Here is a 55,314-nt window from a genome sequence, read left to right on the forward strand (position 1 = left end):
TTCGCGCCCCCGTCTTTCGAGCCTTCGGGACTCCTCAAGCCCGGGGAGATCGAGGCCCGCCGCGACGAGCTCGCGCGCGAGAACCAGGGCTGGGTGCCCTGGACGCCCGGGCGCGACGCCTTCGGCGAGAGCGCGATCGACCTGCGGCACCTCAACGAGCGCTTTGCCGGTGAGAAGGGCGGGATTGGCCGGAAAGGCGCCGATTTCATCCACCGGAAGACCGGCGAGGTCGTGCGCTTTTGGGGTGTCAATGGTCCACCGGCCGAGCTCCACGGCGAGGAACTCGCCCGGTGCGCCCGGATGCTCGCCAAGCGCGGGGTCAACCTGGTGCGCCTCCATGGCGCGGTGTTCGACGGCAAGACGGGCAAACTCGACCCCACGAAGATCGCGCACATCCAGGAGGTGGTCGCCGCGATGAAGAAAGAAGGCATTTACTCGCACCTCTCGGTCTACTTCCCCTTGTGGATGAACCCGGAGGCGGGGCCGGGTTGGCGCGAGGGCTACGACGGCAAAAAGCATCCGTTCGCGCTGCTCTACTTCGAGCCGGAGTTCCAGAAGCTCTACCGCGGGTGGTTGAAGGCGCTGCTGGAGACGCCCGGTGAGAAGGGCGCGACCCTGGCCGGCGAGCCCGCGGTGATGGGGCTGGAGCTGGTCAACGAGGACTCGTTCTTCTTCTGGACCTTCAACGAGGAAAACGTGCCCGCCCCGCAGCTGGCGAAACTCGAGGAAAGGTTCGCGAAGTGGGCGGCGGCACGGCACGGTTCGGTCGAGGGAGCGCTCGCCGCCTGGGGCGGCCTCAAGCATCCCCGCGACGGCCGCGGTCGCCTCGGCTTCCGGCCGCTCTACCAGGTCTTCACCGACAAGACCCCGCGTGACCAGGACACCGCTGCCTTCCTCCTCGAAACCCAGCGCGGATTCTATCATGAGACCACCGGCTGGCTGCGCTCGATCGGCTACCAGGGCCTGGTCACTGCTTCCAACTGGCACACCGCCAGCAGCGAGGTATTCGGACCCTTGGAGAAATACAGCTACACCCCCGGGGACTTCATCGACCGCCACGGCTACTTCGGCTGCCATCACCAGGGCGACAATGCCGCGTGGTCGATCCGAGACGGCCACACCTACGGCGACCGTAGTGCCTTACGCTTTGATCCCGAGAAGCCGGGCGATGCTCCCGATTACTCCCATCCCGCCGCCGACCCTTGCTACAACGGCATGCCGTCGATGATCTCGGAGACGACCTGGAACCGGCCGAACCGCCACCGCGGCGAGGCCCCGCTGTTCTATGCCGCCTACGGTGCCCTGCAAGGCAGCGATGCGATCGTCCACTTCGCCCTCGATTCGGGCGACTGGGCGGTGAAACCCGGCTATTTCATGCAACCGTGGACGCTGATGTCGCCGACGCAGGCCGGGCAGTTCCCGGCGGCCGCCTTGATCTTCCGGCAGGGCCTCGTCCGCGAGGGCGAGGTGCTCGCCGACTTCACCTTGAACCTGGACGACGCCGTCGCCTTGAAGGGCAGCCCGCTGGTCCAGCGGGCGAACCTGGACGAGTTGCGCAAGGCCGATGTCGGGGGTGAGGATCGTCCCCGGTCTATTGCGGGGGGAGTCGATCCGCTGGTGCATTTCGCCGGGCGCAGCTCCCTGACGATCGGTGAATCGGAGAGCGGCGGCAGGACGGGGGACCTTGCCGGTTTGATCGACCGGAAAGGCAGGCAGGTCACCAGCAGCAACGGCGATCTCAAGCTCGACTACGGCAAGGGCTTGCTCCAGCTCCGGGCACCGGCCGCGCAAGGGGCGCTCGGGGATTTGAAATCAGGGGGGACGATCGTCCTGCCAGACCTGGAGATCACTTCGCCGATGGAGATCGGGGAGGTCGTGGTGGTTGCACTCGACGGCAAGCCGATCGCGACCTCGCGGCGGATGTTGCTTCAGGTCATGAGCGAGGAGAAGGCCAGCGGGTTCGAGACGGAGCCAGCGGGGCAGGGGGTGAAGCGGATCACCAGCATTGGCACCGACCCCTGGTTGGTCCGGGAGTTCCGCGGCGAGGTCCGCCTCAAGCGCGCCGACGCCGACCGGCTCAAGGTGACGCCGCTGGATGCCAATGGCATGCCTGCGGAGAAGGCCGGCAGCGCCGGGCGGATCGAGCTCCGCCCGGGTGCGGTCTACTACCTGATCGAAGGTTCATGACGGCTGCGGGGGATCCACCGGCAGGTGCCGCTGGCGGACGGCCGCGACCTGGAAGGAATCCTCGTAGATGATTTCGCCGGGATCCCCGGCGGTCTCGAGATGGATCGGCAGCCCGTGTCTTGACGCGAGGTCCCGGTAGAAGGCGAGTCGCTCCATCAGCGGGTGATTCGCAACGGAGTCCTTGAACCAGGTGATGGCCCGGCGTGGGTTTCCGTCGGCGTAGAACGGCGGAAGCGGGAGATTCTCTTCGTACCAGTTCCGATGGATCCAGTAGTCGGCCTCCTCCTGCGGGCTCACCCGCTTGTCCCGGACCAAATGCCACACCGCGACGAAGATCCCGTAGCGTTCGAGGGTGTAGGGGCTTTTGTCGGGCGATGAATACCGGTGATAAGTCATGCGCTCCGGAACGAAAGTTAGAGGTTGCCGAAGCCTGTCAGCGAGCGGATTCCGTGTCGCCGTCCGCAGGGCTTTTCCGGAGCCGCCTTTCCCCGCACGGGTCGTGGCATGGAACTCACAGGTAGCTGCCGAGGAGCCCCAGAGCGGCGTCGACCGACGCGAGCGAAGCGGTCTCGTTGGCGGTGTGGTAACCGGTGGTGGGAATCTGCAGGGTGGTCCCGCTGATATTGCCGGCGGTGGCTGCGACCAGCCGGCCGAGCTCGGTGCGGCCCAGTGACATCGGCTTGGCACGGGTCTGGTTCTGCGCGTCGATCCAGGCGTCCTTGAAGGTGTGGCGGATGCCGAGGCGCTGGCAGCGCCTTTCGATCTCATCCGTGAAGCCGGGGTCGAAGGCCGCCGTCGCGTCGCGGCGCCTGAGCACCAGATCCTGGGCTGCGGCGGCCTCGGGGCTCGGATAGGGGCTGGTGTCGAGGACCAGCACGCGGCGACTGTTGATCCGCTCGCGCTGGAACCAGGACAATGCGTAGCGCCAGCTGCGTCCGGCCTCTTCCTGGGCGGTGAAAAGGGCCGTGCCCTGGAAGCCGAGCCGGAACAGGTGGACGATGATCGCCGCGGAGAGGACGTTGTCGAGCTGGGCCGAGATGTGGGTCGGGGTCGTGGTGAGCCGGTCGAGGAAAGACACCGGCGTTCCGGGATGCAGGTAGTCGAGCCCGCTGATCTCGAAGATCAGGTTGCGGCGGTTCGGGCAGAGGAAGCCGTTGGAAATCGTGCCCTGTCCCAGGTAAGTGCCGGTGTAGGGAAGATGGGCCTGCACCCTTTGGCCGGCGAAGCGGTCGGCGATGGTCGCCATGGTTTGTTCGGACACCGAGTCGCCGTCGAGCTCGCCGCGGTTGGCGGCGATGAAGGCGGCATACTGGAACTCATTCGGGCCGGTGCAGAGCAGGCCGTGGCGGTCGATGTGCGCCGAGAGCACCAGCTTCTCCGGTTCGCGGCCGCGGGCGACCAGCACCCCGAGGTGGCGTTCGACCCTCAGGTCGAGCTCCTCGAGCTCGCGGCTGAGCACCCGGAAGAACGAGTCCTCGCTGCCGACGACGGACGGCTCCCGGACGAGTTGTTGGAGAAGCTCGAGGAACGACGGCAGCTCGGCATTCATGCGTTTCGGGGGAAATCCCAGCAGGCCGGATGCCGGGTTTCCGCTCCGAGTGAACCTAGTCCCGGGTCGCCGTCATGAAGCCGCGGTGGGCGATCGTGTCGTGGTAGGGCCCGGGCGTGAAGCCGAGTCCGGCCAGCATCGTGCCATATTCCGCGGGCGTGTAGCATTTGCCCTGGGTGATGTTCATCAGCAGCGCCGAGTACTCCGCGACCTCGAGCGGGCCGGTCTTGTCGTCGCGGATGAAGGCGTCGTGGATCACCAGCAGGCCGCCGGCGGGCAGGGCTTGCGCAGCCTTGGCGATCAACGTGCGGGCTTCCGGGAGATCCCAGTCGTGGAGCATGTTTGAAAGCAGCACGATGTCCGCCTGCGGCCACCCGGCTGCGAACATGTCGGCGGTGACCACCTCGACCCGGTCCTCCAGTCCGTGGCGGCGGATCTCCGCGCGGGTGATGTCGTCGACCGGCGGTTGCTCCAGGACCGTGGCACTCAATTGCGGATGGGCGGCCACCAGCGTTGCCGAATAGATGCCCGAACCGCCGGCGACATCGAGCACGCGCCGGCGTTCGCCGAGCAGGGGCGCCAGGCCGGCGGCCAGGGCTTGTCCGAAGGCCATGCCGCGGGAGTTCATCAACTCGGTGAACTCCCGGGCGAACGCGGGATCGAGCATCGACTCGTGCCAGTCCTTGCCGTCCCTCTTCGCCTGCCAGTTCCCGGGCTTGCCGGTGGTCAGCACGCTGAGGAAACCCTGCACGATCGGCGTGTCCCGGATCGGCACGAAGTAGGGGCCGAGAAACCACGGCGAGCCCTTGACCAGGTGCTCGCGGGCCGTGGCCGTCAGATGGATCGACCCGTCCGGCGATGAGGTCAGGTAGCCGTAGGCGCGGCACAGCGTGAGCAGCACGTCGAGCGGGCGGTCGGCGAACCCGAAGTGGGTCGCGACGTCGTCCGGCGTGACGCCTTCATGCTCGCCGAGCCAACTGAAGAGATCGAAGTGGAGCAATGCGGCGGCGATCAACTCGGCGGCGAACTGGCGGTCGCGGAGTTGGATGATCCCGCCGGGATCGGTGGTGGGGAGGCTGGCGAGCGGTGAGGTCATGGCCTAGGAAAGGCGGGCCCGCACCCGGATTGTCAAGGGACCAGGCGCTCAGGAGCCAACTTGGGAGGCGTCTTGCTTTGCCAGGGCTGGCACCCGCGTCCGCCAGGCGGCCACGGCGAGCAGGGCGACCACCCCGGCCATGCCGAAGAACGCCGTCGCGTAGGAGCCGCTGGCTTCGACACACCAGGCGAGCATCAAGGGGCCGGTGGCGGAGGCGAGCACGGTCATCATTTGCGCGGCTCCCTGGATGCGCCCCAGGTGGCGGCGGCCGTAGGTGGAGCTCCAGAAGCTGAAGAAGATCACGATGATGAACCCGCCGACCACACCCATGAAAACCGCCCAGACCATGACCTGCCATTCGGCGGTGAGAAAGGGCAGGGCCAGCAGCGCGGCGACCAGCAAGGCCATCGCCAGCGCCATCACCCGGTTCGGCGCCCAGCGCGCGACCAGCCAGCCGCCGAGGAAGTTGCCTGCCAGCGAGGTGATCGCGGTGACGGCAAGGGCCCGGTGGTAGACCGCCGCCTCGAAGCCCCGCTCGGCGAGGATCGATTCATTGAACAGTCCGATCCCGGAGACGATCAGGTTGTAGGCGGAACTGGCGGCCGCGAAGATCCAGAATGCCGGGGTCGCGAGCGCCTCGCGGAAGGTCGCGCCGGTGCCGGCCGATTCCTCGGCCGGGCGCTCCTCGCCCACGAGGCCGCAGGATTCGGGATCGCGGCGCACCAGCAGCAGGACCGCGGGCAGCAAGGCGAGCAATAGGGAAAGGCCGACCGCGCCCCAGGCGTCGCGCCAGCCGTGCCGGGTGACCAGCCAGCCCACGACCGGGAAGGAAAGCATGAATCCGACGCTGACCAGCACCGAGTAGGCCGCCATCGCCTGGTTCAAGCGGCGTCCGAACCATTGTCCCACCAGGTTCAAGCTGGCGACCGAGAGCGCGCTCTGGCCGAGCCCGCGGGTCAGGGCGACCATCAGCAGGAGGATCCAGAACCCGTTGGCACGGGTCATCGCCAGCACCACCAGGCCGAGCAGCGCGATGATCACCGCCATCACGCTGCGGCTGCCGTGCCGGTCGAGCAACCGGCCGGATCCCAGGCAAAACAGCGAGCCGGCCAGGGTTGCCCAGAGGTTGATTTGCGCGTAGCCCAGCCGGCTGATCTGGAGATCGCGGAGCAGGGGCTCGGTGATCAGCCCGAGTCCCTGGGTCCTGCCGGGCAAGGTCCCGACCATCGCCGCAGCGGCCATCGCCATGTTCACCCATCCATAGTAGAACGACGGGCGGATGAGCGAGCGGGGTGAGCGGGTGATCGGGGTGTCCATTTCCGTGCTTTGCAGGGAGTCCATGACAGGATCCCGCGCTTGTCGATCCCCGGGGGCGCGGCATGGTTCGTAACTCGCATGGGGTAAGGACAGCACAAGGTCGCCGTGCGAGGTTTCCGGTCATGATGAAGTCGCTGCTTCCCGCGCTCGCCGTCGCCTTGTCGACGATGGGCCTCCGGTCGCCGGTGCTCGCCGGTGACGCGTCGCCCGCGCCGGTGCGGCTGGTGGTCATCGGGGACTCCACCGTTTGCAACTATCCGGAGAAACGTCCCGACCGCGGCTGGGGCCAGCTCATCGGAGAGGGTTTCAGGGAAGGTGCCGTCGAGGTCGTCAACCTCGCCGCCGCCGGGCGGAGCTCGAAGACCTTCATCACCGAAGGCCGTTGGAAGAGGGCCCTCGCGGAGCGCCCGGACTATGTGCTGGTCCAGTTCGGCCACAATGACTCGCATGCACCGGACAGACCCGAATCGACGCCGGCCGCCTCGGCCTTCAAGGACTACCTGCGGCAGTACGTCGCCGAGGCCCGGCAGGCGTCCGCCGTGCCCATCCTGGTCACCCCGCCGGTCCGCCGGACCTTCGGTGCGGACGGGAGGATCCTGGAAAGCGATGCGGCCTCCGGCCGCGACCTGCGCGCCTATGCCGACGCCATGCAGGAAGTGGGGCGGGAATTGCAAGTGGCGGTCATCGACCTGCACGCCGCGAGCCGCGAGCTGGCGGAGCGCCTGGGGGCCGATGCCAGCGCGGCGATGGCCTGCAAACGGGGAGATGTCACCCATTTCAACGAGGCCGGCGCACGCGCCATGGCCGGCCTTGTCCTGAAAGCCTTGCCGGAGGCGGACCCGGGCTTCAAGGCGCTCGTCCGCGATCATTGACGCTTGCCTCCGGGGTAAGGAAATCACCGGCAGACCGAAAAAATCCTGCTAACCCTGTCCGGGTTTTCACATCCCGGAGCGGGAGATTTTGGAACAGGAACCCGACAGTGTTTTCGTCAAGCTGCTGACCGACCATCAGTCGATCATCCGCTCGTTCGTGATTTCGTTGCTGCCGGGAGCCCCGGGGGTGGACGACGTGATCCAGGAAACCAACGTGCTGCTGTGGAAACGGCGCGAGACCTTCGAGCCCGGAACCAACTTCAAGGCCTGGGCGCTGACGACCGCCCGCTACCAGGCGATGACCTACTGCTGGATCCTCAAGAAGCGGCGCTGGGTGACCCTCGACGATGACGTGGCCGAGCTGGTGGCTTCCGAGATGGAGGAGAAGCTCGACCGGCTGATGGTTGAGAAGCGGATCGAGGCCCTGCGGAGCTGCATCGAAGAGGTGCGGCCCGACGACCGCGAGCTGCTGATGCAGCGCTACTGGCACAAGACGCGGCTGCAGGACTTCGCGGTGATCCACGGCCGTTCGATGAATGGTTTGAAAGTCCAGCTGTTCCGCCTTCGCTCCGCGCTCAAGCGCTGTATCATCGCGAAAACCGGCAAGCGCTGCCCCTCATGACCCCCCGCAAGCCCAGCCCCCGCCAACTCGAACAGCTCTTCCAGGACCTGGAAGACGGTGCGATCTCGGCGGAGGACCACGCCTGGCTGATGGACTTGCTCCGGCACGATCCCGAGGTCCGCGAGGCCTATTGCCTCGATCACATGGTGCTCGCCCACGGCCTGCACGAACTCGCCGAATTCTGGGGGTCCGAGCGGGAGCAACCCGGCGTGGAGCCGGTTGAGGAACGCAGGCGGCGCAGTTGGCGGACTTCGTTTTTCGCGGCGGCGGCATTGGTCGCCCTGCTCGCCGTCGCAGGCAGTCTCATTACTATCCATTCCCGGCGGCTTCCCCCTTCCACCGTCACTGCCGGAGTCCAATCGGCGTGGCGCTTCGAGTCGGGCGGCCTCGGCGAGGACGGGAGTTTCCTCCCGAGCACGCGGGTGCAGGTCGAGCATGGCACGGTCGAGATCATGACCCGCCACCGCAGCCGGATGGTGGTGGAGGGACCGGCGATCATTGAAATCCACAATCCGGTGCTCGTGTCGCTTCTGCGCGGCAAGGGGTGGTTCGACGTCGCGGAAGACGATATCGGGTTCACGGTCCTCACCGAGCGGGCGAGGGTGGTGGATCTCGGCACCCGCTTCGGGGTGGCGAGCTCACGGGCATCCGACCGGGTGCAGGTCGACTCCGGGAAGGTCCGGGTGGAGTCCCGCTTCCCCGGGGTGCCGTCCCGCGAGCTGGGTGTCGGAGAGGCCGCTGAGACCGATCCGGTCGGCCGAAGCAAGCCGGTGCCTTTTGATGGAGGGGTGTTCCTGCGCGAGCTTCCAAGGAAGCTCGTGGCCATCCATTGGAGCTTCGACGAGACGACCGACGGGGCGTTCCCTTCCAGTGCCGAGGGTTTGGACCCCGAGCCGGTGGAGGTGCTCGGCCTCGATGGGAAGGTGGTCAAGCCGCGCCTGGAAAAGGGCCGCTTCGGTGAAGCCCTCGACCTCACCGAGCCCGGCCGCTACGGCAAGTCTCGGTTCCCGGGGATCTCCGGGTCGGGTGCGCGCACGATCGCCTTCTGGTTCAGGGGCAGTCCGATTGTCCGCCGACAGAACGTGAGGCGGGAGAGCTACACGCCACCGATCGTGTTGTGGGGCGATCCGTCCGTGGAAGGTGGCTACTGGAGCCTGCGGGCCCATTGCGTCGGCGGGATCATTGGCACCCAGTGGGGATGGGACGGATACAAGACCGGGGGGGTGATCGGCTCGCGGGATATTCACGACGGGGGCTGGCATCATCTGGCCAGCGTGTTCACCGGCATGCATGACAAGGACGGCAGCCCGGAAGTCATCCACTACATCGACGGTGAACCGATGAAAACCACCGGGGCGATTCTTGCGACCGGCATCAACACCCTGTCGGGGGACGACGGTGCGGGTGGACTGCGGCTGGCGTTCGATCCCTACCGCAACACGGGTGCCGCGACCGTGCCGGTAAGCCTCGACGAATTGTATGTGGTCCGCGCCGCGCTTGATGCGGAGCAGATCGGGGTGCTGTTCCGCGAGAACAGGCTGGAAACCCGTGACTGAAGGATGCTCCGGAACTTTTCCGGGAAATCCGGCTAACCCTTCGCTTGGGCTCACATAGAGCAGCGGTTGGTCCCTCGACCGCCGGCCACTCGAAAACCCAAGCAACCATGAAGAACATCGTCGCAGGCCTTGCCGGCCTGATCCTCGGCCAGACGGCGCATGCCGCCGTATTCGCCCACTACTCGTTCGATTCCGGCTTCACCGACTCCTCCGGCAACGGCAGGGACGGAACCCTGGTGGATGTCGGGACCACCGGCAACAGTGCCATCACCAGCACCGCGGGCGACTACGCCTTCGGCGGCGGTGCCATGAGCTTCAGCAGCGATCGCGACTACGTGGACATCCCGATGGCCACCTTCTCTTCCGGCACGCCGTACACCATCGCCTTCTGGGCCCGCAAGGCGGCCGGCGATTCGGGGCAGAGCGCCGACTTCGACATGGTGATCGGCGACCGCAGCAACTCGAACTTCTTCATCGCCCTCAACGACGTGACCGGCACCGGCATGCGCTGGCGGAGCTCGTCCAGCGCGGCTGAAAGACAGGCCGACTTCGGGGTCGCGAAGGACTACGAATGGCACCATTACGCGATCGTCGCGTCGGGAACCACGATCTCCCTCTACTACGACGGCGCGTTTTTCGGGTCCGATTCCGGGAACCAGACCGGCTTCCAGTTCAACACCATCGGGGAGGCCTATCTCGGCACGTCCGATTTCGATTTCCACGGCGAGATCGACGAGGTCTGGGTCTTCGACGAGGCGCTGGGTGGAACCGAGTTGTCGAACCTGCGGGACTTCAATTCGACCGTGCCCGAGCCTGCGGCGGCGGTGCTGTCTGCCATCGGTGTGATCTCCCTGCTGCGCCGCCGCCGCGGGTCGAACTGAGGGCAACCCAACCTTGAAACCCATGAAAAACTTCCACTATCCGCTTTGTGCCTGCCTGCTGCTGCCCTTCACCGCCTCGGCAGGGGTCTGGGCCCACTATCCCTTCGACTCGAATTTTTACGACGAGTCTGGTAATTTCCGAGACGGCATCCTGATCGACAACGGGACCACGGAAAACAGCGGCATCATCGGTACTCCGGGCGACTTCAAGTTCGGGACCGGGGCGATGAATTTCAGCGCCGACCGCGACTACCTCGACATCCCGTCGAAGACCTTCGGGTCGGGCGTTCCCTATACGGTCGCGTTCTGGGCCCGCAAGGCCTCGGGCGACGCGGGGCAGGCGGCGGATTGGGACATGGTCATCGGCCAGCGCGACAATTCGAACTTTTTCATCGCGCTGAACGACGTGACCGGCACCGGCATGCGCTGGCGGAGTTCGTCCAACGCCATCGAGCGGCAGGCGGACTTCGGGGTCGCGAAGGACTACGAGTGGCATCACTACGCGATCGTCGCCGCGGGAACGACGGTCACCGTCTATCTCGATGGAGCGTTCCACTCCTCGGCGACGGGGAAGCAGACCGGGATCATCCTCGACACCATCGGCGATGCCTATTCCGCGGGCTCGGACTTCGACTTCCACGGCCAGATCGACGAGATGTGGATCTTCGACGAGGCGCTGGGTGCCGATTCGATCGCCTCGCTCCACGCGACCAACAACGCCTATGCCGCGCCGCCCTTTGCCGGCTTTCACCATCGCTACGACGACGGCTTCACCGATAGCAGTGCCGCCGGCAACGACGGTACCGCGGAAGGGGCGGCGGCCGTCACCACCGACCCGGGCGCTCTGGCCACGGGAGGCGGCGCGCTGGCGCTCGACGGGGCGGACAGCTCCCGCGTGCTGCTTGCCAGCCCGGGTGCCTTCCTGCCCGACCACGCCTGGACGGTCGCCTGGTGGGCGCGGCGCGGGGAAACCGGCGGCAGCCAGGGGATGGTCATGGGCCGGGCCGAAACGACCTCGGACTTCATCTGGCTCAACGACGGCTTCGATGGCTTGCGCTTCCGTTCGTCGAGCGGTGAAACCCACGACCTGGCGGCACCGAAGGACATGGAACTCCATCACTACGCCCTGGTGGCGGACGGTGCCGGTGGGCTTGCTTACTATCTGGACGGCGAGCCGGCGGGCACGAGCAACGGCGACACCTCGTTTTACATCGATTCCGTCGGCAAGGCCTATCCGAACTCAACGTTCCCCTACAACTTCAACGGCTCCCTCGACGAGATCCACGTGATGCCGACCGCGCTGGGCGAGATCCAGGTCGCGCAACTCTACGATGCCGAGAAGCCGGGTGCCGTGGCCCCGACCATCGACCGGGTCCGGGTGGTGCTGCTGGGAGGCCAGTCGAACGCCGACGGGCGGGCCGCGGTCAGCGGCTTGCCGACCTCGCCGGTCAACCTCCAGCTGACCCAGGCGGACGTCGACTTTTTCCACAAGGTGGAGGGCGGGACGGCGACCCTCGGCAGCTTGCAGCCCGGGCTGAGCGAGTCGTCGCAGTTCGGACCGGAAATCACCCTCGGCCGGAAGCTGGCGGATCTCTGGGCCCACGAGAACAACACCCGGATGGCGATCATCAAGTACGCCAACGGCGGGACCAATCTCGCGGTGCAGTGGAAGGGCGGGGGGGATGCCACCACCACCGGCGACGGCGCGGAATACGTCACTTTCCAACAGACGGTCACCGCCGGTCTCGCCGCCTTGGCATCGGCTCATCCCGGGGCCGTGATCGATCTCCAGGGAATGGTCTGGATGCAGGGCGAGTCGGATGCAGTCGCGGCGTATGCCGGATCCTATCAGGCGAACCTCACCACATTCATCGCGGATGTCCGCGCCACCTACGGGTCCGGCCTGCCGTTCGTCATTGCCCGGCTTTCGAGCGGCCAAACCAACCTGAATGCCACCTACCTGGGGCAGGTTCGTGCGGCCCAGGATGCCGTTGCCGCGGCGGACCCGCGGACCTCGATCCTCGACACGGACGGCTTCGGACTCGGCGGGGACAACCTGCACTTCGACGCCAGCGGCCAGCAGTCGATGGGGCTCGGTTTCGCGACGCAAGCCGCCTATCTGGAGTGGGTGATCGACACCTTTCCGCCGGCGGACATCGATGCCGGCCTGGCCGAGCCCGGGGCTGATCGCGATGGCGACGGGGTCTCGAATTGGGACGAGTTCCTCGGCGGGACGGATGCCTTGTCCGCGCTGTCCCGTTTCGATGCCTCGTTCATCATGAGCGGGCCCGACAGCGGGGAGATCTCCTATCCCTCGTCCGGTGGCCGCAGCTATCGTGTCGAGCAGCTGGCGGTTCCGGGGTCGACCTGGAACATGGTCCTGCCGGTTCTCCGCGGCACCGGTTCCACCGTGCACCGGACGATCGATGCCTCGGCCTCCCGCGGTATCTTCCGGGTGCGGGCGGATCTGCCCTGATCCGGCCGGGGGCCCCTTGGGATTGATTTGACCGAACCATGGTTCCGGGCCGAAGCTGCGGCCCGAAATCATGGCATTGCTCATCGTTTATGTGCTCGTCGCACTGGGGTTCTCGTTCCTCTGTTCATTGCTGGAGGCGACCCTCCTGACCATTACCCCGACCGCCGTGCAGGCGGCGAAGCAGCGCGGGACGCGGTGGGCGGAGACGATGGAGAAGCTCAAGGCCGACATCGACAGCCCGCTATCGGCCATCCTGACCCTCAACACCATCGCCCACACCATGGGGGCCGCCGGCGCGGGTGCCCAGTACCAGCGCACCTTCGGCAATGGAACCGAGGCGATCTTCGCGGCCATGCTGACGCTGGCGATCCTGGTTTTCACCGAGATCATCCCGAAGACGCTCGGCGCCCGCTACGCGATGTTCTTCGCGCCCTTCACCGCCTGGTTCCTGCCCAAGCTGCAGTTCATTCTGGCCCCGTTGGTCTGGCTGTGCGGCCAGGTCACCCGGCTGATCACCTTCGGAAAGGCCGATCTCCAGCCGATGCACCGCGAGGAACTGCTCGCGGTGGCCCGGCTCGGCGAGGAAGTCGGCGAGTTGAAGTCCAGCGAGGGCGCCATCGTCCGCAACATCCTCCAGCTCGGTGACATGCGGGTCTCCGATATCATGACCCCGCGGCCGGTGGTGTTCATGCTGCCGATGACCACGACGCTGCGCGAGTTCGCCGCGAACATCGGGGACAAGCCGTTCTCGCGGATCCCGGTGTTCGGCACCAACCGCGACGACGTGCATGGATTCGTGCTGCGCTCCGACGCCTTGCTCGCCTGTCTCAAGAACGACGCCGACACCCTGGAGTCCGTGATGCGTCCGCTGGAAGCAGTGCCGCAACTGGTTGGCGTGGATCATTTGTTCCAGCGCTTTCTCAGTGACGGCCATCAGATCCTCCTGGTGCACGACGAATTCGGCACCTCGGTCGGGTTGGTGACGTTGGAGGATGTGCTGGAAACCATCGTCGGTGTCGAGATCGTCGATGAGAAGGACAATGTCCCCGACCTGCAGGTGCTGGCGCGGAAGCTTTGGTCCGAGCGTGCTGCCAAGATGGGCATCGCCATCCCGGATGACGGTCCGTCGAAGTCCGACGGGTGAGCGCGCGACATTTCACGGGAGGATTCAGGCTGCATTCAGGCTCGCCGCGGTAGGGGTGGGCCATGTCACCTTCCGGCATGCGGCTGCTCGTGATCGAAGACGACGAGGATCTCCACCGATTGCTGGTGGCGATGCTTCGTGGCGAGGGCTATCAGGTGGACGGTTGTCACGATGGCGAGGAAGGGCTCTACCGGGCCCGGAACTGGGACTACGACGCGTTGGTGCTGGATGTGATGCTTCCCAAGGTGGACGGCTTCGAGTTGTTGCGCCGCTTGCGGCAGACCCATCAGACCCCGGTGCTCATGTTGACTGCCCGCGACGAGACGTCTGACCGTGTGAACGGTCTGGACCTGGGCGCGGATGACTATCTGACCAAGCCCTTCGAGAAGGAAGAACTCCTGGCGCGGGTCCGGGCGGTGGTGAGACGCGGCGGGTTGGCGATCGAGCGCGTGCTCGAGTTCGGCGGCGTGCGGCTGGACATCAGTTCGATGACGGTGGAGGTCGAGGGGGATGCGGTCGATTTGACGCCGCGCGAGTTCGCCTTGGCAGAACTCCTGATGCGCCGCCGCGGCGAGGTGATCAGCCGCGATTTTATCTGCGACCACCTCTTCGACGAGGACGTGGACGCGCTTTCGAACATGCTCGACGTCTACATCTACAAGCTGCGCCAGAAGCTCGGGAAGGATTTCATCCGGACCCGCCGCGGCGCGGGCTACTACACCGAATAATACCCTGTCCGACGATGCGACGACGCTTCTGGAAATCGATCACCTGGAGGATCCAGACCTGGTATGCCCTTGCCCTGGCCCTGGCGATCACCGGGATGATGTCCGCCGTCCGGAAATACGAGCGAGCCCATCGCTTGGACGACGTGGACGCGCAGTTGGCAAGGTTGATGCGGCCGCTGATGCCGGCAGTCGACTTCGGGCGGGGACCGCGCGGCGGTGCGGGACCTGGCGGTGCCGGCCGGCCGCCGCGGCGGCGGGATGCCGGTCCCTTTTCCGGCGAAGCGGGACCGCCCGCCCGATCCCCGGATGGGCCGCCCGCCCGGCGGTCGGCGGAAGGTGACCCGATGGTTCGTTCGAAGCCCGTCGTCGAGTCGTGGATCTCGGATGCCTCCTGGGCGGTGGCCTGGGACCGCAATGGCGGGATTATTTTGGAGAAGGGCGGCGGCACGCCCGCGGACCTTGACTTCCGGAGCGGAGCCATCACCCAGGAACTCTTTTCCTCCGGCGGCCACCGGCGGATGCGGGTCCGCGGCCCGGCGGGCAGCACCATTGAGCTCGGCGTGCCGCTGACCGTCTTCGACAAGGAGATGGATCGGCACACCTGGAAGCTTGCGGGCTTCGGGGCATTGCTGTTCGGGATCGGCTTCCTGATCGGCTGGATCATCCTGCGATGGGGGCTGCGGCCGATCCGGGAGATTGGCGCGACCGCGACCGAGATCGCGGAGGGCGACCTGTCCCGGCGGATCAACGTGGACAGTGCGGGCAGCGAGCTGCGCGACCTCGCCGGGGTGCTCAACGACGCCTTCGCCCGCCTGGAGCAGAACATCCAGCAGCGCGAGCGCTTCACCGCGGATGCTTCCCACGAACTGCGCACACCGCTCGCCGTGGTGCTCGGCCAGATCCAGCAGCTCTTGGGCAAGGAGGGCCGGGGCACCGAGGATCGCGAGGGGCTCGCGCATGCTGAACGCGCCGCGCGGCGGATGAAGAAGCTGGTGGATGAATTGATGGTCCTGGCGCGCCTCGACTCCGCGGGCGAACCGCGCCGCGAGCCGCTTGACCTGGCGGATCTGGGCCGCGAGGTCACCTCGGAGATGCGCGGCCTGCTCGCCCGCAGGGATGCCGGCATCAAGCTCGACCTCCAAAAGGCGCCGGTCTCGGGTGACCGCGACGCGCTGGTGAGGGTGGTCACCAACCTCATCGGCAACGCCGCCGAGCACAACCCGATCGGCGTTGCCATCATGGTGCGGACCGGAGCCGACGACCAAGGCGCCTTTCTTGAGGTGGAAGACAACGGGCAGGGGATCGACGCCGGCCATCGCGAGCGCTTGTTCGAACGCTTCTACCGGGTCGATGCCTCGCGCAGCGGCCGCTCCGACGGCGGCAACTCCGGTCTCGGGCTGGCCATCTGCGACGCGATCGTCCGCCAGCATGGGGGCAAGATCCGGGTCGGAAGTGAACCCGGCAAGGGTTCGAGGTTCACCGTGCGTCTGCCCGCCGCGCCCGCGATCGCCGTGAAGGCGTAGGCGGCGGTTCGTGGCGCAAGGAGTTTTCGCGTGCTTCGGCACCGCGATGGCACCAGGCTCGTCCGGCCGGTCCCCTTCAGGACGACGCGTCGTGCGAGAAAGCGACCCGGAAGCCGTCGACCATCGACATCAGCGGGCCGTGAGGGGCGTCCCGGAAATGGGACCGCATGTTGGCGAAGGCCGTCTCTATGTTCTTGGCTGACGCGTAGTCGACGATCAACTGGAACTCGGGAAGGGCGTCGAAACCGGCCTTGTTGTGAATCCTCAGCAGCCGATAGCTCGCGGCGAGATTGCCCGCGAGCTGGCTTGCCATGAAGGCGTGGACCTGTCCGGCCAAGGTTTCCGGGTCAACGCCGGACTTCGGGTTGAAGAAGACGTGATAGGAGTGCATTGGGGGAAGGTCCGGGAGCGGACGATCGCCGGTGGACGGGACGCCACTCCTTGTTCCCGCCCCCGGGCAGCCCCGTCGATTTCCGCGACGACCGGAAGATGGATCAGGCGTAGCTGCGGATCGAGAGGTTCACGGCCTCGAACTCGAGCTTCTCCTTGTGGAGGACCGGCGGGGCGTCGCCCTGGTATTCCCAGGCGGAGACGTGGCAGAACTGGTCGTCGTGGCGCTTGGCCTCGCCGGACTGGGTTTTGCCCGACTGCACCTCGGGGTCGGCCTCGGTGAACTGGTGCTCGACGCGGAAGTGGCCGCCGCAGCTTTCCTCGCGGTCGCGGGCGTCGTAGCACATCATCTCGCCGAACTCGAGGAAGTCGGCGACGCGGCCGGCTTTCTCCAGTTCCATGTTGGCCTGGGCACCGGAGCCGGGGACGCGGACGTTGTTCCAGAACTCCTCGCGCAGGGCGGGGATCTGGGCGATCGCCTCGGTGAGGCCTTCGCGCGAGCGGGCCATGCCGCACTTGTTCCACATGATCTCGCCGAGCTGCTTGTGAAAGCTGTCGACGGTGCGGGTGCCATTGACGGAAAGCAGTCGGCTGGTGCGCTCCTTGACCTCTTCCTCGACCTTCTTGAATTCCGGCTGGTCGGGCTTGACGGTGCCGGGCTTCTGGGTGGCGAGGTAGTTGGCGATGGTGGCCGGGATGACGAAGTAACCGTCGGCCAGGCCCTGCATCAGGGCGGAAGCACCGAGGCGGTTGGCGCCGTGGTCGGAGAAGTTCGCCTCGCCGAGCACGTGCAGGCCGGGGACGTTCGACATCAGGTTGTAGTCCACCCACAGGCCGCCCATGGTGTAGTGCACGGCAGGGTAGATCATCATCGGCTGCTTGTAGGGATTCTCGCCGGCGATCTTGTCGTACATCTGGAACAAGTTGCCGTAGCGGGCGCGGATCGTGTCATCGCCGAGGCGGTCGATGGCGTCGCGGAAATCGAGGTAGACGCCGAGCCCGGTCTTGGCCACGCCGCGGCCGTCGTCACAGGCTTCCTTGGCGGCGCGCGAGGAGATGTCGCGCGGCGCGAGGTTGCCGAAGGAGGGATACTTGCGCTCGAGGTAGTAGTCGCGGGCGTCCTCGGGGACCTCGGACGGCTTGAGCTGGCCCTTGCGGATCTTTTCGGCGATCTCCTGCGTCTTCGGCGCCCAGACGCGGCCGTCGTTGCGCAGCGACTCCGACATCAGGGTGAGCTTCGACTGGTAGTCGCCGCTGACCGGGATGCAGGTCGGGTGGATCTGGGTGTAGCAGGGGTTGGCGAAGTAGGCGCCGCGCTTGGCGGCCCGCCAGGCGGCGGTGACGTTGCAGCCCATCGCATTGGTCGAGAGGAAGAAGACGTTGCCGTAGCCGCCGGTGGCGAGGATCACGGCGTCGGCGGCGTGCGAGCTCACTTCACCGGTGACCATGTCGCGGACGACGATGCCCTTGGCGTGGCCGTCGACGAGGACGACGTCGAGCATCTCGGTGCGCGGGTACATCTTCACGCCGCCCTTGTGGATTTCCTTTTCCAGCGCCTGGTAGCAGCCGATCAGCAACTGCTGGCCGGTCTGGCCGCGGGCGTAGAAAGTGCGCGAGACCTGGGCGCCGCCGAACGAGCGGTTGTCGAGCAGGCCGCCGTATTCGCGGGCGAAGGGCACGCCCTGGGCGACGCACTGGTCGATGATGTTGTTGGAGACCTCGGCGAGGCGGTAAACGTTGGCCTCGCGGGCGCGGAAGTCGCCGCCCTTGATGGTGTCGTAGAACAGGCGGCGGACCGAGTCGCCGTCGTTGCGGTAGTTCTTGGCGGCATTGATCCCGCCCTGGGCGGCGATCGAGTGCGCGCGGCGCGGGCTGTCCTGGTAGCAGAAGCATTTCACCTGGTAGCCGAGCTCGGCCAGGGTCGCGGCCGCGGCACCGCCGGCGAGACCGGAACCGACGACGATGATGCTGAACTTCCGCTTGTTGGCGGGGTTGATCAGCTTCGAGTCCATCTTGTGCTTGGACCACTTCTGCTCGATCGGACCGGACGGGATTTTGCTGTCGAGTGACATGGCGGGAAAGGGAAGGGAATGCGGGGATCAGCGGCCGAACTTGAAGACGAGGATCGCGAGCGGGATGGAGAGGAAGCCGAGCCAGATCAGCAGCGCGTAGCCCTTCGAGATGGCGGTGATCATCGGGGCGGACTTCTTCGAGCGCACGCCGAGGGTCTGGAACATCGCGCCGACGCCGTGGCTGAGGTGCGAGCAGAGCAGGGTCATGGCGATCGCGTAGAAAAGGACGACGAGCGGGTTGGAGAAGCCGTCGATGACCATCTTCCAGGCGTCGAAGCGCTGTTCGCCGAGCTCGTTGAAATCCACGTAGCGCTCGGCGGGGAAGCTGACCCGGACCGTGAAGTGGAGCAGGTGGAAGATCACGAAGGCGAGGATGGTCAGGCCGCTCCAGATCATGATCCTGGAGGACTTGCTGGCCTGGATGGTCGCCTCGTGGGCGTAGGGTTGGCGGGCCGCCTTGTTCTCACGGGTCAGGGAAATGGTGGCGGCGACATGCAGGACCACCGCGACCAGCAGGCCGATCCGGGCAATCCAGACGCCAGCGCCGTGGAGCAGGTGGTGGAGCCACTCGGCGTAGGTGTTGAAGGCATCGCGGCCGACGAACACCAGCAGGTTGCCCGAAAGGTGGCCGGCGAGGAAGAGGACCAGGACGAGGCCGGTCAGGGCGACGATCAGCTTGCGGCCGATGGAGGATTTCCAAACGCGGCAGGCAATGGGAAACGAGCAAGAGGAGGCGTTCATGGACGGCGGCAATGGTCAGCGCGCGGAAGAATTAGGATCCCGCTCCCGGCCATGCAAGGGGAGAGTCCCGGGCTCGCAGGATCAGGAGTGAAAAAAGCACATTCCGCTCATCAAAACGGCTTCGAGAGACCGAGGTAGGCGGCGGCCACGCCGCCGATCAGGCACAGGGCGAGGAGGGCCGAGGAGGGGAGGGCCTTGCGCTTGGCCAGGGCGGGAGCAGCACCGAGGAACAGCCAGATGACGACCTTCACCATCCACCAGTAGTGGTCCATCGGCGGCTTCTTGAGCATCGCGAAGCCCATCAGGAGCAGGAGCAGGAGCGAAACACCGTGGAGGATGGAGTAGCACTTCTTGCCGGTGGCGCCGGAAACCACGGCTCCCATCGCGGTGAAGACGCCGAGGGCTCCCGCGAGGTGGAGCGTTTTCATGAGCAATGGATTCATGCGCGGAGAGTCTGGCAAGGAGCGGTCCGGCGGCAAGGGAAACCGCTGCCGGGAATCAGGCGGTGGCGGCCAGTTTGGGAATCGCGGCCAGCAGCTTCCTGGTGTAGTCGTTCTGCGGGTTGTCGAAGAGCGCTTCGGCTTCGCCTTCCTCGACGATCTTGCCCTTGTACATCACCACGATGCGGTCGGCGAGGTAGCGGACGACGCCGAGGTCGTGGGTGATGAATATCATCGTCAGGCCGAGTTCGGCGCGGAGCTTCTTGAGCAGGTTGAGAATCTGCGACTGGATCGAGACGTCGAGCGCCGACACCGGCTCGTCGGCGATGATCAGCTTGGGCTCGGGTGCAAGGGCCCGGCCGATCGCGATCCGCTGGCGCTGGCCGCCGGAGAATTCGTGGGGATATTTTTTCTGGAACCGCGGGTCGAGGCCGACGGTCTCCATCAGGGTGGTGATGCGCTCGTTGAGCTCCGCGCCCTTGGCATCCGGGTGGCGCTGGCGGATCGCCTCGGCGAGGGTGGCGAAAATCGTCATCCGCGGGTTGAGGGAGGCGTAGGGATCCTGGAAGATCATCTGGAAGTCCAGCCGGCGCTTGCGGACCACCGAGGGCGGTAACTTCGCGAGGTCCTCGCCGTTGAGGACGATCGAGCCGGCGGTCGGCCGGATGAGCTGCATCACGGTGCGCGAGAGGGTTGACTTGCCGCAGCCCGACTCGCCCACCAGACCGAGGATTTCGCCCTTCTCGATCGACAGGTTCACCCCGTCGACTGCGCGGATGGTCTCGGTCACCGGCGCGAGGAAGGTGCCGGCTTTCTTTTTGAAGTGGGTCTGGAGGTCGCGGATTTCGAGGTAGGCCACCCGGCTTTCAAAGCACGCGGCGATCCGGCCGGCACGGAAAAAAGTTCCCGCAGGCGGCAGGGATTCCTGCAAATGGCGACTTTACGCCGCGGGATGGCAGGGGCAGCGTGGCAGTGGCTAGGAAATCGAAGGGACTTGGCCCGCCCCCTGCTCATTGGAGATCCACCCCAAGAATTCACATGTTTGACGCCTACGAGGCAGATGGTTTTTACGACGAGATGTTCGACCGCGACGGCGGTGTGAGACCCCATTACCAGGGCTTGCTCGACCGCTTTTCCGCGTTTCCCACCGACGATTTCGAAGCGCGGCGCGCGTCCTGCGACCAGCATTTCCTGCGGCAGGGGGTCACGTTCAACGTCTATCACGACGAGCGCGGCACCGAGCGGATCTTCCCGTTCGATCCGGTTCCGCGGGTGATCCCGGCCGACGAATGGGAGCACCTGGAAGCCGGACTGACCCAGCGGATCATCGCGCTGAACCTGTTCCTCCACGACATCTATCACGAGCAGCACATCCTCAACGACGGGATCATCCCGCGGCACTACATCGAGAATGCGACCCACTACCGGCCGGAGTTCCGCGGGGTCGACGTGCCGAAGGACATCTATATCCATATTTGCGGCAGCGACCTGATCCGCGGCGCTGACGGGGCCTACTACGTCCTCGAGGACAACGGCCGCTGCCCGTCCGGGGCCTCCTACCTGTTGGAGAACCGCAACGCGTTGAAGCGGGCGTTCCCGAACCTGTTCGAGTCGCTCGGCGTGCGGTCGGTGGACTCCTACCCGCGGGTGCTCCGCGACATGCTCCAGCATGTCTCGCCGCACCGCGAGGGCGAGCCGGTCTGCGTGCTGCTGACGCCGGGTTGCTACAACAGCGCCTATTTCGAACACTGCTTCCTTGCCCGGGAAATGGGCATCGACATCGTGGAAGGCCGCGACCTGGTGGTGATGGACGACTTCGTCTACATGCGCACCACTCACGGGCTGGTCCGGGTCGATGTCATCTACCGCAGGATCGACGACGACTTCCTCGACCCGACCGTCTTCCGGAAGGACTCGGTGCTCGGCGTTCCGGGCATCATGCGCGCCTATCAGGCCGGCAATGTCGCCCTCGCGAATGCCGTCGGCACCGGGGTGGCCGACGACAAGGTGATCTACTACTTCGTGCCGAAGATCATCGAGTACTACCTCGGCCAGGACCCGATCCTGCCGAACGTCCCGACCTTCCTCGCGTCCGAGGACAGCGACCGGAAATACATCCTGGAGCACCTGCCGGAGCTCGTCGTCAAGGCGGCCAACGAGTCGGGTGGCTACGGGATGTTGATGGGGCCGTCGGCGACCCAGGAGGAGATCGGCAAGTTCAAGGAGAAGATCATCGCCGACCCGCGCAACTTCATCGCCCAGCCGGTGATTTCCCTGTCGCGCTCGCCCACCTGGTGCGAAGGCAACATGGAGGGCCGCCACATCGACCTGCGGCCGTATATCGTCTACGGCGAGGACGTGAAGATCGTGCCCGGCGGTCTCACCCGGGTGGCGCTGAGGAAGGGGTCACTGGTCGTCAATTCGTCGCAGGGCGGAGGCAGCAAGGATACCTGGGTCCTGAAATAATTTTCCGTCATGCTATCCCGAGTTGCCAACAGTCTCTACTGGATGGTCCGCCTGATCGAGCGGGCCGACAATCTTTCCCGGATCATTGAAGTCAACGGCCAGCTGCTGCTCGACCACGAGCGCCTCGACAGCGAGCGCCTGCGCGCCTTCTGGAAGCCCATCATCCTCAGCACCGGCGACGAGGCCTTGTTCTCCGAGCAGTACAGCGAGGCGGGCAGCGCCGAGGTGATCCGCTTCCTCACCGAGGACCGGAAGAACCCGAACAGCATCGTCTCCTGCATCGCCCAGGCCCGCGAGAACGCGCGAATGGTGCGCGACCAGCTTTCCGAGGAACTTTGGGAGGAGCTGAACTCGCTCTACCTCTTCATCAATTCGAGCGAGGGTGAGCAGCTGCTGCAGAACGACCCGCCGCGCTATTACGAGACGATCCGCCGCGCCACCTTCACCTTCCACGGCATCGCGGCGGCATCGATTTCCCGCAGCGAGGCTTGGGAATTTATGGATCTGGGCCGTCACCTCGAGCGCGCGGACAAGACGACGCGCTTCCTCGACATCACCAGCTTCCTGCCCGAAACGGAGGAAACGGCCGGCGGGCGAGGCTTCCAGTGGACGGCGATCCTGCGCTCCTGCGGGGCGCTCGGGGCCTTTCGCACGGGGCATCGCGGCGAGCCGTGTGCCAGCAATGTCGTGGACCTGCTGATGTTCTCGCCGGATTTCCCGCGGTCGGTCCGCTATTGCGCGGATCGCATCGACCGGAGCCTCCACCGGATTTCCGGTCACCCGCGGGGGGCCTACTGCAATGACGCCGAACGGGTCTCGGGCCGGCTCTTGTCGGAGCTTTCCTACGGCTCGACCGAGGAAATCCTCGAGGCGGGTCTGCACGCATATCTGGACGGCCTCCAGTCGCGGTTCAACGAGATTGGCGAGGAGGCGTTCCGCGCCTACGTGCTGTTGCCGGACGGGGTGGAGACCCGGCCGCCGATCCCTGCTGCCAGTGTTTCCGCGGTTGTGGCTTGGCAAATGGCCCAGCAGCAGCAGTGATCCGGGCGCGATCATCCTTCACGCCATTGAACCTGCAATCACCCGAAATTGGCGCGAAACCTGCGCCGACGGCCGGACCGTCCATGGCCCCGCCTCCCCAATCCGGCCCTGTTTTCAAGGTCCTCCACCGCACCGTCTTTGAATACGACGCGCCGGTGCGGGACAGCATGAACACGCTCCACCTGGAACCGCGGACCTTCCCGTTCCAACGGACGCTTTCTGCCGTCGTGCGAGTGCTGCCGGCGACCCGGGTGCGACGGTTCAACGATTTGTTCGAGAACGTCACCCATCACTTTGAAATTGCGAGCGAGCACCGGAAGCTGGAAATCGAGAGCCGGATCCGGATCCAGAACCTGCCGCTGGCCGTCCCCGACGCGTCCCGTGCCGCGATGCTCCACGAGTATCGTGGCGGTGACATCCCGGAGCGCACCTGGGCCTACCTCCAGGAAAGCCGCTTCGTCTCCCGCCATCCTCAAATCTGGCGGCAAGCGCTGGATCTCACCAACGGGATCGATCCGGTTTACGAGCAGGCGCTGGCGATCATGCGCTGGGTTCACCGCGAGTTCCGCTACGAGGCCGGCAGCACCTCGGTGAACACTCACCTCGAGGAGGCATTCCGGCTGCGCCGCGGGGTTTGTCAGGATTTCACCCACGTGATGCTCGGGCTGTGCCGGGCGGTGGGCATCCCGGCCCGCTATGCCTCCGGTTACCTTTACAACGGCCCGCGCGACCACCTGGTCGGGGCTCAGGCGTCCCACGCCTGGCCGGAGGTCTTCTTCCCCGGGGTCGGCTGGATCGGTTTCGATCCGACCAACGACACCCTCGCCGACGAGCGCTACATCAAAATCGCCGTTGGCCGTGATTACGACGATGTCGCGCCGGTCCGCGGCACCTACCACGGCCGCGGCCACTGCAAGATGAGCGTGACGGTCGAAGTGGAGAAGATGGAGTGAAGCTCCGGACTCACGGGGCTGCCAGGCAGGCCGCCTTTTTCGCCACCAGCTCCTCGCGGAGGCGTTGGACCCGGGGTTCTTCGCGACGACGGGCGGGCAAGGCGTCGAGCATGGCGACCGCCGCGTCGTAGGCGCCGGCCGCTTCGGTCGGGCGACCGGCGGCCATAAGGATCACCGCCCGTTTTCGGGAAAGCTCGACCGAGGGCCGGAAGCGGGCGGCCAGCGCATCGATCCGACGCAACGATGAGTCGAATCGCCCCAGACCGGTTTCCAGTTCGATGGCCATCTCCTGCAGTCCGGTCAGGCAACCGAGTTTTGCCAAGCCCTGGTCGAGGACATCGATGGCTCCGGCGGCATCCCCGCGATCGCGCAGCCAGGCGGCGAGCGTCATCACGTCGCCGGGAGCTGGACGCTTTGCAAGCCAGAGGAACTGGCGTTTGGCATCGATCGCCTCATCGCGGTGGCCGGCGGCATCCTGCATGCGGGCGAGAAGATCCCACGCGGCTGCATGGCCGGAATTCTCCGAAACCAGTGCGAGCAACTTTGCGACCGCGGCCGCGGGTCCCTCCGTCGCGCCGCTCAAACGGGCGTCGAGGAGACGGTGGTCCGGGTTCGCGGGATCGAGCCGGAGGACCTGTGCCACGACCGGAGCAGCGTCCGCGGGATGGCCGGTCTCCAGCAGGAGATCGGCTTTCTGTCGCAACAGCTCCGGATCGTCGGGCGATTCCGCGAGGTGCTCGTCGAGGTGCTGCAGGGTGTGGCGGGGATCCGGATGGGCCCCGGCCAGACTGCTGAGAATAAGGAAGATCGCGGGTGCTTTCATGGTGCCACGGCGAGTCTCATGAAAACCGGTCCCTCCAGCGTGCGGCCGGTGAGGGTGAGGCGGGCCTCGAGGGTTTCGGGGTCGTCGCCCGCCGGGGAAACCACCGAAAGGGTAATGATTCCGGTGATCTCTCCCTCTTGCTGGCCGCTGCGACGCCAGTGGTTCAGGTCGAGCGACCACTCGATGTCGGCCTGCAAGTCGCCGGCAGCCAGAGCGTGGGGAAAGCGCACCCGGTAGCTGCCATCGGGATGGCGGGCGGCCTGCAGCGGCGGGCGCTGCGCGGCATCCGCGGCGTCGGAACCGAGGTAGTATTCGAGTACATTCGCCAAGCCGTCGCCGTCGTCGTCCGCCTCCGGGGACGTCAGGCCGCCGGCGTGGAGGAATGCTTGCAGGGGCCGGTCGTCGATGGTTGCCACGGCCTCACGGGGAGCGCCGAGGTCGTATAGGTCACCGTCGATCAGTGACAGGGTGATGGATTCGGGTCCTTCCAAGGTTTGATCGGGGAGGATACTCGCCGCAATCCGGGCCGACGATGATCCGGCCGGGATCTCGATGAAACCGGGCAGGGAAACGTAGTCGATCCCCGCGATCGCGGACCCGCCCGTCACGTAGGCGACGTGGAGAGGTGCCGCGAGGCTTCCACCGCGTGAAACGGTGAAGGCAACCTCGAGATCGTCGCCGAACTCACCGCCGGCGGGATCGGAGGCCTCGACCGTGACAAGCGGCGGGCTGGCGTCGGCGAGATCGAAGGGGATGGCCACGAAGCGGAGGTCGATCGCCTGGAAGGTGCCGCTCAGGTTGGGGAGATCCTGGCTGAAGATGCGGAAGGCATTCCCGCTCGACGAGTAGCTGTTGATGTTGTCGGCGGCCGCGAGCGAGCCGGTGGCGTCACCGGTGAGGAACAAGGCGCTGTTGGCGGGATTGATCCGGGTGCCGTCGCCGATGGTCAGTTCGAAATAGCCGTTACTCCGGGTGACCTGGGCGCCGAGGGTGGCGAGCTGTTGATTCAGGGGCTCGACGCTGCCGTCCGCAGCGATCACGCCGCTGGCGACGCCGGGGGTGGCCGCCGGCAGGTAGACGAAGCTGAACGCCCCGTTCTGCGGCTTCGACGAATTGTCCCGGACCTCGACCAGCCAATGACTGGCGGCGCGCCGGACGGAAACAATGTTGTCGCCGTCGGTGCCGGTGTTGCCGTTGGCGAAGGCGAGGAAGTTCCCGGTGAGGGCGAGGCCGGAGATGGCATAATGTCCGTCGCCGGTGCGGCGGACCGTTGCCCCTGCGGGAAGGTTGCCGCTCGTGACCAGTGCTTCCGCCGTCACGCTGGCACCGATCCAGCCGGCCGCGTAGGGGAAGAAGGCCGCGGCCACGCCGGCCGATTCCTCGCTGGTCACCGGATTGGCATCGCTGGCATTCGGAGCGGCGTTGTCGAGGACGTTGAGGTAGGCATTACCGGCCTCGCTCGGGTAGGCGAGGCACAGGTTGTCGACCGAATCGACGCCGCCGTTGCCGGGGTTTTCCCAGTTGGTGACGGCGACGATTCCCTGGTCGAAGCGGACCGCGCTGCCATTGATCTTGAGTGCAACATCGCCGGGATTGCTGCCGGGCGTGTCGAAGCCCAGGGGAGCGGGCGTGGTGGCGGCGACGGCCCAGCCGGGATTGAAGAGGCCGCTGGTGAGCGTCGAGACTTCGGGGGCGGCCGGCTCGGTCACCACCTGGACTGACACCGGCGGTGATGAGGCAACCTGACCGTCGTCGTCGATGGCCTTCGCGATGACCGTGTAGCTGCCGGTCGGCACGTTGTTCCACTTGAACGAGAACGGTGCGGTCGTGTCGGTACCGAGCCATTCCGTTCCCGAGTAAAACTCCACCTTTACCACGAAGCCATCAAGGTCGGCGGCCTCGGCTTTGAGCGTGATCTCGGCGGGTTGCGCATGGATCGCGCCGTTGGCCGGCGCGGTGATTCCGACAGTCGGTTCAAAGAGAACGCCGTCGGTGACGAAACCCTGCAGCGGGGTCGATGTGCTGAGCGAGCCGTTGCGGACCGTGGCATACCACTCGTAGCGGGTGCCTGCCTCAAGTCCGCTCCAAGTGATCGACGAGGCGCCGGATGACGGCCGGGTGCGGCCGATCTCGGTGAAGGGTCCCATTCCGCCGGAGAGATCGACGTCGAGGGAGAAGCGGCTGTCGTCATCGGTTTCGAACTGGTCGAGCACCGGCGAGTAGGACTCGATGTCGATGCGGTCCTGCGACGGATGGAAGGTCATCAACCGCAACCAGCCGTCGCCGCCATTGCTGCGTCCCTGGAAGTCGGCGAGCAGCGAGTGGACGGTGTGGCCGTTGAACGAATCGCTCCGCCGCCCCTCGCCGTGGATGTGGCCGCCGTGCATCAGGATCAGGTTGGGGTTGCCCTTGAGGGCGTCATGGATTGCCTGGCCCTGGGTGCTGAAGGGGGCGGGGAAGCCGTCGCGCACCAGGTAGTGGGTGATCACGATCCCGCGTCGCGCGGGAAACGCCTTCAGCAGGGAGTCGGCCCACGCGAGGTCGGCGGCGTCGGGGCTGGTGTCGTACTCCAGGCTGATGACGATGAAGTCGAGGCCGCCCGCGGTGAAGAGGGTGTAGTGGTTGTCGGCGCTGCCGGGTTCCGAGGTGTCGCCGTAGTAGCTCTTGCCATCAAAATGGTTGAGGCCGGTCTGCGGGTGGACGCCGAAGAAGGTGTTGAAGTAGGTGGTGGTGCCGTCGGCGTCGCCGATCGGGGTCTGGTCGTGGTTCCCGACCGCGACGATGTAGGGGATGCCTTCGGCGGACATCGTGGCCAGCGGGTCCTCCAGGCGATACATCGCGGCGCAGGCGTTGGCCCATTCGTCCGCCGCGGTGTCCGGGTTGTCGCCGTGCTGGGTGATGTCGCCGAGGTGGAGGACGAAGCCGATGTTGCGGGCGTCGCGTTCGGCGACGATCCAGTCGGTCTGGGCGGAGAAGATCGCCGCACGGTCGCCGCCTTTGTTCTCCGAGTAAAATTGCGTGTCCGGGAGGGCGACGACGGTGAAGCGGTCGGCCGGGTCCGCCGCGGCCACCCGGCGTCCGTAGTAGGTTACCTCCAGGTCGTCCCCGGCGCTGCCGGTGACAGCGACCGACAAGGGGGCATCGACCGGGACCCTGATCGCTCCGTCGGCCGGAGCCGTCGCGGAGATTGCGGGTGGCGCGCCGCCCGCCTGGAAGAAAGCGAAGCTGAACGCGTCTTCATCGGGTCGGGCCATGTCTTGCAAGGCCGGGACCTGCGGCGCCACCCCGGTCAGGTCGCGGCTTTCAATGATCCAGTGCCCGGCGATCTCGTCCCAGGCCGCGGACAGGATGTTGTCGACGTTGTTGGTATCGCCGCCTTCGGGGCTGACGATCAGGGTGCCGGTGGCCGCCGACTGGCCGGGGATCGACAGGAACCAACGCCCTTTCGGCCCCTTGGTGACCGAGAAGTCGCCCGCCGCGACGTCGGCCGTGGCGTCGCCGTTGACTCGTCCCAGTGCTGCCAGCCCGTGGGTTCCGACCGAGGAGGTCGCCAGGTAGGAAAAGCCGACGCCGTCGTTTTCGTAGCTGCGGCCGTTGCTGCCGTTGTCGTGGCAAAACAGGGAGAAGGTCCCGTCCGGGTTCGCCCGCGAGAGCGCGAAGTTGTCTTCGTTCTTGCCCCCGGTCACCAGCAGGACGCCCTCTGAGGAGGGGGTTCCGCCGAGTGGCGAAAGGTCCAGCTGGTATTTGCCGGCGGAATCTTCCGGGTCGCTGAAACCGCCTGCCAGAGCGGGGCTTCCGGTGAAAACGGTCAACGCCGCGTTGTTGGCGGTGTTGGTCGCGACTCCGCCGGGAAACTCGTCGTAGGGCAGGTAGGCGTAGGAGACGTCGTAGTTCGCCTCCAGGTTGTCGGCGACCTCGGCCCAGTGGATCGCGATCCAGCAGGACTCGCCGGCAGCATCGATGCCGAGGCTGCTGGTGGCGAAGAATTCGCCCGGAGCGGGTCCGCCCGTCTCGCTGTCGTCGCGGGTGCCTTGGGCGATCGAGCTCAGCAGGACGCCGCTCCCCGCATCATTGGTCCGGCCGAAGCCCAGGTTGTAGTCGCCGCGGTTCGCAGTGTCCTGCACCATGGCCCCCGGGGTTCCGCCGGGACCAGCGACGATCGAAATGCCCGGGGTGGCGGAGGCGAGGTTCTGGTTGTTGTTTGCCAGCTGGTTGACCTTCAGGGTGCCGAACTCGGCGGCGGAGGCGGCGAGGGGAAGCAGTGAAATCAGGGCGCAGCAGCGGGCGGTGCCCGGGGTGGGTTGGCTCATGGTCGGCGGAAGACCGAGGGAATGGGTTCCTCCGGCGCCGCCTGGAACCCCGGGAATGTGATGAAATTGGGACGTGAATCTTTGGTCACCGGCAATCCGCCGTTCCGGGGGCGGGGGTGACGGAAATGCCAGCGATCGGCATAAAATCGCAGCTCAGCGCCGGTGTTGCGGGCGATGGTGACTGGTTGTCAGTGGTTTGTGGCGACGTTTCCTGCGTTGGACGTGCTGCTGACACGCTGGGGAGGATTTTCCAGAGACAAAGTTGCACGGCCGGCGGTTTTACGGGACAAGACCGCCAGCCGCATGACTGATTTGTTGATCGACCCCGCCCGCAGAAGCGGATGCCAGGAACTGGAAAAACTCGGGGAGGTGCTGGAAGGCGCCGCCCAGCGGCAACGTTCGCCGATCGACGATGTGCTGGATGCCGGAATCGTCGACGAGGAGCCCTACATGCGCGAGCTCGCGTCCGAATTGGACATCGAGTGGCTCGACACGATTCCTCCTGCGGAGACCCCGCTGCCGTTGCGCGAGGCCTGCGGACCGCGGGTGGCCCTCCGTCACCGGCTTTTGCCCGTGGAGATCACCGGCGAAGAAGGGGCGGAGCGGCTGAAGCTGGCCACCTTCGATCCCTTCAATCTGGTCGCCCGCCAGGCCGTCGCGCAGGAGATCGACATGCCGGTCGAGTGGGTGATGGCTTCCCGCCGCCGGATCCACGAGTCGCTGCGCCGCCTCTACGGGGTGGGTGCGGACACCTTCGAACAGATTCTCGAAGGCCGTGAACTCGACTACGACAATCTCGAGGACCACGACGAGGCGAACGTCATCGACGCCGACGAGGACGAGGAGGCCAGCGTGGTCAAATTCGTCAACCAGATCATCCGCGAGGCGCTCGAACAGCGCGCGACCGACATTCACGTCGAGCCGCTGTCGACCAACCTGCGCATCCGCTACCGCATCGACGGCCGCCTGCTTGAGGTGACGGTGCCGGAAAACATCAAGGCGCTGCAAAGCTCGGTGATCGCCCGTCTGAAGATCATGTCGCGGCTCGACATCGCCGAGCGCCGCTTGCCGCAGGACGGCCGCATCAACCTCCAGTTCGAGGGCGCGACCGTCGACGTCCGTGTCGCCACCGTGCCGACCGTCGAGGGCGAGAGCGTTTCGCTGCGTCTCCTCAACCAGGAGAAGTTCAACCTCGACCGCCTCGGCATGGAGCACCACGTGCGCTCCAAGATCGAGAGCCTGCTGCATCTCTCCAACGGCATCATCCTGATCACCGGTCCGACCGGTTCCGGTAAGTCGACCAGCCTCTATTCCTTCCTGACCGAGATCAACCACCCCGACCGCCGCATCGTCACCATCGAGGACCCGGTGGAAAACAAGCTGCCCGGGGTGATGCAGATCGCGGTGAAGTCCGACATCGGTCTGACTTTCGCCGCCGGCTTGCGCTCCATCCTGCGTGCCGACCCGAACGTCGTGATGATCGGGGAAATCCGCGACCTTGAGACCGCGGAGATCGCCATCCGCGCCTCGCTCACCGGTCACCTCGTGTTCTCCACCCTCCACACCAACGACGCGCTCGGCGGCATCAGCCGTCTGATCGACATGGGCGTGGAGCCTTTCCTCGTTTCGGCCGCGGTCCGCGCCTTCCTCGCCCAGCGACTGGTCCGGCGGCTCTGCCCGCATTGCAAGCAGCCGCGGGAAGTGACCATGGACGACCGCCGCGAGCTCGGGATCCCGATCAACCTGGAAGGCCAGGCCTACGAGGCGAACGGTTGCGACCGCTGCCGCAACACCGGTTACCAGGGCCGTCTGGCGATTTACGAAGTCGTCGTCCTCAGCCAGGCGATGCAGGACATGGTGGCGCACGGCTCCGCGGCGCAGGAAATCCGCGCGCAGTCGATCAAGGAAGGCTTCGTGCCGATGCGCGGCTACGGCTGGATCAAGGTGATGCAGGGGCTGACCACCATCGAGGAAGTGGTTTCCGTGACCTCCACCGACATCGCCACAGAGTGATCTGAACTCCCAGCTTTTCCCCACGTGCCAGTCTTCGCCTACAAAGCCCTCAGTTCCTCCGGCGCCGTCCAGACCGGTGAAGTCGATGCCACCGACCGGCCGGAAGCCTTGCGGGTGCTCGACCGCCGCGGCCTGCAGCCGGTCAGCCTGAAGGAATCGTCGTCGGCCACCGCGGCGAAGCCCCGGAAAGCGAAGAGCGAGAAGTCGCCGGCTCCGGCGAAGCCCGCCCCCGCGCCGAAGAAGCCGGCCAAGGCCGCCGACCGGGAGGTCGAGGACAAGACGCCGGACGGTCCGCTCAAGCTCAAGCGCCCCGAGGTGATCATGTTCACCGAGGAACTTTCCGACATGCTTGCCGCCGGACTCCAGCTCGAGCCGGCGCTCAAGTCGATGGAAGGCCGCCAGGAGCTCGGCGGCCTCAAGGATGTCGCGGTCCGTATCCGCCAGCTGGTGCGCGACGGGATGAATTTCTCGACCGCCCTCAAGCGGGTCAGCCCCAGCTTCGGCCCGCTCTATTGCTCGCTCGCCGCGGCCGGCGAGGCCTCGGGCGCTCTGGACACCATCCTCAAGCGACAGGCGCATTATCTCAAGACCCTCGCCGACCTGCAGTCGCGCCTGATCCTGGCGATGATCTACCCCGCCTTCCTGGTGGTGGCGGGTCTGGGCGTGTCGATCGTGTTCGTGACCACCCTGATCCCGCAGCTCACCACCCTGATCGAGAGCACTCCCGGTGGCAGCTTGCCGGGCCCGATCAAGTTGATGGTGGCCGCCACCGATTTCATCAAGGCCTACTGGTACGTCATCTTGATCCTCGTCGTGGCCGCGGCCTTGTTCTTCAAGGCCTGGAAGGATAATCCCGAGAACCGTCTCACCTGGGACAAGTTCAAGCTCACCGCGCCGCTGATGGGGCCGGTGGTTTCGAGCCGGTTCTACGTCCAGTTCCTCGAGACGATGGCCAACCTCGCCGGCAACGGCCTGCCCCTGTTGCGGGCCCTCGAGCTGTCTCGCGACGCCACCCAGAACCTGGCCCTGCGCGGCGAGCTGAACACGGTGATCGACCAGGTCGGCGACGGCCGGGCCTTCTCGAAAGCCCTGATCCGTACCGGCGCCTTCCCGGCGCTGCTGATCGACATGGTCTCGGTCGGTGAGCAAACCGGCAAGTTGGACGTCGCGCTCCGTCGCGCCGCCGAGCGCTACGACAAGGAACTCGACAAGAGCCTGTCGCGCATCATGGCGCTGATCATGCCGACGATCCTCATCATCATGGCCAGCCTGATCGGCACCATGGCCTACCTGATGATCACGGCGATCTTCCAGACCATCAAGAATCTCGGCGCCTGAACCGGCGCTGCGGCCGGTGCCCGAATTGTCGAATCGCGCAACTTTCCATCTCGGGAAGCGGTGGTTAGCTTGGCGGCGTGAAGTCTTTCTTCAAGGCACTCCTGTTAGTTTCGGGCTGGCTGGTCGCGGCGGTCTTTCTGCTGGCTCCCGGACTGAAGCCGATCGAATTGGGATCTCGCTCCGGCATGCGCGGGGGCGGGGTGGAGGAGATCGGCGGGATTTTCAATGCGTGGTCCGCCGATCCCGCGCTGGCGGGAGCCCTGATCGGGTTCTGCGTGTTGGATGAAGAGGGCCGGGTTGTCTATGCCTCGCCTCTCGCGGAGAAGGGCTTGTGCCCGGCGTCGGCGCTGAAAACGGTCACCACCGCGGCGGCGCTCGAAGAACTGGGGCCGGACTTCCGCTTCACGACGACCCTGGTTTCGGACCGGACCGCCTTCTCGGAGGGGGTGCTGGACGGCAATCTGGTGCTGGTGGGAAGCGGCGACCCCACGCTGTCGGGCGACGATCTCGAGTTGATGGTCGACCAGTTGATCGCGGCCGGCCTGACGCAGATCAACGGCAAGCTGCGGATCGACACTTCGGCGTTCCAGGAGCCGGCGGTGAGCGACCATTGGAACTGGGGCGACATCGGCAACGGCTACGGTGCCGGCGCCTATGCCATCAACGTCGACCACAACCGCATCGCTATCCGCTTCCAGGCGGGTGCCAAGGAGGGCGATCCCGCGCGTCTGTTGAACCGCGAGGGTTCGGCCGGGGAGGTGCGCTGGACCAACCACGTGACCACCGGGCCGGCGGGCAGCGGTGACCGGGTGATGGTGTATTCCGAGCCGGAGGGACGGACCGTGACCTTGCGGGGTTCGGTGCCGGCCGGGGCCGATGCGTTCACCGTGAGCGGCGCGGTTCCGGATCCGCCGGCGCGTGCCGCGGAGATCCTGCGTGCCGCCTTCGACAAGAAGGGCATCCGGTGTCTCGGTCGCGACATGCCCGAGGGTCCCGGCGGCGTGCCGCTTGCCAGCCATCAATCGGCGCGTCTGGCGGAGATCATCGACCATCTCCACAAGGTCAGCGACAACCTCGAGGCCCAGAGCCTTTTCCTCACCCTCGGAGCCAAGGCCGGCATGGATCCCGCGACGGCCGTCCGGAAGCATTGGGAGGCCCGGGGCCTGCCCTTTTCAGGCCTGCGGCTCATTGACGGCAGCGGCCTCGCCCGGGCCAACATGATCCGCCCGCTCGACCTCGCCCGGGTGAACCATGCCGCCCGCCATGGCAAACATGGCGAGCGATTCCGGGAGAGCCTCAGCCGCTATCTGGACGGGGCGGTCCGCGCCAAGCTCGGTGCCATGTCCGGCGTCAAGACCGAGGTCGGTTTCCTGGAAATGCCGGACGGCCGGGAGCTGACCTTTGCCCTGATGGCGAATGGTCTGGCCCTTGACATCGATTACTGGTCCTTGCGTGACAAGCTGCTCAGCGAGCTTCGGGACGCGGGCTAGCTTCCTCCCGGATTTCGCGCTTCTGCTTGGCTTGCTCCCTGACCTTGCGCTTCTGCCGGGGATTTTGCTGCGCCCGCAGTTCCTGGACCTGTCGGCGGAGTTCCTCGATCTGATGCTGCTGCTGTTCCAGCCGCTTCTGGAGTCCCGCCAGCCTTCGCTCGACCGGATTCGGCTCGCGGGCGGCCGGCGGAGCATCGACCAGTGGCGGCGACTCCGGGTCACGGGGTTGGATGACCAGCGTGTCGCGCTTGCCCTTGCGGATGAATTCGAGCTTCAGCGGCCGTCCCTCCTTCCCTGCCTTCTCCACCTGCTCCTTGAGCCCGTTCATCGAGGACAGCCCGACCTCATTGGCCGAGAGGAGGATGTCGTCTTCCTGAACTCCGGCCGCCGCCGCCGGGGCACCCGGCATCACGCGGATGACGCGGACCCCGATGTGCTCGGGGAGCGAGAGATGGCTCCGCATGAACGGGTCGAGCCCCTGCACCGCGAGTCCGATGACCCACGGCGGGGTTCCAGGATGGAACTTGAAGGCGGGTGGCTCCGGAAGTTCCATCTCAGCGGTGGACTCCTGGATCAATCGTTCGATCAAGGCCTTGTCGGAGCGGTCCTTGAGCATCTTGTCGAAGCGGTCGGAGAGGTTCCAGTGCTGTTCCATCTGGAGGTCCTCCGGGCTGATGTCACGGGGCCGGTCCTGGGAAAACAGCGGGCTGAGCAGGGTCAGCGAGGCGGCAAGGGTTGAGAGGGTCGTTTTCATGGTTCCGCTTTCCAAAGCGAGGCTGACCGCGGGTTCTTGTCTTTTGATTCGTCGTCGCTCTTCTGCCATAGCTCGCGCATGAAACATGCAGTGGCCCTGATATGCCTCGCCGCGCCGCTGGCCGCGGCCCCGACGGATGTGGAGTTGCTCGCTTTCGTGAAGGAGCGGGGACGGCAGGAGCGGGTGACCCCCGCGCCGGTCAAAATGGCCAAGGCGGTCGCCGAGCGCTGCAGCATCGACGCGGTGCTGGGGAAGCGGACCCATGGCGCGGCGGCCTTCCACGTCTATGCCAATGAGCCCGCGGCTTTGCCGATCTTCGATCCCTGGGGGAGTTTTCCGGAGGGAAGCCTGGTGCTGAAGGAGAAGCTCGGACGCGATGATGGCGCGACGCAGCTGTTCACCGGGATGTTGAAGCGGGAGCGGGGCTATTTCCCCGAGTGCGGCGATTGGGAGTTCTTCACCGTCGATGCGGCGGCCACACGGATCGTCGAGCGGGGGAAGATCGCCCGCTGCGCGGAGTGCCACGAGGACTACCCGAAGGGCGACCATGTCACCAAGGTCTACGCCGCGCCGGTCCAGCTCAGCGGCGGCAGGATCGTGCTGCATGCCAGCACGGCCGAGGTCCATGGGGAGAAGCTCCAGTACGAGGAGAAGGAGGTGAAGAATACCCTGGGCTTCTGGGTGAATGCTGCCGACCACGCATCCTGGGAGTTCGAGGTGATGCAGCCGGGGACCTACGAAATCCACCTTTGGCAAGGTTGCGGGAAGGGCAGCGGTGGCGCCGAGGTGGCCATCGGGTGCGCGGGGCGGACCTGCCGCTTCACGGTCGAGGACACCGGCCACTTCCAGAACTTCAAGGAGCGGAAGATCGGCACGCTCCGCTTCGACAAGGCCGGCCCGCAGGTGCTCGAGGTCAAGGCGCTCTCCAAGCCCGGCGTCGCCGTGATGGACCTGCGCCAGATCGTCCTGGTGCCGGTCAAACCGTGATTCAGGCCATGCGGCGGAACGTCAGGTTGATCCGTGGCGTGGTGATCCGTTTCGACTTCGGGATCTGGTGCAACCAGTGGGTCTGGGTCGTCCCTTTCATCACCAGCAGGCTGCCGTTCTCCAGCGTCACCGAGACTTTCTCGCCGGTCTGTTTGTGCTTGAAGTCGAACCTGCGCTCGGCGCCGAAACTGAGCGAGGCGATGCCGGAGTCCGCGACCAGCGACTTCTCGTCGTCGCTGTGCCAGCCCATGCCCTCGTTGCCGTCGTGGTAAAGGTTCAGCAGGCAGGAGTTGAAGCGGCAGCCCGAGCATTGTTCGGCCAGGGACTTCAGTTCCTTCATCTCGTCCGACCACGCCAGGGCCTGCTTGGTGGTGCCGGAATAGGTGTAGGGGAACGGTGAGTCACCGTACCACGCGACTTTCCGCGCGGTGACGATGTGCTTGCCGAACATCACCGCCTCGTCGTGCCGCCACGGCACCGATGAAATCAAGGCGTCGTAGTAGTTTGCGGCTGAAGCGGCGGCCAGCACCACCCCGTGGTAGTTCACCGTGCCGTCGCGGGGCAGCAGGTTCTCCGAGGGGTCGGGGCGGAAGAGTTCCATCACGGTGCCGATTCGCGTTGCAGCAGCGCCCGCTTGCGTCCGATGCCCCAGCGGTAGCCGGAAAGGCTGCCGTCGGTGCGCACCACCCGGTGGCAGGGGATCGCCAGCGCCAGGGGGTTCGCTGCGCAGGCCCCGGCGACCGCACGCACCGATTTCGGGCTGCCGATTTTCTCCGCAACCTCGGTGTAGCTGAGGGTGGTGCCGGGCGGGATTCCCCGTAGCGCCTGCCAGACCCGCTGTTGGAAGGCCGTGCCGCGGATATCGAGCGGCAGGTCGAGACCGGTCCGGGGATGCTCGACGAAACCCACGACCTGCGCGACCCATTGCTCGAAGTCCCCGTCGGCACCGACCAGCTTCGCCTTGGGGAAGCGGTCCTGCAGGTCGCGCACCAGCACCGCCGGGTCGTCGTCGAGGAGGATTGCGCACACGCCCTTCGCCGTCGCCGCGACCAGCACGGGGCCGAGCGACGACTCGCCGATGGCGAATCGAATTTCCTCTCCCGCGCCACCTTGTCGGAATGCCTGCGGTTTCATGCCGAGGAGACCGTAGGATTGGGTGTAGAAGCGGCTGTTGGAGTCGAAACCCGCGGCATAGATCGCCTCGGTGATCGAGCCGCTACTTGGCAGGCCATCGCGGATCCGCCGTGACCTGCAGGCGTCTGCATAGGCCTTCGGGGTGAGTCCGGTGATGCGCTTGAACACGCGGTGAAAGTGAAACCGGCTCATTCCCGACGCTTCGGCCAGGTCATCGAGGGCCGGAGGGGACTCGGCTTCCTCGATCCGCCGGCACGCCTGGACGATGGCTGCGGCATGCGGGTCGCCCGGCGTGGAGGTGGAGTTCATGTCGGGGAACCTAGCGCGCCTCGCGCGGCCTGAAACTCCGTTTCTTGCTCCGGCATCAGCCCTCCAGCATCGCGTCGATCTTCTGCATCTCGGTCACCTGCCACTTCATCGCGCCGACCTGTTCGGTGGCCTCGTTGATCTCGAGGGCCGAAGCACCGAGCGTGATGTGGGCGAGCTGCTGGCGGGTGTTTTCCGCGCTCGCGGTCAGGTCGGCGAGCTGGCCGAGAACGCCCGATATCCGCTCCTGCACGGTCTCCGGCTTCACCTTCGAGCGGGCGAGCAGGGTCAGCTTCTGGCAAAGCGGCCAGAGCGAGGACAACGATTCGCGGGTGCGGCGGGCGAGCTCGTCACGCAGGTCCGAAGGAATGTGCGGGTTCGCCGGGTCGGCGGCGGTTTCCTGCAGGGCGAGCAATTCCCTGACGGCCGCGACGAAGCGCTCCTTGAGCTCGGGCGTGGGGAAGGGGACCTTGAAGCGGAGTGCGCTGATCAGCTGGTCGTGGTCGCCGGACTCCTGAAGCAGCTCGAGGGCGGCCGCGTAGTCGTGCTCATCCATCGCCGTGTGGGCCCGGCCCGACTTCGACAGCAAGCGGTAGGCGGCCCAGACCACCAGCCCGACCAGCAGCAACGCCGCGGCAAGGGCGAGCGAGATTCGCCAGAAATAGAAGGCCGCGACCAGCAGGCCCAAGCCCACCACCCAGCCGAATGAACCCGATGAGTCGTTCGCCATGATCCAAGGCTGGGAGCATCACCCAATGCCCGGATCGATCCAAGAGGAAATCGGAGGGCAATATGGAATGCCTCGACAGCCCCCGGCGAGGCCGGGTCAGCCGCCGAACATCCCCTTGACCTTGTCGAGCAGGCCGCCGCTCAGCGCCGACAAGTCCGGGGACTCGCCCTTCAGCAGCGAATCGACAACGCCACGGTAGTCCTCCGGAAGCCGGGACTTCACGTAGTCTGAAACCGCGATGATCGACCCGTTGATCTGTTCCTCGCTCAGGCCGAGCGCCGCCAGCTTCTCCTTGAGTTCGTTCATGGTCTTGATTGGGCGATGATACCGGGGACAGGACTCGAACCTGCACAAGTGAACTCGCCTGATCCTAAGTCAGGTGCGTCTACCAATTCCGCCACCCCGGCATGTTGATTTTGAGTGCGTTGGGAATTCGGCTGAGAGGTGATGACCACTCGAAATGACCACCGTTGACGCGACGTGTCGCCCCGTGCAAGGGTCCTTGCATGGCGGACGTCTGGAAATCGGTGCGGGCTGAAAACATCGTACAACACTCGTCGGGGACGTATTATCTCCAAGCCAAGGTCGGCGGGAAGAAGATTCGCCGGAGCCTCAAGACGAAGGATCTGCGGATCGCGAAGATCAAGCGGGACGCTGCTCTTGCTCCGTTGCGTGCTGCCCTACCGGGCTCCGCCGATGCGATCAAATCGCTGGGTGACGCCTTGGCTGTCGTGGAGGCAAGGGAGGTGGGGAAGGCTCATTTGAAACCGCGCACACGGGAGTATTATGTGGAGCTCTTCCGGATCCTTCGCGAGACCCTTCCTCTCGACCGGGCGGCTACTTCGTTCACGTCTGACGATGCCGAGAGGTGGTGGCGGGATACGACAAAATCGAGGTCCGCGACCCAGTCTAACAATCTGCTCCGGTTGCTCCGTCACACGTGCGGGGTGATCGTCAAATCAGGGCTGCGTTTCGATGATCCGACCGAGCGGCTCAAGCGGATGAGGGTGAAAAAGACCGCCGTGGAATCGCTTCCTTCCAGCACGATGGTTGACCAACTCGTGGCAGAAATCCGAAGCCAGCGGAAAGCACACAGTGAAGCTCAGGCCCGGCTCGTGGAGTTTCTCGCGTGGTCCGGGTGCCGGATCGGTGAGGCTCGCCAGGTGATGTGGAGCGATGTGGGGGCGGACTGGCTGACCGTGCATGGTGGAGAGGAGGGCACCAAGGGAAACGAAACCCGAATGGTGCCGATCAATGCACGGTTGAGAGCGGTGATCGAGGCGATGAGGGTTCCCGGGGCATCCGGCCGTCTCTTCCATTTGAAGAGTCCGCGGGAGGCACTGAAGGGTGCATGCCGGCGACTTGGAATCCCGCACATGCGGGTGCATGATCTGCGGCACCTGTTCGCGACCGTGGCAATCGAGCGGGGAGTGGATATCCCCACTCTTGCGAAGTGGCTGGGTCACAAGGATGGCGGCGTCCTGGCGATGAAGACTTACGGGCATCTCCGGGACGAGCACAGCCTGGCGGCGGCGAAGCTGATGGGCGGGCCCTAGGAGTCGGTCTCGCCGGCGAATGTCACGGCGGTTCCGTAGCCAGTGACGAGGAGCATCAGGGTTCCTTTCCCCTCGATGCTGGTGTACGAAAGGCTTAGTGCGATGATACCTTGAGCGCCTCGTGAGTGTGCTTGCCGGCGGAGATCCGAGAGCACTTCATTGCGGGTTTTCTCGAGTTCCTTGTGGATGGTGGCGCTGGTGTTGCCAATGATGTCCGAGAGGCCAATGGCGAGTTCCTTGAGTGCGCCGATGGATGCAACGCGTTCCGAGACTACAACGCCAAGCCGGGAGGCAATCGTGTAAGGCGGCACGGTCTCCGCGGTGATCAACAAGCTGGTCTTGGACAGATCGGATACCACGGTGGGAACACGGAAACTGGTGTCGTCGAATGCGAGGTCGCCGAATTCCAGGAAGGACTTGCCGTAAATCCAGTGATTGGTGCCCGGTCGGGAGATTTGAATCGACGGGTCTTCTTCGATGCGACGCAGCGCTATGGCTTCGTCGCAGGGGGTGACCTTTCCGGCCGAGGTTTTCAGGATGTAGTCCATCGAAACAGGGGGGGGGGGCTCAATCCAGCAGCTTCCTGATCAGGGTGTCAGCTCCACGGTCGAGCGTGGGCTGATCATCGGAGCCGAGGGTCTCCTTGACCCAGGCACGGAAGGATTGTGGCTTGATCGGATCTCGGGATTCCGTCCGCCGGCGGATCTCTGCGACCAGCCGGTCACGATCAGCGGCCGGGAGCGCGAGGAGTTTGACTGTGAGCGGAAAGTCCCCGCCACACATGCCCTGGTAGAGGATGAGGTGGCGGATGACCTCGGAGCGGGACATCTCCAATCGGGCAGCCGTGGCGTCGGCTATGGCAACTTCGTCTTCGGTGAGGTAGATGGAGAATCGTTTTCCGGCGGGCATTTGCGGGTGAAGGGTCAAGTGTTACCGAGGGTGTGAGTCAAGGTGTTACCTCCGTGCGCTCGACATCGGTGATTCAAAGTGTTCAAAAGAACACGTGAGCAGGGCGTGCAAATCAAGCCAAGACGAAATCCCCGGTGTTGTTCGACCGCTGAAATGGAGAGCGGATTCAGCGCGCCGATTCGGAGTCGGCGGGCTCTGCTGCGATCGCATCGAGCACCAGTTTCTTGAGAAGCTCTTCACGCGTGGCAAGGCCGGAGCGCTGGAGGAGCTCATTCAGAAGTTTCTCTTCCAGAGGTGTCAGCGGGATCAGCGCCCTTTCCCCGGAAAGGTAGTCCTCGAGAATGACGCGGGAAGGACCGGAGGGTTCAGTTGCTCCACTTTCCCATTGAGAGACGGAACTCTTTCCGACACCGCAAAGTTTGCCTAACTCTTCTTGAGTCAGTCCTTTAGAGGTTCTGAAGGCGCGAATTTTCTCTGCGGTCATGGAGGAAATCTAAACAAAAAGTTTAGAGACGCAACTTTTAACCTTGCGGAGTTTAGGTGCTAAACTAAACGTCTCACCAAGTTCATTTACTAAACCATGCAGGCAATCGACCTACCCATCAAACATCACCTCAGTCCGTCCGATCAGGAGCGGTTGAAGGTGCAAGCCGAGGCCTTGGGGCTGACGCCAGGGGACTTCATGGAGGCCGCGATCAAACGCGCCCTTTTCTCTGACTCGTCTGTTCGCGCCATGCCACAACCCCTGAAGGAAGAGAAGGAGGGCGGAAGGCGATGACCCTGACCGTTCCTATCATGCTCAATGATGAGCAGCTCGACGAGATCGCGGAGCGGGTGGCGGCACGGCTCGGAGGATCCAGCGGTGAGCCGCTGACCAAGCTGGAGGCAGCGCGAGCGCTCAAGGTCAGCGTGCGCACGATCGAGAGGCGAATCGAGGCCGGAGTGATCGTCCCGGTGCCCCACCTCGGTGTGGTGCGGATCCCGGCGGGAGAAATCGAACGGCTGCGGAGCGGCGCCCGGCAACCTTCCAAATAAAAGCCCCCGGTCACTGGCATGACCGGAGGCGATGAACACGGCCCCGGTGAAGGGGCTGCGAAGCAAACGCACATGAACACACGAAGCACAACGCGTCAAGGCGCGCCGGAGCTGGCACTCCGGTTGCGCATCGCGGCGACCATCCTGACCCGGGCGACTTGCCTGGTGGCGAGGGACGGGCGCCTGAAGTCGGGGCTCTCGGTCCGCGACATGTCGCTGCCCTGGGCGATCCGGGCGGTGAAACGGGAATTGTATCCGGACCCACGGAGCCGGCGGCACGACGGGGAACCGGAGGAGGCGGCCTGCAACTGGGCGCTGGCGCAGATCTGGCAGGAGCCGGTCGACAGTTTTCCGTCGCTGCGGGATCTGATCCGCGCAGCCATCAAATTACGGGATCGGGCGTACTTCGAGGCGGCCGGCGACCTGTGGGTAGTGACGGAAGGGAGGGCGGCATGAAGAAGTCGCTCAAAGGAATTTTGCAGGCCCACGGCGACGATACGCTGAAGGGGTGGATCCGGGGGCTGTCGATCCTGCCGCGGCTGACGCTCGACGAGGAGCGGTGGCTGGATCGCCTGAAGGGGGAACTCGAACGCCGGCGGAACAAGCGCCGGGGGGAGGTGGGTGTATGAACGTGCAGGAGCTGGTCTCGGCGATCCGGGCAATGGGCGAGGAGAAATTCGACGCGCTGAAGGCTCGCACGGGCACGGGCGAATCCTACCGCGAGTCCTTCATGATCGGCTGGCTGAGTGGCGAACTGGAGGAGGCGCTGGAAGCCGCCCCGGAGCATGCGGCGAGGTTGGCGCGAAGACTGGATAAGGGAAAGGAGGCGGCATGCTCTGCAAGCTCCTGATCTGGACCGGCTACTCGCTGATGATCCTGTGCGTCGGCGGCGTGGTGGTGTTCGCGGCGCTCGGGATGATTCCTGCCGCGATCGCGTCCGCCTGCCTGGCGGTGCTGCTCGCCTTCATGTGCCGCCGCGAATCCGACCACCTCAACGAATGGCGCGCCCGGCACCACGACCGCGCATGGCGGGACAGCTACCGGCACCCGCAACTCTAACCAATCTCCCGCCCGCGGTCCCTGGCAGGGCCCGGGCGGAACAACGAAACCAACGATGAACACGAAAGCACAACGCAAGATGAACCTCTCCGCTCTCTGCGACGCGGAGCAATACGAACCGATCGTCGCCGGCTGCCTGAGCGACAAGCAGGCGAAGGCGCTGCCGGCGCGGCACCTGGCCAACGGCCTGTCGCTGATGGCGGAACTGATCCTGACCCACTACGACGGGGTCGCCGAGGCCTTCACCACCAACAACGGCGTGGAACTCTCGCTGAAGCTGGTGATCGGCCCGCAGAAGGACGAGCTGAAGTTCGCCTACAAGCCGGTGTCCGAAGTGAAGGACGTGGCCGCGGCGATGCTGCCCGAACCGGAGGACCCGGCGCAGGAAACCATGGACTTCGTGAAGCCGAACGGCGGCACGAAGAAGGAACCCGAGATCGTCGAGGCCGAGGTGATCCCGGCCTTGCCGGCGCCGATGATGGCGTTGCCGGCCCCGGAGAAGGGCGCCGGGGAACTCGAGGCCTATGCCGAGGGGCGGGAAGCCTACGCCGAGGGTCCCGCCATCGGCACCAACCCCTACGACAGCGCGAAGCAGCCGGAACTCTACCGGGCGTGGCTGGAGGGCTGGAACGACGAAAAGGAGGCGGAAGCCAACGAGGCCGGCGAGACCGGCACCTCATCCCGGGGCGGCGAGGAAGAGTAAGCCGGCGATCTAACAACGATATCCAACATGAACACGAATCTCATCAGCAAGCCGGGCGACCTGCTCAAGTATCTGGAGCGCTCGAAGTCGGCGATTGCCATGGCGCTGCCGAAGCACCTGACCCCGGACCGCATGATGCGGCTGGCGCTGACCTGCTTCTCCACCAATCCGCAGCTGCGGAAGTGCACGCCGCAGTCGATCCTTTCCAGCGTGGTGGTGGCCGCGCAGATCGGCCTGGAGCCGGGCATCGGCGGGCAGGGCTACCTGATCCCCTACAAGGACACCTGCACCTTCGTTCCCGGCTGGCAGGGGCTGGTCGGGCTGCTCAACAACACCGGCCGCGCCACGGCATGGTCCGGCGCAGTCTTCGAAGGCGACGAGTTCGACTTCCGGCTCGGGTCCTCGCCGCGCTGCCACCACGTCCCCGGTGAAAACTACGGCGACCCGGAGAAGCTGGTCTGGGTCTATGCCTGCGGAAAGGTCAACGGCAGCGAGCAGCCGGTGGTCGAGGCCTGGCCGATGGCCCGGGTCTGGTGCCACCGCGACCAGTTCAACAAGGTCGGCAAGCGCCACTACTCCTACGAGCATCCCGAGATGTATGCGCGGAAGGTGGTCCTGCTGCAGGTGCTGAAGTACATGCCGCGGTCGATCGAACTCAACAACGCGCTGGCGGCGGCCGACGCGGCGGAGATCGGCAAGGCGACCACGGTCGACGGTGGCGTGGTGGTGGAGGTCGAGGCGGAGACGGTGACCGGCCGTTCGGACTCCGGTCCGATCGATCCCTTCGAAAAGAAGGACACGCCAGCGACGGAACCCGAGGCGAAGGCCGAAGAGGAGGAGGTTCTGCTGTGAGCAATCAAGTCTTCGAACTGATCCCGCTGGCCATCGAGACCCGCGGTGAGGTGATCGCCTCCAACGTGGACGAGTTCCGCGAGCTGGTGCGCGGCGCGCTTTCCAACATCAACCGCGAGTTGAAAAGCGACGAGGAGTTCGGCCAGGCCGAGCTGGACGTGAAGGCGCTGAAGGGCGCCGAAGACGCAGTGCGGTCGGCGAAGGAGAAAGCGCTGGCCGATGCCGAGCAGTTGCAGGCGCTCTTTGCTGCCCTCGACGAAACGGCGGAGGAGATCCGCGCGCCGCGGCTGGAGCTCGAGAAGCTGATCGCCAAGCGCAAGGAGGAGGTGAAAACCGAGCTGATCACCGAGGCGCTCGGGCGGCTCGTCTGCGCGCCGCGCCTCCGGGCCGGCACCTTCGGTCGCAGCCTGACCGAAGCGATCAAGGGCAAGCGCACGCTCGACAGCATGCGCAAGGCGCTGGACGTGATGGTGGCCACCCACAACGCGATGATCGAAAAGTCCCGCGTCGCGATCGACACCTTCACGTGGGAGCACGGGAAGGAGCTGGTGATGGACGCCGAGGATCTGGAAATCAAGGGTCCGGACAACGTGAACGGTGAACTGCGCCGCCGGCTGGAACTGTTCCGGGCGGAGGAGGAAAAGAAGCGCCTGCAAGCCGAAGCCGAGAAGGCCAAGGCCGAGGTCGCCGGGATGAAGCAGGAAGCCGCGGAGGCAGCGAAGCCGCCGGTGCCCGCGCCGCCGAAGATCGGCAGTATCCCGGTCGGGAAATCCGCCTTGCCGGACACCGGCCCGCCGCCGGTGGCGGACGAGTGGGCGCGGTTCCGCGCGTCCTGCCTGGAAGCCTTCCGCCCGCTGCGTGCGGCGCGCGAGGCGCTCCAGAACCCGGAGAACGTGGTAAAGGCGCAACGCTTCGCCGATGCGATGAACGCCGCCTGGAAGGAGGCCAACGCATGAAGGTGTGGCCAGACGTCGAACAGGGCTCCGAGGATTGGTTCATGCTGCGTGAGCTGCGGCCGACCGCGAGCAATGCGTCCCGGGTGATCACCGCCACCGGCAAGGACTCCGCCAGCTGGCCGGGCTATGTCCGGGAAATGGTCGATGCGAAGATCCGGCCGCGCGAAGTCCGCGAAGCGGGCATGTGGACGGGAAACCGCCACACCGACCGCGGCAAGGAAATGGAGCCGGTCGCGCGGCAGGCCTTCGTGGATCGCATGGGGCTCGATGTTGTCGAGGTGGGTTTCGTGACCCGCGACGACGGCGTGTGGGGTTGCTCGCCCGACGGCTTGGTGATGACGCGGCAGGACGAGCCGCGGGTGCTGGCGGGTCTGGAACTTAAGTGTCCCGACGGGCCGAAGCATCTGGAACACCTCGATGGCGGGAAGCTGCCGGCGGACTACGTCCAGCAGGTCCACTGCTCGATGGCGGTCACCGGCCTCGACCACTGGTATTTCATGAGCTTCTGCCAGTTCTACGAGCCGCTGATCCTGCGCATCGACCGCGACGCCTACACGGCGAAGGTGGAGGATGCGATGAACCGCTTCCAGGACTACTACGGTTCGGAGCGGGACCGGCTGATGGGCTTCAGGGGGAAGGAGGCGGCGTGAAGGCACTTTCCATCCGGCAGCCGTGGGCGTGGCTGATCGTCCACGGTCACAAGGACATCGAGAACCGGTCGTGGCGGACTCACTTCCGCGGGCCGGTTCTCATCCACGCCTCGAAGGGGATGACCCGCGATGAGTATGCGATTGGCCACGTCCTCGCGGAAGAAAACGGGGTCACCTTGCCGCCCTTCGAAGACCTCCCACGCGGCGGGATCGTGGGGCAGGCGGAGATCACGGGTTGCGTGGATCGCTCGCCGTCGCCGTGGTTCTTCGGCCCCGTTGGCTTCATCATGGAGATGGCGCGGCCGCGGACCTTCCGCCCGTGCAAGGGGGCGCTCGGGTTCTTTGAGGTGGAGAGGGGGGCTGTTTCGTGAACGCAACCACGACACTTGCCACGCGGCTGACGATTCCCGAGCTGGTCCGCGAGTTCGACCTGGCGCTGCACGAGATCAAGCAGGGGCTCGAGATGCTGAAAGGTGCGGAGCAGCGGCTGCGCTGCTTTTCCACCAGCGGCACGGCCTACGACTTGTCGGTGATGCGGCATGACGACACTTCGCTCGACTACGCCAAGAAGCGCGTGCGGCTCCGCGGGGCGGCGTGGCGCTACCTGGTGAGCCGGGCCGAGATCAAGAAGCTCGCCAGCCTGCGCCGCGCCAAGGAGATCGACGACATGCTCTCGAAGCCCGAGGAGCTGCCCGAGATCACCACCGACAACATCATGGCCTGGGTGGAATCCCTCAACGATCAGGCTGCGGCCTTTTTGGATGAGGCGGCCGTCGAGGTCTACCAGTGGCTGCGGCCGTCCAACCGGCGCTACAAGACCAACGATCCGTTCAAGATCGGCAAGCGAGTGGTGATCGGCTGGAACGTGGTCGGCCCGTGCTATTCGGGCCGCGGCACAATGCGGGTGAACTACCACCACGAGGACCGCTTGCGGGCACTCGACAACCTGTTCCACCTGCTCGACGGGAAGGGCGCGAGCCCTACGCCGGGCGGCGAGCTGGTCGACGAACTCAACGGCTGCCTCCCCGGCGAATTGTATGAGACGCGGTTCTTCCGTTTCCGCGCCTACCGGAACGGGAACCTGCACCTCGAGTTCCGCCGGCCGGACCTGGTGAAGAGGCTCAACGAGATCGGCGGGAATGCGTTGCCGGAGCCGGAGAGGGGGGGCGCATGACCCCGCCTCCCGTCATCTTCCCCGTCGTCCCCATGGGCAAGCCGCGGATGACCCGGCGTGACCGCTGGAAGAAGCGGCCGGCGGTGACCCGTTACCATGACTTCAAGGACGAGCTGCGCGCCCGGCTGGCGGGGCTGCCGCATCTGCGGCGGTTGATCGACAGCGGCACGGTTCATCGGCTTTCGTGGACGGCCTACCTGCCGATCCCGGCCAGCTGGACGAAGGGCAAGAAGGCGGCGATGGCCGGGGCCCTGCACCGGGCGAAGCCGGACCGCGACAACATCGACAAGGCGATCCTCGATGCACTCTTCGCCGAGGACTCGGGGATCGCCGCCGGGCACCTGGAGAAACGCTGGGACGACGGCCGCGGCCCGCGGCTCGAGATCACCTTCGAATCCCTGCCGACCGACTGACCCCATGGCCGAACTCCCGTACATGCAGTTCTTCCCGGCCGACTGGCTGAAGGACACCCGAATGCTGACCGCGTCCGCAAAGGGCGTCTGGATCGATACTCTTGCCGCCCTCTGGAATGCACCCGAACGGGGCTTCCTTAAACGCACCGAACGGGCATGGGGCAGGTTGTGGGGTGTGGAGCCCGAACGGGTTCCGCATCTCCTGGAGGAACTCGAGGACGTCGCGGAAGTGAAGCAGGATGCCGACGGGGTCTTGATCGCCTCGCGGCGGATGGTCCGGGACGAGATCGAGCGGGAGCGCTCGCGGAACTCGAAGCGGGCGGAGGACAAGCGGGAGTGGACATACCGGGAGACGATTTCCCGGGTCCTTCCCGAAATGCTCCCGGCGGATTCCCGGAAGCCTCCCGCGGGATTCCCGGAACCTTCCCGGCCCATTCCCGGGGAGAGTCCAGAGACCAGAGACCAGAGGAGTAAGCTACCCAGCAACGCGCGGGAAAACACCGCCTCTTCGCCATCGGTGATCCCGACGGTCGACGAGGTGAAGCGCTACGCTGCCTCGGCCCCGGTGCCGATCTCGGAGGCCTGCGCAGTGGCATTCCACGACACGCAGCAGGCCGAGGGCTGGATCACCCGGAACGGGCATCCGATCGCGGACTGGAGGGCGGCACTGCGGCGCTACGCCAGCCGCTGGAACGAGTATGAGAAATCGAAAGGAGCTCCCCCGGTGGGAGCAGGGAGGCCGCGCCCGGCGCCGGTCTCGGGCTACGGGGAATCCACGGACATCAGCGAACTATGAGCATCACGACAACCGGAGATTGGGAGGGCCTCGCCAGAGCGGCGAGGGAACAGGAGACGGTGCGACGCCAGCCCGCCGGTGCGGCAGCCACCGTGCTGGGCGACTTCACCGAGCGCCTGGAGGCGATGATTGCCGCCACGCCGGAGGAGGAAGTCGCAGCGCCGATTTCGGAACGACCGCGGCGCAGCTGGTACGCCATCCACGCCGCACACGGTTGGCCGGACCGCTACACCGGGGATCTCGACGATCCCCATGGCGGCGAGTGGCGCGCGGCCTATGCCGTGCTCTCGCCGGTCATCGAGCGCGGCGGCATCGGCCTGCTCCATGGCAAGCGGGGTGCGGGCAAGACACGGATGGCGGCGGAGATCGCGCGGAGCGGGCGCTTCCCGCGTGACCGCACGGCCGGGGTAAAGCTGACCGGCGGGCCGATCGAGAAGACCCGCACCGCGGTCTATCGCACGGCGATGAGCTTCTTCCTCGACGTCCGCGCGACCTACAAGAAGGACAGCCCGGTCAGTGAGCGGGACGTGATCGAGGACCTGAAGCGGCCCGGTCTGTTGGTGATCGACGAGTTGCAGGAGCGCGGCGAGACGGCCTTCGAGAACCGGCTGCTGACGCACCTGATCGACGCCCGCTATGGCGCCATGCGACCGACGATCATCATTGCGAACCTGACGGCGAAGGAACTCGGCGAGACGCTGGGTCCTTCCATTGTCGACCGCGTGTTCGAGGACGGGAAGCGGATCGATTTCACCTGGGAAAGCTACCGGAGGGCAGGGCGATGAAGTCGGAGAACGGAGAGTTTTTGGATAGTCTCGAGGATGAAGTTTCCTTCGCGGAATCGCTTCGAAATCTGAAGGTTAGGAAGAAGATGACGATTGCGGAAGTAGCGGCGGCAGTTCTCCGCTCTCCGTTGACAGTCCAGAAGTGGCTCTACGATATCCATGTGCCAGACGCAAAGACGCAGGCCGCTGCGCTCGAAGCCTTGGCTGAGTCCGGCCCCTCCGAGCGCTGCCAGAAAGAGCTGAAGAGGCTGTATGGCCTGACCTGGGACAAGAGCAAGCGGCGCTGGAAGCTCCGTGTGACCCTCGACATGGGAAAGAAGCTGGTGGGCAAGAGGATCACCGTGGCGTTGAAGACGGCCGATGAGGCAGTGGCGATCCAGAAGCGCGACGGCATCCTCGAGGGCTACCGGAAGATCGGGCTGACGGTACGGGGGAAGATTGCCGAATGAGAAATCCTGCGGTGTGTGGGGCGAGGGCTCGATCGCTTGCGTACGATATTTAGGCGGTAGGATTCGCTCTTTTGTTCGGTAACGGCTTATGACGGCTCTTTACGTGGGATCCAAGCCGGTCAAGATCACGATAGATATAATGCTCGGATATATTGTGAAGTTGGATAAGTTGCCAGATTTCCTTCGCGACGCGATGGTCTCTGATGGAGATCTGTCGCAGTGAATCTCTTGAAGATTTCTGATGATTTAATGCGTCCATCGACAGTCCGTGGACAGTGAAGCAGCCCTGCTGCGCAACGATTCGAAGATTGTTGCGAGGCGGATAAATGGGAAGCGGGCTATTGAAATGCCAGTTCTTGTTGATGACGACGTTCTCCAGGTAGTCAAGGTTTTTACTGAGTGTTACATTCCAGATTTTCCTGGAATCCTTGAAGTAGGTTTCTGGGAGCGTGGATGTGTCGCTTCTTGCCGAGTGAGAACTGAGCTTGTAGGGGTTTAGGAAGAATATCGTGGGGTCGTGGTTTCCTATGAGTCTTTCTTTGATTGGGTCGAATGTCTTTTCTAAGGCGAAGAAGCAGGCGACAAGAAAGCTCTCCGACCAATCCAAAAGGCGGGTTGGAACGCCATAGTGCTGCATTGATGCAAGGGTGTCCCAGCTATTTCGAGCACCGCCATTTAGTCCGTCCGATTGATTCGAGTAATCGCAGTAGAGAGACTCCTCAATTGGGTGAATAGCGAGTTTTGTTGAGTCGACATCTGTGTTCTCTCTGTAAAACCTAGCTAGGGAACAGTCGAGATCCCACGGGTTGGACTGACCTCTATACCAGCAACTTTTGATCGAAGCTCCAATCTGCTGCTTTAGCGTGTCGGCTTCGGTGAGGAATGTTTTCAGGTTGTGCATCTGAGTCTGGCGGATTGGTGGCTTATCTTGGGATTGAACCAAGGACATACCTCGCGTGTTTTTTAATGACTCCCCCTGAGGCCTTCAGAGGCGAATCAACTGGTGCACCAGATGTTGCGAGAGCTCTACCGCTGAGCTAATAAGCCGAAAGCTCCTACCTCGAAGTGATTCTGGTATCCGATCGTTTCTATAGTCGGAGTCCAACATGGCTTCGATTGAATTGACCAGAAGCTGTCGTGTAAGTCCAGGCCTGTCAATGAGATCAATTCGAGCTCGATGTGCTTGAGCGGGGGCAAACAGGAGGCCCGTTGGGTGCGCTCGGATTGAATGTTATACAAGTTTCCGCTTGGATTCCTAGCTTCGCGATTCGAGGGATCGAGTCACCGATAACGAGTCCTTGAGCAGGCCCTAGTAGCGGAGCCTTCGGCCCGGGACCACGACCGGCAGTGGTTCGAATTGGTCTCGGTTGGAAGAGTGTTCGCGTGAACATCTCAAGCGAGCAATATGAGATTCCCGTGCGGTGTGCTTTCAAGGAGCTGCGGGATCCAGCGACCCTCACGGATCACCCGCGGAATCCGAATCGGCACGGGCAGAGGCAGATCGAGCTGCTGGCGAAGGTGATCCGGCATCAGGGGTGGCGGAATCCGATTGTGGTCTCGGCGCGGAGCGGGTTCGTGATCGCCGGGCACGGGCGATTGGCGGCCGCGCGGTTGCTGGGGGTGGATGAGGTGCCCGTCGATGTGCAGGACTTCGAAACAGAGGCCGACGAGTGGGCGCACCTGGTAGCGGACAACCGAATCGCCGAGCTGGCGGAGATGGACGACGAGGGGCTGGGCGAGATCTTGCGCGACCTGGGGGAGGTGGAGGACTTCGAGCTGGAGTGGTCGGGCTTCGATGACGAGGCGCTGAAGGATCTGCTGGGTGGCAAGGATGAGGTGCCGGCGGGATCGACTTCGCCGTGCCGGGGGCTGGTGGCGGAATTCGGTGCGGCGCCGTTCTCGGTCTTCGATGCGCGGTCGGGGCCCTGGCAGGACCGGAAGCGGGCTTGGATCGAGTCCGGGATCGCGAGCGAGGAAGGGCGGGATGGGGATCTGACCTTCGCGACCTCATCGCAACCGCAGGCGACCTACGAGAAGAAGGCGGAGATCGAGGCGAAAGATGGTCGGCCGCTGAGTTGGCAAGAATTCGCCGAGCGGTTCCCGGAGGCGATGCAGCAGAGCGGGACGAGCATCTTCGACCCGGTGCTGGCGGAGCTGGCGCTGCGGTGGTGGTGCCCGGCCGGCGGGCGGGTGCTGGATCCTTTCGCCGGTGGCAGCGTCCGTGGGCTGGTAGCGGCGAAGCTGGGGCTGCACTACACGGGGGTCGATCTGCGGCCGGAGCAGGTGGAGGCGAACGAGCGCCAGGCGGCGGCCTTCGGTGCGGTGGAGGGATCGGCCCGCTGGATCACGGGGGACAGCCGGAACTTGCCGGAGCTGGTCGACGGGGAGGAGTGCTTCGATTTCATGCTGAGCTGCCCGCCCTACTACGACCTCGAGGTCTACAGCGACCGGCCGGAGGACCTGAGCGCGGCGGGTGACTACGCCGGCTTCCTGGAAGCCTACCGGGAGATCATCGCTCGGGCCTGCGAGCGGCTGGCGGACGATGCCTTCGCCTGCTGGGTGATCGGCGACGTGCGCGACAAGCGCGGCTGGTTCCACGGGCTGACCATGGACACGGTGCGGGCCTTCGAGGATGCCGGGATGCGCCTTTACAACGACGCGATCCTGCTGACGCCGGCGGGCTCGCTGCCGATGCGGGTGCGGGGGCAATTCGAGAAGTCGAGGAAGCTGGGGAAGACGCACCAGTATGTGCTGATCTTCGGCAAGGGTGAGCCGGCCAAGGTGGCGGCCCGGTGCTCCCTGGCGGTGCTGCCGGCGGAGGCGCAGGAATGACCACGCGGGGACGGCCGGCGCTGGAATTCGATCTCGGGGAGGTGGAGAAGCTCGGGATGCTGGGTGCCACGGCCGCGGAGATCGCGGCGTGGTTCAACTGCGGGCTGCGGACGATCGAGCGCCGGATGGGGAAGGCCGAGGGTGACTTCCGGATGGCCTACGACCGGGGCTTCGGGCGGCTGAAAATCTCGCTGCGGCGGCAGCAGATCGAGGCGGCGAAGTCCGGGAACACGGCGATGCTGATCTGGCTGGGCAAACAGCTGCTGGATCAGGCGGACAAGCGGGAGATCAAGGAGGAATCGACGGTGACCCAGAAGGAGGGTCGGGTGCGACTGACGCCGGAGGATGAGGAGTTTTTGAGGAGGAAGGGGAGGCTTGTGCCGCCGAGCGGCGGAGTGCCGGGTGATCAGTGATTAGTGGAAAGGGCGGGTCCGAGGTGTGGGGCTGGGGAGCGAATCACTCCCCGGGAGCCGATTCGCCTTGTTGGTTTGAGTGAGTCCAGAGAAAGAGGCCGGTCCAGAAACCACGCTGATGTGGATCTTCCCAACGTCGCTCAGCGAATGACACGCCATACCGCGCCAAAAAATCAGGGTCTGTGGCACCTTCCAGCAGAGTGGTGAAGTCCGTCTCCCGCGGTACATACGCGACAAGTAGGTTACAGCGGGATTTTGGGTTTCCTCTCTTTTCCGGAGGAAGCGAGTCGAGCAACTTCAGTAATTCAGGAGGTAGTCCCCCTCTCGCTCGCTTAGGGAGTTTTGATATCCATTTCTCGATCTGATTCGACCCAAGGGGACGTCCCTTCCCGTGTGCTTTGTCGACGTGATATGAATCTCCGTATTGCCGGACCTTCGTCGATGCGTGAGTCTCGATCTCGATACTCACCTCGAGAGTAGTAGGGAGCACGAACTCAAGGGAGGCTTGCTTTGCGTAGCGAGTCTTCCACCCAAGGCGTTTTGCTAAATCGAGTTCTAGGTGTTGGGCGTCGCCGAAAAGTCGTCCGCCAAGTATTCTCGCGAGCGGCTGAAATCGGGTGCCGGATTTGAGCAAATCTGGCAGGCCGTAAAGCCCATGCGGCACCTGCTCATGATCGATCTGCTGGATCTCTGCAAGTAGATCGGATTGCCACATTCTCTTCGCCGAACGTTTGAGCGCATCCGCGGCGGGATGGACGCCTGGATTCAATTTGACGGCTGGTCGCCGTCGGATGGTGCGGCTTGTTCGGGCTGGGCGGACTTCTTGGTGAACCATCCACTTCTGGAGCCGAAATTATCTCGCTGCCTCGCTTTCTGACGCTCCTCCTCAAGCTCTTTCCATATCGGATTGGTTTCGGTAACCGTATCCTTCGCGTCACGAAATGCCTGAAGGCTTGTGATATTTATCTCGCCGCCAATAACTGGAATATCGTCTCCTTTCCAAGATATTGTGCAAACAAACACCAGCTCGTAGCGGGAGAGGTCGGTTGTTGGTATATCGAATCTTATCTCGAATTCTGGATCATTGGAATTCACTCTTCCGTAATCCACTGTGACGCCCTTGAAATCTTTCGTGTTGTTCGCGCGAAGTGTAATGCGGGTCTGTGCACGGTTTGCGGGGAAGGCGTGCTTAAAGTGTGAAAGAAACGTCTTTGGATCTAGCTTGATGTGAAAGTTGGTCATTCCTGTTTTGTCGTCCTTGTAGGCCATTACATGATTGAATCCCCGCTCCTTATCGAATGTCCGCAGTGGAATAGTAGGGCATCTTCCAAAGGAAGGAATTGCGGTGAGAAGGAAGACGATGAATGAGAGCAATCGGGAATGTTCCATGATTCTGTGACCGAACAGTTTTATTCGTAGCGCCCCTAGGGGGGGATAACCGGGGGGCACTGTTCAAGAAGCTGGGTGCTGCTCCTTGATGCCACAAGGAATTTGAGGGGGAGGGTGTGTCAATTCGGCGGAGGGAAGGGGGGTGACCGGGAGCGGGATTTCCTCGCTGATATCACCGGCGAAGGAGGGGAGTTCGGGGAGCCGGTTCAAGTCGTGGAGTGCTGGGGGCATCGATCTCTGACGCGAGTGGGGACCATCCCGCCAACTCGACGCGATTTCCCGGCGGCGGCGTACTACCTACGTGGCACGCTCGAGGAAAGCGAAGCAGGGGAAGCGGAAGTCCGTGGGGCGGCCGTCGCGGTATCGTGAGGAGTTCGCCGAGCAGGCGCGGAAGCTCTGCCGGCTGGGGGCGACGGACAAGGAGCTGGCCGAGTTCTTCGGGGTGGATGTGGCGACACTGAACCGTTGGAAGCAGCGGCATGCCGAATTTTGCGAGTCCCTAAAAGACGGGAAGTGCCAGGCGGACGCGGAGGTCGCGGACCGGCTCTTCAAGCGGGCGACGGGCTACAGCCACGAGGATACGAAAATCCTGCAGAACAACGGGGCGCCGGTGATCGTGCCGACGGTGAAGCACTACCCGCCGGACACGGTGGCGTGCATCTTCTGGCTGAAGAACCGCCGTCCGGACCTGTGGCGGGACAAGGTGGGTCTCGAGCATTCCGGGCCCAACGGCGGGCCGATCCCGACGGAGGGCGACTACCGGCCGAGCGCGGAGGATGAGGAGGTGATCCGCCGCATTGCCGAGACCCGGGCGAAGATCACTGCGGAGCGGGAGGGGCCGGAGTGCCGAGTGAGAAGTGCCGAGTGAGAAGTGGGGGATGCATGGAGGGGGGAATGCATGAAGACGCAGAAGACGATCCTGAGCCCGAGCGAGTTCGCTTGGTTCCAGCTGGGCATGCGGTCGATCTACGACTGGCAGATCGAGTGCCTGGAAGCGGTGGGGATGCAGGAGCATGGCGGGCCGCCGGTGGCGGTGGCCGCGGCGAATGGATCCGGGAAGACGTCCAACCTGGTGGCACCGCTGGTGATGTGGTTCCTGTCGCGCTGGCCGCGGGGGCAGGTGATCGTGACCTCGGGCTCCTTCCGCCAGGTCGAGAAGCAGCTGTGGCCGGCCATGCGGGTGTTCCAGCGGAGGTTCCCGGGGTGGAACTTCCTGCAGACGGAGCTGAAGACGCCGGAGGGCGGGTTCGCGCTGGGCTTCTCCACCGATGACCCGGGCCGGGCGGAGGGCTGGCACCCGAAGGTCAACCGGGAGACGGACCCGGTGTTCATCATCGTGGACGAGGCGAAGACGGTGCCGGACGGGGTGTTCGAGGCCTTCGACCGCTGCACGCGGGTCTTCCA

Annotated in this window: 59 protein-coding genes and 2 tRNA genes (2 of these 61 only partly in view); 37 read left to right on the forward strand and 24 right to left on the reverse strand. The window is 65.0% G+C overall.

Annotated elements, in window-relative coordinates; genetic code table 11:
• Positions 1–2,187, forward strand: the 3' portion of a protein-coding gene (locus IG178_RS04825; protein ID WP_193211392.1) for a hypothetical protein. It extends 483 nt beyond the left edge of the window; 2,187 of the gene's 2,670 nt are visible here — the last part of the coding sequence; its start codon lies off the left edge, out of view; the stop codon is at positions 2,185–2,187.
• On the opposite strand, the gene IG178_RS04830 is transcribed toward IG178_RS04825, so the two are convergent.
• The 4 genes from IG178_RS04830 to IG178_RS04845 all read right to left on the reverse strand — a co-directional run bounded on the left by IG178_RS04830 (position 2,182) and on the right by IG178_RS04845 (position 6,173).
• Positions 2,182–2,583, reverse strand: a complete 402-nt coding sequence (locus IG178_RS04830; protein WP_193211393.1) for a hypothetical protein — start codon at positions 2,581–2,583, stop codon at positions 2,182–2,184. The genes IG178_RS04825 and IG178_RS04830 overlap by 6 nt on opposite strands.
• Positions 2,584–2,698: 115 nt before the next feature.
• Positions 2,699–3,736: a peptidase M42 gene (locus IG178_RS04835; protein ID WP_193211394.1), complete on the reverse strand. Its 1,038-nt coding sequence runs from the start codon at positions 3,734–3,736 to the stop codon at positions 2,699–2,701.
• Positions 3,737–3,791: 55 nt separating this feature from the next.
• Complete coding sequence (locus IG178_RS04840) at positions 3,792–4,832, reverse strand: methyltransferase (protein ID WP_193211395.1); 1,041 nt, start codon at positions 4,830–4,832, stop codon at positions 3,792–3,794.
• 48 nt (positions 4,833–4,880) lie between these two features.
• On the reverse strand, positions 4,881–6,173 hold the full coding sequence (locus IG178_RS04845; protein ID WP_193211396.1) for an MFS transporter: 1,293 nt from the start codon (positions 6,171–6,173) through the stop codon (positions 4,881–4,883).
• Positions 6,174–6,274: 101 nt separating this feature from the next.
• Here IG178_RS04845 and IG178_RS04850 point away from each other — a divergent pair, with 101 nt between their 5' ends.
• The 8 genes from IG178_RS04850 (at position 6,275) to IG178_RS04885 (ending at position 15,951) form a co-directional block, all read left to right on the forward strand.
• Positions 6,275–7,021, forward strand: a complete 747-nt coding sequence (locus tag IG178_RS04850; protein WP_193211397.1) for a rhamnogalacturonan acetylesterase — start codon at positions 6,275–6,277, stop codon at positions 7,019–7,021.
• Positions 7,022–7,109: 88 nt separating this feature from the next.
• Positions 7,110–7,643, forward strand: a complete 534-nt coding sequence (locus tag IG178_RS04855) for a sigma-70 family RNA polymerase sigma factor (RefSeq protein ID WP_193211398.1) — start codon at positions 7,110–7,112, stop codon at positions 7,641–7,643.
• Positions 7,640–9,199, forward strand: a complete 1,560-nt coding sequence (locus tag IG178_RS04860; protein ID WP_193211399.1) for a FecR domain-containing protein — start codon at positions 7,640–7,642, stop codon at positions 9,197–9,199. The genes IG178_RS04855 and IG178_RS04860 overlap by 4 nt, the downstream gene beginning before the upstream one ends.
• Before the next feature lie 107 nt (positions 9,200–9,306).
• Positions 9,307–10,080 carry a LamG-like jellyroll fold domain-containing protein gene (locus tag IG178_RS04865; protein ID WP_193211400.1) on the forward strand — a complete coding sequence of 258 codons (774 nt, stop codon included), beginning with the start codon at positions 9,307–9,309 and terminating at the stop codon, positions 10,078–10,080.
• Positions 10,081–10,102: 22 nt separating this feature from the next.
• The gene (locus tag IG178_RS04870) at positions 10,103–12,556 is read left to right on the forward strand and encodes a sialate O-acetylesterase (protein WP_193211401.1); all 2,454 of its coding nucleotides are present in this window, start codon (positions 10,103–10,105) and stop codon (positions 12,554–12,556) included.
• A 70-nt stretch (positions 12,557–12,626) separates the two neighbouring features.
• Complete coding sequence (locus IG178_RS04875; RefSeq protein WP_193211402.1) at positions 12,627–13,700, forward strand: hemolysin family protein; 1,074 nt, start codon at positions 12,627–12,629, stop codon at positions 13,698–13,700.
• Positions 13,701–13,762: 62 nt separating this feature from the next.
• Entirely contained in the window at positions 13,763–14,428 is a 666-nt protein-coding gene (locus IG178_RS04880) for a response regulator transcription factor (RefSeq protein ID WP_226894856.1), read from the forward strand.
• A 14-nt stretch (positions 14,429–14,442) separates the two neighbouring features.
• Positions 14,443–15,951, forward strand: a complete 1,509-nt coding sequence (locus IG178_RS04885; RefSeq protein WP_193211403.1) for a sensor histidine kinase — start codon at positions 14,443–14,445, stop codon at positions 15,949–15,951.
• A 76-nt stretch (positions 15,952–16,027) separates the two neighbouring features.
• Here IG178_RS04885 and IG178_RS04890 read toward each other — a convergent pair whose 3' ends face one another.
• The 5 genes from IG178_RS04890 to IG178_RS04910 all read right to left on the reverse strand — a co-directional run bounded on the left by IG178_RS04890 (position 16,028) and on the right by IG178_RS04910 (position 20,453).
• Entirely contained in the window at positions 16,028–16,342 is a 315-nt protein-coding gene (locus IG178_RS04890; protein WP_193211404.1) for a DUF6614 family protein, read from the reverse strand.
• Between the two features lie 103 nt (positions 16,343–16,445).
• Complete coding sequence (locus IG178_RS04895; protein ID WP_193211405.1) at positions 16,446–18,413, reverse strand: fumarate reductase/succinate dehydrogenase flavoprotein subunit; 1,968 nt, start codon at positions 18,411–18,413, stop codon at positions 16,446–16,448.
• A 27-nt stretch (positions 18,414–18,440) separates the two neighbouring features.
• Complete coding sequence (locus IG178_RS04900; protein WP_193211406.1) at positions 18,441–19,154, reverse strand: succinate dehydrogenase cytochrome b subunit; 714 nt, start codon at positions 19,152–19,154, stop codon at positions 18,441–18,443.
• A gap of 110 nt (positions 19,155–19,264) precedes the next feature.
• Positions 19,265–19,582, reverse strand: a complete 318-nt coding sequence (locus IG178_RS04905) for a hypothetical protein (RefSeq protein WP_193211407.1) — start codon at positions 19,580–19,582, stop codon at positions 19,265–19,267.
• 70 nt (positions 19,583–19,652) lie between these two features.
• The gene (locus IG178_RS04910) at positions 19,653–20,453 is read right to left on the reverse strand and encodes an ATP-binding cassette domain-containing protein (protein ID WP_193211408.1); all 801 of its coding nucleotides are present in this window, start codon (positions 20,451–20,453) and stop codon (positions 19,653–19,655) included.
• A gap of 179 nt (positions 20,454–20,632) precedes the next feature.
• On the opposite strand from IG178_RS04910, the gene IG178_RS04915 reads away from it, so the two are divergent.
• The 3 genes from IG178_RS04915 (at position 20,633) to IG178_RS04925 (ending at position 24,054) form a co-directional block, all read left to right on the forward strand.
• On the forward strand, positions 20,633–22,060 hold the full coding sequence (locus tag IG178_RS04915) for a circularly permuted type 2 ATP-grasp protein (RefSeq protein WP_193211409.1): 1,428 nt from the start codon (positions 20,633–20,635) through the stop codon (positions 22,058–22,060).
• A gap of 9 nt (positions 22,061–22,069) precedes the next feature.
• Entirely contained in the window at positions 22,070–23,101 is a 1,032-nt protein-coding gene (locus IG178_RS04920) for an alpha-E domain-containing protein (protein WP_193211410.1), read from the forward strand.
• 83 nt (positions 23,102–23,184) lie between these two features.
• Positions 23,185–24,054 (forward strand): transglutaminase family protein, encoded by an 870-nt coding sequence (locus IG178_RS04925; protein ID WP_193211411.1) that lies wholly within the window; start codon positions 23,185–23,187, stop codon positions 24,052–24,054.
• A gap of 10 nt (positions 24,055–24,064) precedes the next feature.
• Here the strand turns inward: IG178_RS04925 and IG178_RS04930 are convergent, their stop codons facing one another.
• Together IG178_RS04930 and IG178_RS04935 are read right to left on the reverse strand one after the other, a co-directional pair.
• Entirely contained in the window at positions 24,065–24,877 is an 813-nt protein-coding gene (locus tag IG178_RS04930) for a tetratricopeptide repeat protein (protein ID WP_193211412.1), read from the reverse strand.
• Positions 24,874–29,187: an Ig-like domain-containing protein gene (locus IG178_RS04935; RefSeq protein ID WP_193211413.1), complete on the reverse strand. Its 4,314-nt coding sequence runs from the start codon at positions 29,185–29,187 to the stop codon at positions 24,874–24,876. Before IG178_RS04935 ends, IG178_RS04930 begins: the two co-directional genes overlap by 4 nt.
• A gap of 303 nt (positions 29,188–29,490) precedes the next feature.
• Between IG178_RS04935 and IG178_RS04940 the strand changes: the two genes are divergently transcribed.
• The 3 genes from IG178_RS04940 (at position 29,491) to dacB (ending at position 34,028) form a co-directional block, all read left to right on the forward strand.
• The gene (locus IG178_RS04940; protein ID WP_193211414.1) at positions 29,491–31,200 is read left to right on the forward strand and encodes a GspE/PulE family protein; all 1,710 of its coding nucleotides are present in this window, start codon (positions 29,491–29,493) and stop codon (positions 31,198–31,200) included.
• A 24-nt stretch (positions 31,201–31,224) separates the two neighbouring features.
• Positions 31,225–32,538, forward strand: a complete 1,314-nt coding sequence (locus IG178_RS04945; RefSeq protein ID WP_193211415.1) for a type II secretion system F family protein — start codon at positions 31,225–31,227, stop codon at positions 32,536–32,538.
• Positions 32,539–32,615: 77 nt separating this feature from the next.
• On the forward strand, positions 32,616–34,028 hold the full coding sequence (gene dacB, locus IG178_RS04950) for a D-alanyl-D-alanine carboxypeptidase/D-alanyl-D-alanine endopeptidase (protein ID WP_193211416.1): 1,413 nt from the start codon (positions 32,616–32,618) through the stop codon (positions 34,026–34,028).
• On the opposite strand, the gene IG178_RS04955 is transcribed toward dacB, so the two are convergent.
• Positions 34,003–34,782 carry a PDZ domain-containing protein gene (locus IG178_RS04955; RefSeq protein WP_193211417.1) on the reverse strand — a complete coding sequence of 260 codons (780 nt, stop codon included), beginning with the start codon at positions 34,780–34,782 and terminating at the stop codon, positions 34,003–34,005. The genes dacB and IG178_RS04955 overlap by 26 nt on opposite strands.
• 78 nt (positions 34,783–34,860) lie before the next feature.
• On the opposite strand from IG178_RS04955, the gene IG178_RS04960 reads away from it, so the two are divergent.
• Positions 34,861–35,769 carry a hypothetical protein gene (locus IG178_RS04960; RefSeq protein ID WP_193211418.1) on the forward strand — a complete coding sequence of 303 codons (909 nt, stop codon included), beginning with the start codon at positions 34,861–34,863 and terminating at the stop codon, positions 35,767–35,769.
• A 1-nt stretch (position 35,770) separates the two neighbouring features.
• On the opposite strand, the gene IG178_RS04965 is transcribed toward IG178_RS04960, so the two are convergent.
• The 5 genes from IG178_RS04965 to IG178_RS04985 all read right to left on the reverse strand — a co-directional run bounded on the left by IG178_RS04965 (position 35,771) and on the right by IG178_RS04985 (position 38,346).
• On the reverse strand, positions 35,771–36,370 hold the full coding sequence (locus IG178_RS04965) for an alpha-ketoglutarate-dependent dioxygenase AlkB family protein (RefSeq protein ID WP_193211419.1): 600 nt from the start codon (positions 36,368–36,370) through the stop codon (positions 35,771–35,773).
• Positions 36,370–37,212 carry a bifunctional transcriptional activator/DNA repair enzyme AdaA gene (locus IG178_RS04970; protein WP_193211420.1) on the reverse strand — a complete coding sequence of 281 codons (843 nt, stop codon included), beginning with the start codon at positions 37,210–37,212 and terminating at the stop codon, positions 36,370–36,372. Before IG178_RS04970 ends, IG178_RS04965 begins: the two co-directional genes overlap by 1 nt.
• 55 nt (positions 37,213–37,267) lie before the next feature.
• A complete protein-coding gene (locus IG178_RS04975; RefSeq protein ID WP_193211421.1) occupies positions 37,268–37,939 on the reverse strand; it encodes a hypothetical protein in 672 nt (223 codons plus the stop codon).
• Between the two features lie 96 nt (positions 37,940–38,035).
• The gene (locus IG178_RS04980) at positions 38,036–38,245 is read right to left on the reverse strand and encodes a DUF2267 domain-containing protein (RefSeq protein WP_193211422.1); all 210 of its coding nucleotides are present in this window, start codon (positions 38,243–38,245) and stop codon (positions 38,036–38,038) included.
• Positions 38,246–38,264: 19 nt separating this feature from the next.
• Positions 38,265–38,346 (reverse strand) — tRNA-Leu (locus tag IG178_RS04985).
• 99 nt (positions 38,347–38,445) lie between these two features.
• Between IG178_RS04985 and IG178_RS04990 the strand changes: the two genes are divergently transcribed.
• A complete protein-coding gene (locus IG178_RS04990) occupies positions 38,446–39,495 on the forward strand; it encodes a tyrosine-type recombinase/integrase (RefSeq protein WP_193211423.1) in 1,050 nt (349 codons plus the stop codon).
• Here IG178_RS04990 and IG178_RS04995 read toward each other — a convergent pair.
• From IG178_RS04995 to IG178_RS05005, 3 genes are all read right to left on the reverse strand, one after another.
• Positions 39,492–40,043: a heavy metal-binding domain-containing protein gene (locus IG178_RS04995; protein ID WP_193211424.1), complete on the reverse strand. Its 552-nt coding sequence runs from the start codon at positions 40,041–40,043 to the stop codon at positions 39,492–39,494. The genes IG178_RS04990 and IG178_RS04995 overlap by 4 nt on opposite strands.
• A gap of 19 nt (positions 40,044–40,062) precedes the next feature.
• On the reverse strand, positions 40,063–40,404 hold the full coding sequence (locus IG178_RS05000) for a ribbon-helix-helix domain-containing protein (RefSeq protein ID WP_193211425.1): 342 nt from the start codon (positions 40,402–40,404) through the stop codon (positions 40,063–40,065).
• Between the two features lie 166 nt (positions 40,405–40,570).
• Positions 40,571–40,888 carry a helix-turn-helix domain-containing protein gene (locus IG178_RS05005; RefSeq protein ID WP_193211426.1) on the reverse strand — a complete coding sequence of 106 codons (318 nt, stop codon included), beginning with the start codon at positions 40,886–40,888 and terminating at the stop codon, positions 40,571–40,573.
• Positions 40,889–40,984: 96 nt separating this feature from the next.
• Here IG178_RS05005 and IG178_RS05010 point away from each other — a divergent pair, with 96 nt between their 5' ends.
• The 16 genes from IG178_RS05010 to IG178_RS05085 all read left to right on the forward strand — a co-directional run bounded on the left by IG178_RS05010 (position 40,985) and on the right by IG178_RS05085 (position 49,276).
• Entirely contained in the window at positions 40,985–41,182 is a 198-nt protein-coding gene (locus IG178_RS05010; protein ID WP_193211427.1) for a hypothetical protein, read from the forward strand.
• A 17-nt stretch (positions 41,183–41,199) separates the two neighbouring features.
• Positions 41,200–41,439 carry a helix-turn-helix domain-containing protein gene (locus tag IG178_RS05015; protein WP_193211428.1) on the forward strand — a complete coding sequence of 80 codons (240 nt, stop codon included), beginning with the start codon at positions 41,200–41,202 and terminating at the stop codon, positions 41,437–41,439.
• A 72-nt stretch (positions 41,440–41,511) separates the two neighbouring features.
• Positions 41,512–41,895, forward strand: a complete 384-nt coding sequence (locus tag IG178_RS05020) for a hypothetical protein (RefSeq protein WP_193211429.1) — start codon at positions 41,512–41,514, stop codon at positions 41,893–41,895.
• On the forward strand, positions 41,892–42,068 hold the full coding sequence (locus IG178_RS05025) for a hypothetical protein (RefSeq protein WP_193211430.1): 177 nt from the start codon (positions 41,892–41,894) through the stop codon (positions 42,066–42,068). Before IG178_RS05020 ends, IG178_RS05025 begins: the two co-directional genes overlap by 4 nt.
• A gap of 2 nt (positions 42,069–42,070) precedes the next feature.
• Positions 42,071–42,289: a hypothetical protein gene (locus tag IG178_RS05030; RefSeq protein ID WP_193211431.1), complete on the forward strand. Its 219-nt coding sequence runs from the start codon at positions 42,071–42,073 to the stop codon at positions 42,287–42,289.
• Complete coding sequence (locus IG178_RS05035; protein ID WP_193211432.1) at positions 42,271–42,498, forward strand: hypothetical protein; 228 nt, start codon at positions 42,271–42,273, stop codon at positions 42,496–42,498. The genes IG178_RS05030 and IG178_RS05035 overlap by 19 nt, the downstream gene beginning before the upstream one ends.
• Positions 42,499–42,553: 55 nt before the next feature.
• Positions 42,554–43,201: a hypothetical protein gene (locus tag IG178_RS05040; RefSeq protein WP_193211433.1), complete on the forward strand. Its 648-nt coding sequence runs from the start codon at positions 42,554–42,556 to the stop codon at positions 43,199–43,201.
• Positions 43,202–43,228: 27 nt separating this feature from the next.
• Complete coding sequence (locus IG178_RS05045; protein ID WP_193211434.1) at positions 43,229–44,053, forward strand: recombinase RecT; 825 nt, start codon at positions 43,229–43,231, stop codon at positions 44,051–44,053.
• Complete coding sequence (locus tag IG178_RS05050) at positions 44,050–45,009, forward strand: hypothetical protein (protein ID WP_193211435.1); 960 nt, start codon at positions 44,050–44,052, stop codon at positions 45,007–45,009. Before IG178_RS05045 ends, IG178_RS05050 begins: the two co-directional genes overlap by 4 nt.
• Entirely contained in the window at positions 45,006–45,659 is a 654-nt protein-coding gene (locus IG178_RS05055; protein ID WP_193211436.1) for a lambda exonuclease family protein, read from the forward strand. Before IG178_RS05050 ends, IG178_RS05055 begins: the two co-directional genes overlap by 4 nt.
• Positions 45,656–46,030: an ASCH domain-containing protein gene (locus IG178_RS05060; protein WP_193211437.1), complete on the forward strand. Its 375-nt coding sequence runs from the start codon at positions 45,656–45,658 to the stop codon at positions 46,028–46,030. The genes IG178_RS05055 and IG178_RS05060 overlap by 4 nt, the downstream gene beginning before the upstream one ends.
• On the forward strand, positions 46,027–46,833 hold the full coding sequence (locus IG178_RS05065; RefSeq protein ID WP_193211438.1) for a DUF4942 domain-containing protein: 807 nt from the start codon (positions 46,027–46,029) through the stop codon (positions 46,831–46,833). The genes IG178_RS05060 and IG178_RS05065 overlap by 4 nt, the downstream gene beginning before the upstream one ends.
• Entirely contained in the window at positions 46,830–47,246 is a 417-nt protein-coding gene (locus tag IG178_RS05070; protein ID WP_193211439.1) for a RusA family crossover junction endodeoxyribonuclease, read from the forward strand. The genes IG178_RS05065 and IG178_RS05070 overlap by 4 nt, the downstream gene beginning before the upstream one ends.
• A 4-nt stretch (positions 47,247–47,250) precedes the next feature.
• Positions 47,251–48,042 carry a hypothetical protein gene (locus tag IG178_RS05075; RefSeq protein WP_193211440.1) on the forward strand — a complete coding sequence of 264 codons (792 nt, stop codon included), beginning with the start codon at positions 47,251–47,253 and terminating at the stop codon, positions 48,040–48,042.
• The gene (locus IG178_RS05080) at positions 48,039–48,827 is read left to right on the forward strand and encodes a P-loop NTPase family protein (RefSeq protein ID WP_193211441.1); all 789 of its coding nucleotides are present in this window, start codon (positions 48,039–48,041) and stop codon (positions 48,825–48,827) included. The genes IG178_RS05075 and IG178_RS05080 overlap by 4 nt, the downstream gene beginning before the upstream one ends.
• On the forward strand, positions 48,824–49,276 hold the full coding sequence (locus tag IG178_RS05085) for a hypothetical protein (RefSeq protein ID WP_193211442.1): 453 nt from the start codon (positions 48,824–48,826) through the stop codon (positions 49,274–49,276). Before IG178_RS05080 ends, IG178_RS05085 begins: the two co-directional genes overlap by 4 nt.
• Positions 49,277–49,325: 49 nt before the next feature.
• Here IG178_RS05085 and IG178_RS05090 read toward each other — a convergent pair whose 3' ends face one another.
• Both IG178_RS05090 and IG178_RS05095 read right to left on the reverse strand, forming a co-directional pair.
• A complete protein-coding gene (locus IG178_RS05090; RefSeq protein WP_193211443.1) occupies positions 49,326–50,177 on the reverse strand; it encodes an FRG domain-containing protein in 852 nt (283 codons plus the stop codon).
• A 15-nt stretch (positions 50,178–50,192) separates the two neighbouring features.
• Positions 50,193–50,323, reverse strand: a tRNA-OTHER gene (locus IG178_RS05095).
• Positions 50,324–50,659: 336 nt separating this feature from the next.
• Here IG178_RS05095 and IG178_RS05100 point away from each other — a divergent pair.
• Both IG178_RS05100 and IG178_RS05105 read left to right on the forward strand, forming a co-directional pair.
• Positions 50,660–52,108, forward strand: coding sequence for a ParB N-terminal domain-containing protein (locus IG178_RS05100; RefSeq protein WP_193211444.1), 1,449 nt, complete (start codon positions 50,660–50,662; stop codon positions 52,106–52,108).
• Entirely contained in the window at positions 52,105–52,521 is a 417-nt protein-coding gene (locus IG178_RS05105; protein ID WP_193211445.1) for a hypothetical protein, read from the forward strand. The genes IG178_RS05100 and IG178_RS05105 overlap by 4 nt, the downstream gene beginning before the upstream one ends.
• A gap of 43 nt (positions 52,522–52,564) precedes the next feature.
• On the opposite strand, the gene IG178_RS05110 is transcribed toward IG178_RS05105, so the two are convergent.
• The gene (locus IG178_RS05110; RefSeq protein WP_193211446.1) at positions 52,565–53,236 is read right to left on the reverse strand and encodes a hypothetical protein; all 672 of its coding nucleotides are present in this window, start codon (positions 53,234–53,236) and stop codon (positions 52,565–52,567) included.
• Positions 53,237–53,286: 50 nt separating this feature from the next.
• Positions 53,287–53,910 (reverse strand): hypothetical protein, encoded by a 624-nt coding sequence (locus tag IG178_RS05115; RefSeq protein ID WP_193211447.1) that lies wholly within the window; start codon positions 53,908–53,910, stop codon positions 53,287–53,289.
• Positions 53,911–54,253: 343 nt separating this feature from the next.
• Between IG178_RS05115 and IG178_RS05120 the strand changes: the two genes are divergently transcribed.
• Entirely contained in the window at positions 54,254–54,778 is a 525-nt protein-coding gene (locus tag IG178_RS05120) for a helix-turn-helix domain-containing protein (protein WP_343225927.1), read from the forward strand.
• A gap of 30 nt (positions 54,779–54,808) precedes the next feature.
• A protein-coding gene (locus IG178_RS05125; protein WP_193211448.1) for a hypothetical protein crosses the window boundary here: on the forward strand, positions 54,809–55,314 show its 5' portion. It continues 874 nt past the right edge of the window; 506 of the gene's 1,380 nt are visible here — the first part of the coding sequence; its start codon is at positions 54,809–54,811; the stop codon falls past the right edge of the window.

The organism is Neoluteolibacter marinus (assembly GCF_014904755.1).
GTDB lineage: Bacteria > Verrucomicrobiota > Verrucomicrobiia > Verrucomicrobiales > Akkermansiaceae > Haloferula > Haloferula marina.

Coding starts and splice junctions, on each gene's coding strand:
- IG178_RS04830 (WP_193211393.1), bottom strand. CDS start 2,583: ATGACTTATCACCGGTATTCATCGCCCGACAAAAGCCCCTACACCCTC.
- IG178_RS04835 (WP_193211394.1), bottom strand. CDS start 3,736: ATGAATGCCGAGCTGCCGTCGTTCCTCGAGCTTCTCCAACAACTCGTC.
- IG178_RS04840 (WP_193211395.1), bottom strand. CDS start 4,832: ATGACCTCACCGCTCGCCAGCCTCCCCACCACCGATCCCGGCGGGATC.
- IG178_RS04845 (WP_193211396.1), bottom strand. CDS start 6,173: ATGGACTCCCTGCAAAGCACGGAAATGGACACCCCGATCACCCGCTCA.
- IG178_RS04850 (WP_193211397.1), top strand. CDS start 6,275: ATGAAGTCGCTGCTTCCCGCGCTCGCCGTCGCCTTGTCGACGATGGGC.
- IG178_RS04860 (WP_193211399.1), top strand. CDS start 7,640: ATGACCCCCCGCAAGCCCAGCCCCCGCCAACTCGAACAGCTCTTCCAG.
- IG178_RS04865 (WP_193211400.1), top strand. CDS start 9,307: ATGAAGAACATCGTCGCAGGCCTTGCCGGCCTGATCCTCGGCCAGACG.
- IG178_RS04870 (WP_193211401.1), top strand. CDS start 10,103: ATGAAAAACTTCCACTATCCGCTTTGTGCCTGCCTGCTGCTGCCCTTC.
- IG178_RS04875 (WP_193211402.1), top strand. CDS start 12,627: ATGGCATTGCTCATCGTTTATGTGCTCGTCGCACTGGGGTTCTCGTTC.
- IG178_RS04880 (WP_226894856.1), top strand. CDS start 13,763: ATGTCACCTTCCGGCATGCGGCTGCTCGTGATCGAAGACGACGAGGAT.
- IG178_RS04885 (WP_193211403.1), top strand. CDS start 14,443: ATGCGACGACGCTTCTGGAAATCGATCACCTGGAGGATCCAGACCTGG.
- IG178_RS04890 (WP_193211404.1), bottom strand. CDS start 16,342: ATGCACTCCTATCACGTCTTCTTCAACCCGAAGTCCGGCGTTGACCCG.
- IG178_RS04895 (WP_193211405.1), bottom strand. CDS start 18,413: ATGTCACTCGACAGCAAAATCCCGTCCGGTCCGATCGAGCAGAAGTGG.
- IG178_RS04900 (WP_193211406.1), bottom strand. CDS start 19,154: ATGAACGCCTCCTCTTGCTCGTTTCCCATTGCCTGCCGCGTTTGGAAA.
- IG178_RS04905 (WP_193211407.1), bottom strand. CDS start 19,582: ATGAAAACGCTCCACCTCGCGGGAGCCCTCGGCGTCTTCACCGCGATG.
- IG178_RS04915 (WP_193211409.1), top strand. CDS start 20,633: ATGTTTGACGCCTACGAGGCAGATGGTTTTTACGACGAGATGTTCGAC.
- IG178_RS04920 (WP_193211410.1), top strand. CDS start 22,070: ATGCTATCCCGAGTTGCCAACAGTCTCTACTGGATGGTCCGCCTGATC.
- IG178_RS04925 (WP_193211411.1), top strand. CDS start 23,185: ATGGCCCCGCCTCCCCAATCCGGCCCTGTTTTCAAGGTCCTCCACCGC.
- IG178_RS04930 (WP_193211412.1), bottom strand. CDS start 24,877: ATGAAAGCACCCGCGATCTTCCTTATTCTCAGCAGTCTGGCCGGGGCC.
- IG178_RS04935 (WP_193211413.1), bottom strand. CDS start 29,187: ATGAGCCAACCCACCCCGGGCACCGCCCGCTGCTGCGCCCTGATTTCA.
- IG178_RS04940 (WP_193211414.1), top strand. CDS start 29,491: ATGACTGATTTGTTGATCGACCCCGCCCGCAGAAGCGGATGCCAGGAA.
- IG178_RS04955 (WP_193211417.1), bottom strand. CDS start 34,782: ATGAAAACGACCCTCTCAACCCTTGCCGCCTCGCTGACCCTGCTCAGC.
- IG178_RS04960 (WP_193211418.1), top strand. CDS start 34,861: ATGAAACATGCAGTGGCCCTGATATGCCTCGCCGCGCCGCTGGCCGCG.
- IG178_RS04965 (WP_193211419.1), bottom strand. CDS start 36,370: ATGGAACTCTTCCGCCCCGACCCCTCGGAGAACCTGCTGCCCCGCGAC.
- IG178_RS04970 (WP_193211420.1), bottom strand. CDS start 37,212: ATGAACTCCACCTCCACGCCGGGCGACCCGCATGCCGCAGCCATCGTC.
- IG178_RS04975 (WP_193211421.1), bottom strand. CDS start 37,939: ATGGCGAACGACTCATCGGGTTCATTCGGCTGGGTGGTGGGCTTGGGC.
- IG178_RS04980 (WP_193211422.1), bottom strand. CDS start 38,245: ATGAACGAACTCAAGGAGAAGCTGGCGGCGCTCGGCCTGAGCGAGGAA.
- IG178_RS04990 (WP_193211423.1), top strand. CDS start 38,446: ATGGCGGACGTCTGGAAATCGGTGCGGGCTGAAAACATCGTACAACAC.
- IG178_RS04995 (WP_193211424.1), bottom strand. CDS start 40,043: ATGGACTACATCCTGAAAACCTCGGCCGGAAAGGTCACCCCCTGCGAC.
- IG178_RS05000 (WP_193211425.1), bottom strand. CDS start 40,404: ATGCCCGCCGGAAAACGATTCTCCATCTACCTCACCGAAGACGAAGTT.
- IG178_RS05005 (WP_193211426.1), bottom strand. CDS start 40,888: ATGACCGCAGAGAAAATTCGCGCCTTCAGAACCTCTAAAGGACTGACT.
- IG178_RS05010 (WP_193211427.1), top strand. CDS start 40,985: ATGCAGGCAATCGACCTACCCATCAAACATCACCTCAGTCCGTCCGAT.
- IG178_RS05015 (WP_193211428.1), top strand. CDS start 41,200: ATGCTCAATGATGAGCAGCTCGACGAGATCGCGGAGCGGGTGGCGGCA.
- IG178_RS05020 (WP_193211429.1), top strand. CDS start 41,512: ATGAACACACGAAGCACAACGCGTCAAGGCGCGCCGGAGCTGGCACTC.
- IG178_RS05025 (WP_193211430.1), top strand. CDS start 41,892: ATGAAGAAGTCGCTCAAAGGAATTTTGCAGGCCCACGGCGACGATACG.
- IG178_RS05035 (WP_193211432.1), top strand. CDS start 42,271: ATGCTCTGCAAGCTCCTGATCTGGACCGGCTACTCGCTGATGATCCTG.
- IG178_RS05040 (WP_193211433.1), top strand. CDS start 42,554: ATGAACACGAAAGCACAACGCAAGATGAACCTCTCCGCTCTCTGCGAC.
- IG178_RS05045 (WP_193211434.1), top strand. CDS start 43,229: ATGAACACGAATCTCATCAGCAAGCCGGGCGACCTGCTCAAGTATCTG.
- IG178_RS05055 (WP_193211436.1), top strand. CDS start 45,006: ATGAAGGTGTGGCCAGACGTCGAACAGGGCTCCGAGGATTGGTTCATG.
- IG178_RS05070 (WP_193211439.1), top strand. CDS start 46,830: ATGACCCCGCCTCCCGTCATCTTCCCCGTCGTCCCCATGGGCAAGCCG.
- IG178_RS05075 (WP_193211440.1), top strand. CDS start 47,251: ATGGCCGAACTCCCGTACATGCAGTTCTTCCCGGCCGACTGGCTGAAG.
- IG178_RS05080 (WP_193211441.1), top strand. CDS start 48,039: ATGAGCATCACGACAACCGGAGATTGGGAGGGCCTCGCCAGAGCGGCG.
- IG178_RS05085 (WP_193211442.1), top strand. CDS start 48,824: ATGAAGTCGGAGAACGGAGAGTTTTTGGATAGTCTCGAGGATGAAGTT.
- IG178_RS05090 (WP_193211443.1), bottom strand. CDS start 50,177: ATGCACAACCTGAAAACATTCCTCACCGAAGCCGACACGCTAAAGCAG.
- IG178_RS05105 (WP_193211445.1), top strand. CDS start 52,105: ATGACCACGCGGGGACGGCCGGCGCTGGAATTCGATCTCGGGGAGGTG.
- IG178_RS05110 (WP_193211446.1), bottom strand. CDS start 53,236: ATGTGGCAATCCGATCTACTTGCAGAGATCCAGCAGATCGATCATGAG.
- IG178_RS05115 (WP_193211447.1), bottom strand. CDS start 53,910: ATGGAACATTCCCGATTGCTCTCATTCATCGTCTTCCTTCTCACCGCA.